55 protein-coding genes, 1 pseudogene and 1 other annotated feature (2 of these 57 running past the window's edge) are annotated in these 56,960 nt (G+C 60.0%); of the genes and pseudogenes, 11 read left to right on the top strand and 45 right to left on the bottom strand.

Going from position 1 to position 56,960, the window contains the following annotated elements:
- From cysG to GH983_RS02305, 13 genes and pseudogenes are all read right to left on the bottom strand, one after another.
- On the bottom strand, positions 1 to 1,236 hold the 5' portion of the coding sequence (cysG, locus tag GH983_RS02365) for a siroheme synthase CysG (protein ID WP_069042141.1). The gene continues 240 nt to the left of window position 1, outside the view; the window shows 1,236 of its 1,476 coding nt (coding positions 1-1,236); the start codon lies at positions 1,234 to 1,236; its stop codon lies off the left edge, out of view.
- A complete protein-coding gene (locus tag GH983_RS02360; protein ID WP_069042142.1) occupies positions 1,208 to 3,865 on the bottom strand; it encodes a nitrate reductase in 2,658 nt (885 codons plus the stop codon). The genes cysG and GH983_RS02360 overlap by 29 nt, the downstream gene beginning before the upstream one ends.
- Before the next feature lie 30 nt (positions 3,866 to 3,895).
- Positions 3,896 to 4,231, bottom strand: coding sequence for a nitrite reductase small subunit NirD (gene nirD / locus GH983_RS02355; protein ID WP_069042143.1), 336 nt, complete (start codon positions 4,229 to 4,231; stop codon positions 3,896 to 3,898).
- 4 nt (positions 4,232 to 4,235) lie between these two features.
- The gene (gene nirB, locus GH983_RS02350; protein ID WP_069042144.1) at positions 4,236 to 6,683 is read right to left on the bottom strand and encodes a nitrite reductase large subunit NirB; all 2,448 of its coding nucleotides are present in this window, start codon (positions 6,681 to 6,683) and stop codon (positions 4,236 to 4,238) included.
- A 5-nt stretch (positions 6,684 to 6,688) separates the two neighbouring features.
- Positions 6,689 to 7,486, bottom strand: a complete 798-nt coding sequence (locus GH983_RS02345; RefSeq protein WP_069042145.1) for an ABC transporter ATP-binding protein — start codon at positions 7,484 to 7,486, stop codon at positions 6,689 to 6,691.
- An 11-nt stretch (positions 7,487 to 7,497) separates the two neighbouring features.
- Complete coding sequence (ntrB, locus tag GH983_RS02340) at positions 7,498 to 8,394, bottom strand: nitrate ABC transporter permease (protein WP_054148695.1); 897 nt, start codon at positions 8,392 to 8,394, stop codon at positions 7,498 to 7,500.
- A gap of 164 nt (positions 8,395 to 8,558) precedes the next feature.
- Positions 8,559 to 9,857, bottom strand: a complete 1,299-nt coding sequence (locus GH983_RS02335; RefSeq protein WP_069042146.1) for a CmpA/NrtA family ABC transporter substrate-binding protein — start codon at positions 9,855 to 9,857, stop codon at positions 8,559 to 8,561.
- Positions 9,858 to 10,211: 354 nt separating this feature from the next.
- Positions 10,212 to 11,483, bottom strand: coding sequence for a CmpA/NrtA family ABC transporter substrate-binding protein (locus GH983_RS02330; RefSeq protein ID WP_069043921.1), 1,272 nt, complete (start codon positions 11,481 to 11,483; stop codon positions 10,212 to 10,214).
- A 34-nt stretch (positions 11,484 to 11,517) separates the two neighbouring features.
- On the bottom strand, positions 11,518 to 12,111 hold the full coding sequence (locus tag GH983_RS02325; RefSeq protein WP_069042147.1) for an ANTAR domain-containing response regulator: 594 nt from the start codon (positions 12,109 to 12,111) through the stop codon (positions 11,518 to 11,520).
- Positions 12,112 to 12,563: 452 nt separating this feature from the next.
- Positions 12,564 to 13,256 (bottom strand): annotated as a pseudogene (locus GH983_RS02320) (ABC transporter ATP-binding protein); the annotation flags it as partial.
- Complete coding sequence (locus GH983_RS02315) at positions 13,249 to 14,490, bottom strand: FtsX-like permease family protein (protein ID WP_153761500.1); 1,242 nt, start codon at positions 14,488 to 14,490, stop codon at positions 13,249 to 13,251. The gene GH983_RS02315 and the pseudogene GH983_RS02320, both read right to left, overlap by 8 nt.
- Positions 14,487 to 15,710, bottom strand: a complete 1,224-nt coding sequence (locus GH983_RS02310) for an efflux RND transporter periplasmic adaptor subunit (RefSeq protein ID WP_153761499.1) — start codon at positions 15,708 to 15,710, stop codon at positions 14,487 to 14,489. Before GH983_RS02310 ends, GH983_RS02315 begins: the two co-directional genes overlap by 4 nt.
- A gap of 352 nt (positions 15,711 to 16,062) precedes the next feature.
- The gene (locus tag GH983_RS02305; protein ID WP_153761498.1) at positions 16,063 to 16,461 is read right to left on the bottom strand and encodes a hypothetical protein; all 399 of its coding nucleotides are present in this window, start codon (positions 16,459 to 16,461) and stop codon (positions 16,063 to 16,065) included.
- 272 nt (positions 16,462 to 16,733) lie between these two features.
- On the opposite strand from GH983_RS02305, the gene GH983_RS02300 reads away from it, so the two are divergent.
- The gene (locus GH983_RS02300; protein ID WP_153761497.1) at positions 16,734 to 17,102 is read left to right on the top strand and encodes a hypothetical protein; all 369 of its coding nucleotides are present in this window, start codon (positions 16,734 to 16,736) and stop codon (positions 17,100 to 17,102) included.
- Positions 17,103 to 17,205: 103 nt separating this feature from the next.
- Positions 17,206 to 17,475 (top strand): hypothetical protein, encoded by a 270-nt coding sequence (locus GH983_RS02295; protein WP_153761496.1) that lies wholly within the window; start codon positions 17,206 to 17,208, stop codon positions 17,473 to 17,475.
- A 75-nt stretch (positions 17,476 to 17,550) separates the two neighbouring features.
- Here the strand turns inward: GH983_RS02295 and GH983_RS02290 are convergent, their stop codons facing one another.
- The gene (locus GH983_RS02290; RefSeq protein WP_054148686.1) at positions 17,551 to 17,919 is read right to left on the bottom strand and encodes a response regulator; all 369 of its coding nucleotides are present in this window, start codon (positions 17,917 to 17,919) and stop codon (positions 17,551 to 17,553) included.
- Positions 17,920 to 17,923: 4 nt separating this feature from the next.
- Complete coding sequence (locus tag GH983_RS02285; RefSeq protein ID WP_083229608.1) at positions 17,924 to 18,532, bottom strand: ferritin-like domain-containing protein; 609 nt, start codon at positions 18,530 to 18,532, stop codon at positions 17,924 to 17,926.
- Positions 18,533 to 18,812: 280 nt separating this feature from the next.
- Between GH983_RS02285 and GH983_RS02280 the strand changes: the two genes are divergently transcribed.
- The gene (locus GH983_RS02280; RefSeq protein ID WP_083229727.1) at positions 18,813 to 23,153 is read left to right on the top strand and encodes a CheR family methyltransferase; all 4,341 of its coding nucleotides are present in this window, start codon (positions 18,813 to 18,815) and stop codon (positions 23,151 to 23,153) included.
- Positions 23,154 to 23,205: 52 nt separating this feature from the next.
- Here the strand turns inward: GH983_RS02280 and GH983_RS02275 are convergent, their stop codons facing one another.
- Positions 23,206 to 23,436 carry a hypothetical protein gene (locus GH983_RS02275; protein ID WP_069042154.1) on the bottom strand — a complete coding sequence of 77 codons (231 nt, stop codon included), beginning with the start codon at positions 23,434 to 23,436 and terminating at the stop codon, positions 23,206 to 23,208.
- Between the two features lie 277 nt (positions 23,437 to 23,713).
- On the opposite strand from GH983_RS02275, the gene GH983_RS02270 reads away from it, so the two are divergent.
- Positions 23,714 to 24,193 (top strand): cupin domain-containing protein, encoded by a 480-nt coding sequence (locus tag GH983_RS02270; RefSeq protein WP_069042155.1) that lies wholly within the window; start codon positions 23,714 to 23,716, stop codon positions 24,191 to 24,193.
- Positions 24,194 to 24,579: 386 nt separating this feature from the next.
- Here GH983_RS02270 and GH983_RS02265 read toward each other — a convergent pair whose 3' ends face one another.
- Together GH983_RS02265 and GH983_RS02260 are read right to left on the bottom strand one after the other, a co-directional pair.
- On the bottom strand, positions 24,580 to 24,771 hold the full coding sequence (locus GH983_RS02265) for a hypothetical protein (RefSeq protein WP_054148682.1): 192 nt from the start codon (positions 24,769 to 24,771) through the stop codon (positions 24,580 to 24,582).
- Positions 24,764 to 25,588: a DUF547 domain-containing protein gene (locus tag GH983_RS02260; protein WP_083229609.1), complete on the bottom strand. Its 825-nt coding sequence runs from the start codon at positions 25,586 to 25,588 to the stop codon at positions 24,764 to 24,766. The genes GH983_RS02265 and GH983_RS02260 overlap by 8 nt, the downstream gene beginning before the upstream one ends.
- A gap of 203 nt (positions 25,589 to 25,791) precedes the next feature.
- Here GH983_RS02260 and GH983_RS02255 point away from each other — a divergent pair, with 203 nt between their 5' ends.
- Positions 25,792 to 26,340: an RNA polymerase sigma factor gene (locus tag GH983_RS02255; RefSeq protein ID WP_083229728.1), complete on the top strand. Its 549-nt coding sequence runs from the start codon at positions 25,792 to 25,794 to the stop codon at positions 26,338 to 26,340.
- Between the two features lie 301 nt (positions 26,341 to 26,641).
- Here GH983_RS02255 and GH983_RS02250 read toward each other — a convergent pair whose 3' ends face one another.
- A complete protein-coding gene (locus GH983_RS02250) occupies positions 26,642 to 27,199 on the bottom strand; it encodes a TetR/AcrR family transcriptional regulator (protein ID WP_194842771.1) in 558 nt (185 codons plus the stop codon).
- 160 nt (positions 27,200 to 27,359) lie between these two features.
- Between GH983_RS02250 and GH983_RS02245 the strand changes: the two genes are divergently transcribed.
- Positions 27,360 to 27,926, top strand: a complete 567-nt coding sequence (locus tag GH983_RS02245) for a carboxymuconolactone decarboxylase family protein (protein ID WP_069042159.1) — start codon at positions 27,360 to 27,362, stop codon at positions 27,924 to 27,926.
- A gap of 217 nt (positions 27,927 to 28,143) precedes the next feature.
- On the opposite strand, the gene GH983_RS02240 is transcribed toward GH983_RS02245, so the two are convergent.
- From GH983_RS02240 to GH983_RS02195, 10 genes are all read right to left on the bottom strand, one after another.
- On the bottom strand, positions 28,144 to 28,290 hold the full coding sequence (locus GH983_RS02240; RefSeq protein WP_153761494.1) for a hypothetical protein: 147 nt from the start codon (positions 28,288 to 28,290) through the stop codon (positions 28,144 to 28,146).
- A 360-nt stretch (positions 28,291 to 28,650) separates the two neighbouring features.
- Complete coding sequence (locus GH983_RS02235) at positions 28,651 to 30,285, bottom strand: GMC family oxidoreductase (protein ID WP_153761493.1); 1,635 nt, start codon at positions 30,283 to 30,285, stop codon at positions 28,651 to 28,653.
- 59 nt (positions 30,286 to 30,344) lie between these two features.
- Complete coding sequence (locus tag GH983_RS02230) at positions 30,345 to 31,844, bottom strand: FGGY-family carbohydrate kinase (protein WP_194842770.1); 1,500 nt, start codon at positions 31,842 to 31,844, stop codon at positions 30,345 to 30,347.
- A complete protein-coding gene (locus GH983_RS02225; RefSeq protein WP_153763527.1) occupies positions 31,837 to 32,679 on the bottom strand; it encodes a class I fructose-bisphosphate aldolase in 843 nt (280 codons plus the stop codon). Before GH983_RS02225 ends, GH983_RS02230 begins: the two co-directional genes overlap by 8 nt.
- Positions 32,679 to 34,406 (bottom strand): glycerol-3-phosphate dehydrogenase/oxidase, encoded by a 1,728-nt coding sequence (locus GH983_RS02220; RefSeq protein WP_153761492.1) that lies wholly within the window; start codon positions 34,404 to 34,406, stop codon positions 32,679 to 32,681. The genes GH983_RS02225 and GH983_RS02220 overlap by 1 nt, the downstream gene beginning before the upstream one ends.
- A gap of 61 nt (positions 34,407 to 34,467) precedes the next feature.
- The gene (locus GH983_RS02215; RefSeq protein WP_153761491.1) at positions 34,468 to 35,466 is read right to left on the bottom strand and encodes an aldo/keto reductase; all 999 of its coding nucleotides are present in this window, start codon (positions 35,464 to 35,466) and stop codon (positions 34,468 to 34,470) included.
- Between the two features lie 4 nt (positions 35,467 to 35,470).
- Complete coding sequence (locus tag GH983_RS02210) at positions 35,471 to 36,436, bottom strand: sugar-binding transcriptional regulator (protein ID WP_069042163.1); 966 nt, start codon at positions 36,434 to 36,436, stop codon at positions 35,471 to 35,473.
- Positions 36,437 to 36,468: 32 nt separating this feature from the next.
- Positions 36,469 to 37,470, bottom strand: a complete 1,002-nt coding sequence (locus GH983_RS02205; protein ID WP_069042164.1) for an ABC transporter permease — start codon at positions 37,468 to 37,470, stop codon at positions 36,469 to 36,471.
- A gap of 13 nt (positions 37,471 to 37,483) precedes the next feature.
- Positions 37,484 to 39,022, bottom strand: coding sequence for a sugar ABC transporter ATP-binding protein (locus tag GH983_RS02200; protein WP_069042165.1), 1,539 nt, complete (start codon positions 39,020 to 39,022; stop codon positions 37,484 to 37,486).
- 75 nt (positions 39,023 to 39,097) lie between these two features.
- The gene (locus tag GH983_RS02195) at positions 39,098 to 40,114 is read right to left on the bottom strand and encodes a substrate-binding domain-containing protein (RefSeq protein ID WP_153761490.1); all 1,017 of its coding nucleotides are present in this window, start codon (positions 40,112 to 40,114) and stop codon (positions 39,098 to 39,100) included.
- A 65-nt stretch (positions 40,115 to 40,179) separates the two neighbouring features.
- Here GH983_RS02195 and GH983_RS02190 point away from each other — a divergent pair, with 65 nt between their 5' ends.
- A complete protein-coding gene (locus tag GH983_RS02190; protein WP_236759364.1) occupies positions 40,180 to 40,560 on the top strand; it encodes a putative quinol monooxygenase in 381 nt (126 codons plus the stop codon).
- Positions 40,561 to 40,942: 382 nt separating this feature from the next.
- On the opposite strand, the gene GH983_RS02185 is transcribed toward GH983_RS02190, so the two are convergent.
- From GH983_RS02185 to GH983_RS02155, 7 genes are all read right to left on the bottom strand, one after another.
- On the bottom strand, positions 40,943 to 42,019 hold the full coding sequence (locus GH983_RS02185; RefSeq protein WP_054148669.1) for an AI-2E family transporter: 1,077 nt from the start codon (positions 42,017 to 42,019) through the stop codon (positions 40,943 to 40,945).
- Positions 42,020 to 42,105: 86 nt separating this feature from the next.
- Positions 42,106 to 42,912, bottom strand: a complete 807-nt coding sequence (locus GH983_RS02180) for a transglutaminase family protein (RefSeq protein WP_054148668.1) — start codon at positions 42,910 to 42,912, stop codon at positions 42,106 to 42,108.
- 139 nt (positions 42,913 to 43,051) lie between these two features.
- A complete protein-coding gene (locus tag GH983_RS24245; RefSeq protein ID WP_246727475.1) occupies positions 43,052 to 43,216 on the bottom strand; it encodes a hypothetical protein in 165 nt (54 codons plus the stop codon).
- Complete coding sequence (locus GH983_RS02175; protein WP_246727474.1) at positions 43,213 to 43,686, bottom strand: histidine kinase dimerization/phosphoacceptor domain -containing protein; 474 nt, start codon at positions 43,684 to 43,686, stop codon at positions 43,213 to 43,215. Before GH983_RS02175 ends, GH983_RS24245 begins: the two co-directional genes overlap by 4 nt.
- A gap of 433 nt (positions 43,687 to 44,119) precedes the next feature.
- Complete coding sequence (locus GH983_RS24445; RefSeq protein ID WP_256367278.1) at positions 44,120 to 44,248, bottom strand: hypothetical protein; 129 nt, start codon at positions 44,246 to 44,248, stop codon at positions 44,120 to 44,122.
- Between the two features lie 374 nt (positions 44,249 to 44,622).
- Positions 44,623 to 45,477: a universal stress protein gene (locus GH983_RS02160; RefSeq protein ID WP_153761488.1), complete on the bottom strand. Its 855-nt coding sequence runs from the start codon at positions 45,475 to 45,477 to the stop codon at positions 44,623 to 44,625.
- A gap of 13 nt (positions 45,478 to 45,490) precedes the next feature.
- Positions 45,491 to 46,996 carry a SulP family inorganic anion transporter gene (locus GH983_RS02155; protein WP_153761487.1) on the bottom strand — a complete coding sequence of 502 codons (1,506 nt, stop codon included), beginning with the start codon at positions 46,994 to 46,996 and terminating at the stop codon, positions 45,491 to 45,493.
- A gap of 212 nt (positions 46,997 to 47,208) precedes the next feature.
- Positions 47,209 to 47,260, bottom strand: a sequence feature (sul1 is cis-regulatory element that is thought to sense ions involved in sulfur or methionine metabolism; They are found in Alphaproteobacteria).
- 434 nt (positions 47,261 to 47,694) lie between these two features.
- Between GH983_RS02155 and GH983_RS02150 the strand changes: the two genes are divergently transcribed.
- The 3 genes from GH983_RS02150 to GH983_RS02140 all read left to right on the top strand — a co-directional run bounded on the left by GH983_RS02150 (position 47,695) and on the right by GH983_RS02140 (position 48,947).
- Entirely contained in the window at positions 47,695 to 47,904 is a 210-nt protein-coding gene (locus tag GH983_RS02150; protein WP_069042173.1) for a cold-shock protein, read from the top strand.
- A 138-nt stretch (positions 47,905 to 48,042) separates the two neighbouring features.
- Positions 48,043 to 48,321, top strand: a complete 279-nt coding sequence (locus GH983_RS02145; protein WP_054150723.1) for a hypothetical protein — start codon at positions 48,043 to 48,045, stop codon at positions 48,319 to 48,321.
- 215 nt (positions 48,322 to 48,536) lie between these two features.
- Positions 48,537 to 48,947 carry a BLUF domain-containing protein gene (locus GH983_RS02140; RefSeq protein WP_153761486.1) on the top strand — a complete coding sequence of 137 codons (411 nt, stop codon included), beginning with the start codon at positions 48,537 to 48,539 and terminating at the stop codon, positions 48,945 to 48,947.
- 160 nt (positions 48,948 to 49,107) lie between these two features.
- Here the strand turns inward: GH983_RS02140 and GH983_RS02135 are convergent, their stop codons facing one another.
- From GH983_RS02135 to GH983_RS02100, 9 genes are all read right to left on the bottom strand, one after another.
- A complete protein-coding gene (locus GH983_RS02135) occupies positions 49,108 to 49,479 on the bottom strand; it encodes a response regulator (RefSeq protein ID WP_054150725.1) in 372 nt (123 codons plus the stop codon).
- A 345-nt stretch (positions 49,480 to 49,824) separates the two neighbouring features.
- Entirely contained in the window at positions 49,825 to 50,988 is a 1,164-nt protein-coding gene (locus GH983_RS02130; RefSeq protein WP_153761485.1) for an AGE family epimerase/isomerase, read from the bottom strand.
- A gap of 39 nt (positions 50,989 to 51,027) precedes the next feature.
- Complete coding sequence (locus GH983_RS02125) at positions 51,028 to 52,383, bottom strand: glycoside hydrolase family 130 protein (RefSeq protein WP_069042177.1); 1,356 nt, start codon at positions 52,381 to 52,383, stop codon at positions 51,028 to 51,030.
- Entirely contained in the window at positions 52,380 to 54,659 is a 2,280-nt protein-coding gene (locus tag GH983_RS02120) for a glycosyltransferase family 4 protein (RefSeq protein ID WP_153761484.1), read from the bottom strand. Before GH983_RS02120 ends, GH983_RS02125 begins: the two co-directional genes overlap by 4 nt.
- A 53-nt stretch (positions 54,660 to 54,712) precedes the next feature.
- On the bottom strand, positions 54,713 to 54,922 hold the full coding sequence (locus GH983_RS02115; protein ID WP_054150729.1) for a hypothetical protein: 210 nt from the start codon (positions 54,920 to 54,922) through the stop codon (positions 54,713 to 54,715).
- 76 nt (positions 54,923 to 54,998) lie between these two features.
- Positions 54,999 to 55,262, bottom strand: a complete 264-nt coding sequence (locus GH983_RS02110; RefSeq protein ID WP_153761483.1) for a hypothetical protein — start codon at positions 55,260 to 55,262, stop codon at positions 54,999 to 55,001.
- Positions 55,263 to 55,506: 244 nt separating this feature from the next.
- Complete coding sequence (locus GH983_RS24225; protein WP_210251764.1) at positions 55,507 to 55,809, bottom strand: hypothetical protein; 303 nt, start codon at positions 55,807 to 55,809, stop codon at positions 55,507 to 55,509.
- A 118-nt stretch (positions 55,810 to 55,927) separates the two neighbouring features.
- Positions 55,928 to 56,215 (bottom strand): DUF1488 family protein, encoded by a 288-nt coding sequence (locus tag GH983_RS02105; protein ID WP_153761482.1) that lies wholly within the window; start codon positions 56,213 to 56,215, stop codon positions 55,928 to 55,930.
- Entirely contained in the window at positions 56,212 to 56,460 is a 249-nt protein-coding gene (locus GH983_RS02100) for a hypothetical protein (RefSeq protein ID WP_153761481.1), read from the bottom strand. Before GH983_RS02100 ends, GH983_RS02105 begins: the two co-directional genes overlap by 4 nt.
- Before the next feature lie 424 nt (positions 56,461 to 56,884).
- Between GH983_RS02100 and GH983_RS02095 the strand changes: the two genes are divergently transcribed.
- Positions 56,885 to 56,960, top strand: the 5' end (the start) of a protein-coding gene (locus GH983_RS02095; protein ID WP_153761480.1) for a phosphatidylglycerophosphatase A. 431 nt of this gene lie beyond the right edge of the window; the window shows 76 of its 507 coding nt (coding positions 1-76); the start codon lies at positions 56,885 to 56,887; its stop codon lies off the right edge, out of view.

Genomic DNA, 56,960 nt, shown 5'->3' with positions numbered 1-56,960 from the left:
TTCGATCTGTCCAGCCCTGCGTCCCCCCATATAGAAGATCGAAGTCTGGTTCGGCCTGGCGAGTGAGCCCCAGTCGATGGTTCCAGGCAGTTCGTTGTGCCGGGAATGGCCGGTGACGAAACGGACCTGCTGGGCGTAATCACGGTGGGTGAGCGACGTCTTGAGCGACGCTGCCATGGCCGAGGCTGCGGTGATGCCCGGCACAACATCCACGGCAATTCCCTCGCTCTCCAGCCGTGCGATCTCTTCTCCTGCGCGACCGAAGATCATCGGATCACCCGATTTCAGCCGAACCACCCGTTTGCCTGATTTCGCGAAGCGCACCATCATGTCGTTGATGTCATCCTGACGGCAGCTCTCTCGACCGCCCCTCTTGCCGACGAGGAAACGTTTCGCCTCGCGTCTGGCCAGTTCCAGAACCTCCGGCGAGACGAGATCGTCGAACAGGATGACATCGGCTGCCTGCAGCGCCCGCATGGCTTTCAGCGTCAGAAGCTCAGGATCTCCTGGACCAGCGCCGACCAAGGTCACAAAACCGGCGCGCGGCTCAGTTGCGATCTGCTCCGCCGTGGCGAGCAGATCGTCGGCGATCCCTTCCCTGGGCGGTTCGTTGGTCGAAAGGCTCCGGGCAACGAAGCGTTCCCAGAAAAGACGCCTTGGCCCGCCCGGTGCCAGACGGCGATTGATTGCTTCTCTCAACGACTGAGCAAGGCTTGCCCATTGCTTCAAAGATGGAGGGAGCAGTGTCTCGATCCGCTGGCGGATGGCCTGGGCGAGGATGGGGGCAGCGCCATCGGTGGAGATCGAGACGATCACCGGCGAGCGATTTACGATCGAGCCGAACTGGAACTGGCAGAAGGCTGGCTTGTCTATCACGTTGACGGGCACGCCCGCCGCACGCGCCGCACAGAAGAAGGCACGCGCCTCGTCCTCGGTTTCGCAGTCGGCGAGCGCCAGCGAGGCCCCGGTGAAGATGCCGCAATGCCAGGGATGGGCATGGTGGATCAGGGATGTCCGCTCGATCAGCGCTGTCATCGTCTCGCCGAGATAATCGGTTTCGCAGTAGAGCTCGACGGCAGCGCCGCAGGCCTGCAATAGCTCTGCCTTCCAGGCAGCGCCATCCGATCCTCCCGCAATGACCGCCCGTTTGCCGGCAAGGTTCCAGAACACCGGAAGCTTGGCGAGCGCCGAAATGCGCTCCTGTCCGTCACTCGGCGGCAATGGGTTGCGTCGCATCGAGGATCCTCCTGATTTCGGGGCGGCACGAGCCGCAATTCGTTCCGGCATTCAAGGCAACGCCGATGGCTTCGACCGACCGGCAGCCGCTTCGTGCGGCCGCGTTGATCTGGTTGATGCCGACCGAAAAGCAGGAGCATACGATCGCCCCCTTATCGTGTCGTCCGGCAGCCGGTCGACCGGCAATCAGCATGGAGCGCGCACTGCGATCCGGATGGCTTTCCGTGAGTTGATCGACCGCCCATTGCCGCGACACCGAAACAGGGTCCGAAGAGACGAACAGGCCAGCCACAAGCCTCTCTCCCTCGAAGGCGAGCAGGCGGTGGTCACCGGCTCGCTGGTCTATGTAACCGGAGAACTCATGATCATCTTCAAGCTGCAGGCTGCGCCGCAGCCAGGTCTCCCAGCCCTCGGCGGGCGGGTCTCCGGCAAATTCCACGCGGTAGCCGCCTTCGGCTCTCGCGATCGCCCAGTAGGTGAATGGAAAGTCGAGTGGACGGCTCGCCGATACCAGGAAGCCATGGGCCTTCGCCGCGTGGCGGGTGACGGACGCGCGGGACATCTTCAACGCCGGTTGGCCGGAGGTCGGATCGACGCGGGAGGAGACCAGGGTGTCGACACGGGCGCTGGGTGCTGTCTCGCCCGTCCAATGCATGGGCACGAAGATCGCGCCGCGCATCTGCCGTTCGGTCAGCAGGGCTCGCAAGATGATCGATCTGCCGTTTGCGCCTTCGACACAGACGAGATCGGCATCACTGATGCCGGCGCTCGCGGCGTCCCCCGGATGGATCTCGCAGAAGGGTTCAGCAATATGCGCAGACAGCCGGGCGCTTTTCCCCGTCCGTGTCATCGTATGCCAGTGATCGCGGATCCGGCCCGTGTTGAGGGTGAAGGGATAGCGCTCATCCGCCTCTTCAAGCTCAGGCGTCGCAACAGGCACGAGGCGCGCCTTTCGGTCCGCAGTGAAGAAGCCACCATCCGCGAAAAAACGGGCAGCCTTCGATCCGTCTTGACGCATAGGCCATTGGAACGGTGTGAGGTCATCGTAGTCGAGGTCGACAATTCCGGCATGCGCACCGATGTCGAAATCCCGTTCGCCGTCGTTCTCGAAGGCGGAGAGCGCCGCATGCTCGGCATAGATATCGGCAGGACCGCGATAGGCGAAATCAGCACCGAAGCCCAAGCGTTTGCCGACCTCAGCCAACTGCCACCAGTCGGCGCGGGCCTCGCATGGAACGGACAGGAATGGCCTCTGCCGAGAGATCCGCCGTTCGGAATTCGTCACCGTACCGGATTTTTCGCCCCAGCCGCTGGCCGGCAGCAGGACATGGGCGAGACGGACCGTGTCGGTATCTTTCTGGATGTCCGAGACGACCACGAAGGGACAGGCCTCAAGGGCTGCCTTCACCGCATCGGCATCAGGCATTGAGACAACCGGATTGGTCGACATGATCCAGATCGCCTTGATCCGCCCATCGGCCGCCGCCTCGAACATGTCGACAGCCTTGAGGCCGGGTCTCTGCGCGATTGCAGGCGATTTCCAGAAGCGTTGCACGCGCTCGCGGTGCTCTGGGTTCTCGATCGCCATATGGGCCGCGAGCATATTGGCGAGCCCGCCGACCTCGCGCCCGCCCATGGCATTGGGTTGGCCGGTCAGTGACAGCGGCCCCATTCCGGGTCGACCGATCCGGCCTGTCGCCAAGTGACAGTTGAGGATGGCGTTGACCTTATCGGTGCCGACGGAGGACTGGTTGACCCCCTGGCTGTAGCAGGTGACGACCTTCTCAGTCTGGGCGAAAAGGCGGAAGAATTGGCGCAGCAGCATACCGGAGACGCCGGTGGCATCGGAGAGATCCGCCATGCTTCCGCGCGAGGCGGCGAGCAGCGTTTCGCCAAACCCGGAGGTGTGCTTTCCGACATAGTTTTCGTCGATCGCGCCTGTTTCCGCCAGATAGGCGAGCAGACCGTTGAAAAGGGCGATGTCACCGTCCGCCCGGACCGCGAGATGCAGGTCGGCAATGTCGCTGGTCGCGGTTCGGCGGGGGTCGATCACGACCACCTTCATGGCAGGACGGGCAGCCTTGGCCGCAGCCAGGCGCTGGTAAAGGACCGGATGGCACCAGGCCATGTTGGAGCCGACCAGGACGACGAGGTCGGAGAGCTCCAGGTCCTCGTAACAGGCGGGCACGGTATCGGCGCCGAAGGCACGGCGATGGCCGGCAACCGAGGAGGCCATGCACAGGCGGGAATTGGTGTCGATATTGGCGGAGCCGATGAAGCCTTTCATCAGCTTGTTGGCGACGTAATAGTCTTCGGTCAGCAACTGCCCGGAGAGGTAGAAGGCTACGGAATCGGGGCCATGATCGGCAATCGTCCGCTGGAAGGTCGAGGCAACAAGATCGAGCGCTTCGTCCCAGCCGGCGGTTTGGCCATGGATTTCCGGATGAAGCGCGCGACCTTCGAGGTCGAGCGTTTCGGCGAGCGCCGACCCCTTGGAGCAAAGACGACCGTAATTGGCCGGATGGTCTGGATCTCCCCGCACGCTGACCTTCCCCTCGTCGTCAACTGCGGCGATCACGCCGCAGCCGACACCGCAATAGGGGCAGGTCGTCTTGGTTTCACAGGACATGTCTGCGGCTCCGCGCGTTGATGTTCCCACTTACTCGGCTGCGACCATCATGCTTTCGAGCATGATGGAGAGATGACCGTCGATATTGCGGACCGGAATGGTCTTGACCTCGCCTTCGTCGGCCCCAAGCGCCCGGCCGGTTTCGAGCGAGATGACCCAGTTGTGCAGTGGGCAGGTCACTGCCTTGCCGTGGACAATGCCCTGCGTGAGCGGGCCGCCCCTGTGGGGGCAGTGATCCTCGATGGCGAAGACCTCGTTTTCGGCGGTGCGAAACACCCCGATCTTGCCTTGGGGGGTCTTAACGCAGCGTGCGCCACGCAGCGGGATGTCGTCGATCGTCCCGATTGCGATCCAGTTTCCGTTCATCGCCTCACTCCGCAGCCTGATTGTAGTTGATGGTCGCCATCGGCTTGAACTCATGCTTGTCCTTGCCGGAGACGCGCTCCGACCACGGATCGACCTGGGCGAATTTCTGGCTGAAGACGAAGCGGTCGTAGTAGGCACGGCGCTTGTCGGCATCCTCCATGATCTGGCGGCGGATTTCGTCATGGCCGATGCGTTTTGCCCATTTGTAGATGCGCTCGAGATAGCGCCCCTGCTCGCGATACATCTGGGTCAGCGCCACGATATGCTGAAGCGCCTCGTCTTCCGTCTTCACCAGACCTAGAACATCGGTGCCCTTGATATCGAGGCCGGCGGCACCGGCGAAATGGATCTCGAAACCACTGTCCACGCAAATGACGCCGATATCCTTGCAAGTCGCCTCGGCGCAGTTGCGCGGACACCCCGAAACCGCGAGCTTCAGCTTGGCCGGCGTCCAGGAACCCCACATGAATTTCTCGATGCGGATCCCGAGACCGGTCGAATCCTGTGTGCCGAACCGGCACCAGTCGGAGCCCACACAGGTCTTCACCGTTCTCAGACCTTTTGCGTAAGCCTGGCCTGACACAAAGCCGGCTTTGCCGAGATCGGCCCAGACAGCGGGCAGGTCTTCCTTTTCGATCCCGAGCAGGTCGATACGCTGGCCGCCAGTCACCTTGACCATGGGGATTTCGAACTTGTCGACGACATCGGCGATGGCACGAAGCTCGGCGGCATTGGTCACGCCACCCCACATGCGCGGCACGACGGAATAGGTGCCGTCTTTCTGGATGTTGGCATGCACACGTTCGTTGATGTAGCGCGACTGGTAGTCGTCGGCATATTCGTCCGGCCAATCCGAGACGAGGTAGTAATTGAGCGCCGGGCGGCACTTGGCGCAGCCGCAGGAGGTCTTCCATTCCAGTTCCTGCATGACGGCCGGAATGGTCTTCAGGCCCTTGGCCTTGATCAGACGGCGGACATCGTCATGGCCGAGTTCGGTGCAGGTGCACATCGGCGTGACGGCAGCCGGATTGTAAGCGTCGCCCAAAGTCAGGGCCATCAGTTGTTCGACGAGGCCGGTGCAGGAGCCGCAGGAGGCGGACGCCTTGGTGTGGGCGCGCACGTCATCAAGCGAGGTGAGGCCTTTGGACGAGATCGTGGTGGTGATCCGGCCCTTGCAGACGCCGTTGCAGCCGCAGATTTCTGCATCATCCGGCAAGGCTGCAACGGCCGCCATAGGGTCCAGCGGGGTACTCCCCTGGTAGGACTGGCCGAAGATCAGGGTGTCGCGCATCTGCGAGATATCGGTTCCACGCTTCATCAGGTCGAAGAACCAGGAACCATCCCCCGTCTCGCCGTAGAGGACAGTGCCGAGGATCTTGTTGTCCTTCAGCACGAGGCGCTTGTAGATGCCGGCGGAGGCATCGCGCAACACGATTTCCTCTCGGTCTGGGGCTTCGGCGAAGTCACCGGCGGAAAACAGGTTGATGCCGGTGACCTTGAGCTTCGTGTTGACGACGGAGCCGTGATATTCGCTGGTCCCGTCGGTCAGGCGATCGGCGAGAACGCGGGCGGCCTCATAGAGCGGCGCAACGAGGCCGTAACAGGTGCCGCGATGTTCGGCGCATTCGCCGAGTGCAAAGATATCCGGGTCGGAGGTCATCATGCCATCGTCGACGACGATGCCGCGGTTGACAGCGATGCCGGCGTCCTTGGCAAGGCTCGAGGCCGGGCGAATGCCGACGGCCATGATCACCATGTCGCCGGTGATGATGCGACCGTCTTCGAGCTCGATGCCCTCCACCTTGTTGGTGCCGAGGATCTGCTTGGTGTTGGCCTTGGTGATGATGTCGATGCCGCGTTCGGTGAGCGCCTTTTCGAGCAGATAGGCAGCGGCCGGGTCGAGCTGGCGCTCCATGATGGTCGGCATCAGGTGGATGACCGTGACATCCATGCCCTGCCGCTTCAGGCCATAGGCTGCCTCAAGGCCGAGCAGGCCGGCGCCAATGACGATCGCCCTACCCTTGCCTTCAGCGATCCTCAGCATGGCGTCGACGTCGTCGAGATCACGATAGGGCAAAACGCCGGGCAATTGATGACCAGGCACCGGGATGATGAAGGGCAGCGAGCCTGTCGCGATGACCAGCTTGTCGTAGGCGACGGTGATGCCGTTCGCCGAGGTGACCGTCTTCGCATGCCGGTCGATCTCTGTGACCCTGGCGCCTTTGTGCAGCGTCACGCGATGGCCGGCGTACCAGTCGTCATTATGGATGACGATGTCTTCATAGGCCTTCTCGCCTGACAGTACCGGCGAGAGCATGATGCGGTCGTAGTTGACGCGCGGCTCAGCGTTGAAGATCGTGACGTCGAAATGGCCGGGTGCCCTCTCGAACAGTTCTTCCAGCATGCGGCCGGGGGCCATGCCATTGCCGATGATGACGAGTTTTTCAGCCATTGATTTTACTCCGCAGCTTCGACGAAGCGGTGGCGTTCGTAAAGGAACTTCAAGACGGCCTCGCGGGATTTGAGATAGGTGCGGTCGGCGGCGAGCGCGATGCGGTCGCGCGGACGCGGGATCGGAACCTCCAGCACTTCGCCAATGCGGGCTGCCGGGCCATTGGTCATCATGACGATGCGGTCGGAGAGTAGCACCGCCTCGTCGACGTCATGGGTGATCATGATCATCGTATTGCCGAGACGGGAGTGAATCTCCATCACCGCATCCTGCAGATGGGCGCGGGTGAGGGCATCGAGCGCGCCGAAGGGTTCGTCGAGCAGCAGGATCTTCGGCTCCATGGCCAGCGCCCGGGCAATGCCGACGCGCTGTTTCATGCCGCCGGAGATCTCAGCCGGACGCTTGTCCTTGGCATGCGCCATCTGCACGAGATCGAGATTACGCATGACCCATTCATGCTTCTCCGCCCTTGTCTTCTTGCCTGCAAAGACCTTGGAAACGGCGAGATTGACGTTCTCATAGACGGTCAGCCAGGGCAGCAGCGAGTGGTTCTGGAAGACGACGGCGCGTTCAGGACCGGGTTCGTTGACCTCGACATTTTCGAGGAGGACAGCGCCTGCAGACACCCGCGTCAGCCCGGCGATCAGGTTCAGCAGCGTGGACTTGCCACAGCCGGAATGGCCGATGATCGAGACGAATTCACCTTTACCGATAGTGAGGCTGACATCCTTAAGGACCTCGGTCTTTGTGCCGCCACGTTCGAAGCTTTTGTCGATATGGTCGATCTTGAGATAAGCGTTCATGGTCGCTCTCCTCAGTTCTTCGCGGTGCCGCGGGTGATGACGTTGCCGAGGAATGCGACGAGCTTGTCGAGGACAAAGCCGGTCACGCCGATATAGGCGAGCGCCACGATGATGTCGGAGAGACGCGAGGAATTCCACGCATCCCAGATGAAGAAGCCGATGCCGACACCGCCGGTCAGCATTTCCGCGGCAACAATCGCGAGCCAGGAGAGGCCGATGCCAATGCGAAGACCGGTGAAGATGTAAGGGGCGGCGGCCGGCACCATGATGCGGATGAAGAATTCCAGCGGGTTGAGGCGCAGCACGCGGGCAATGTTGCGATAGTCGTCGGGGATGTTGCGCACGCCGACAGCGGTGTTGATGATGATGGGCCAGATCGAGGTGATGAAGATGACGAAGATCGCCGACGGATTTGAATTCTGGAAGGCAGCAAGCGAGAGCGGCAGCCAGGCAAGCGGCGGTACCGTGCGCAGGATCTGGAAAATCGGGTCGAGACCACGCATCGCCCAGACAGACTGACCGACAACGGCACCGAGAAAGACGCCGACGACGGCGGCGAGCCCGAAGCCGATCGCGACACGCTCGAGCGAGACGAGAACGCGCCAGGCAAGGCCGATATCCTGCGGCCCATAATCAAAGAACGGGGCGGCGATCAGATCATAGCTGTCGATCCACACCTGTGATGGTGGCGGCAGCGTGGCGCCCGGATTTGAGCAGGCGATCTGCCAGATACCGAGTAGCGCGATCAGCACCACAAGCGGCGGCAGGACATTGCGACAGATGGCGGCGATTGCCTTCTGGAGGTCGATCTTGCGGGTCGGGCGTTGTGCGATCATGACGACCGTGCCTGTCCTGGTCGCTGAAATGGCCGTCGCCTCGGTGTCAATCTTGCGGGCGGTTGCGGTCATGGTGTGGTCCTCTTTCGAGTGGTTTTCGTTGTCATGAAACTGCCCCTCACCCTCTCCCCGCAGACGGGGAGAGGGGACGGAACGGCTGCGGCTGAGTCCTTCTCTCCATTTAAGGGGAGAAGGTGCCGGCAGGCGGATGAGGGGCCGTGATCGGAACTAGGTCCTTACGCCCCGGCCTTGATCGTCAGGCTGTCGAGATAGGCCTTCGGATTTTCCGGATCGAAGACCTTGCCGTCGAAGAAGGTTTCCGGACCGCGCGAGGTCGATGCCGGGATGTCGGCGGCAGCAATGCCGAGATCAGCGGCCGCCGCACGCCAGATGTCTTCGCGGTTGACCTTATCGACCAGCGCCTTGATGTCGGTGTCGGGTGCGAACTTGCCCCAGCGGATGTTCTCCGTGAGGAACCAGGCGTCATGGCTCTTGAAGGGATAGGAAGCGTGGTCCTTCCAGAACTTCATCTCGAGCCCGGTGTTTTCGGCGAGACGGCCATTGCCGTAGTTGATGGTGCCCTTGAGGCGACCGGCGACATCCTTCGGAGGCACATTGAACCACTGGCGCTTGCCGAGGATCGCCGACATCTCTTCCTTGTTGTCCATGCTGTCGGCCCAGATCTGGGCTTCCATGACGGCCATCATGAGCGCCTTTGCGGCGTTTGGATTCTTTTCGATCCAGTCGGTGCGCAGGGCGAGCGCCTTTTCCGGATGCCCCTTCCAAAGCTCGCCGGTGGTGCAGGCGGTAAAGCCGATGCCCTGATTGACGAGCTGCTCGTTCCACGGCTCCCCGACACAGAAGGCGTCCATGTTGCCGACCTTCATGTTGGCCACCATCTGCGGCGGCGGAACAACGATGGTGGAGACGTCCTTGTCCGGGTCGATGCCTCCGGCTGCCAGCCAGTAGCGGAGCCAGAGGTCATGCGTGCCACCGGGGAAGGTCATCGCGACCTTGATCTCGTTGCCGGCTGCCTTCTTGGCGGCGAAGGCTTCCTTCAGCTTGGAAGCGTCGAGCTGCACGCCGGTCTCGGCATATTCCGTGGCGACCGAAATGCCCTGGCTGTCGAGATTGAGCCGGGCAATGATCGACATCGGCACCGGCACGTTGTTCTGCGTCACCTTGCCGGTCGATATCAGGTAGGGCATCGGGGTCAGGATATGCGCGCCGTCGATGCCGTTCGCTTCACCGCCGAGCACGAGATTGTCGCGGGTGGCACCCCAGGAAGCCTGTTTGAGGACTTCCACTTCGGTGAGACCATATTTCGCAAACAGCCCCTTTTCCTGCGCGATGATCAGCGGTGCGGCATCGGTGAGCGCGATATAGCCGAGCTTCACACCGGTCACTTCAGGCCCGGCGGTTGCGGCGAAAGCGCCCGACGGAAATGCCAGGCGAGCCGCGCTTGCAAGTGCTGCCGCAGAACCGATCTTGAGAATCTGACGCCGGCTGATGCTCGTTGCTGTGGTCTTGGTCATAGCTGTGTGCCCCTCTTTGTCTGTTGACGGAGATCCGGAAAAACGAAAAAACGCCGCGTGCTATCTTGCGAGGTCCTGGCGGGAGGAGCCGGACAGCAAGAAGCCTGCGACGTCATTGTCTGATGGTTATCTGCGCCGATAAGGCGCTCATCCGTCCCGCGATCGCCGTTGACCGTGGACATCAAGAGCGAAGCAAGGGCCGTGCCAGTTTCACCTGGCGACGGTTAAGCGTCGGAAAAACAAGCGCTGTTTCAAGGGCAGGCACGACCGCCTCTCGACGGTCGCAAGATCAGCCTGCTCGTTCCAGAACACGACTTTTCGTGCAAATGCCTCAGGTTTGTGCACCGCAGCGCATCAGCCATCGACCGTCCCCACGCCTGACGACGAGGCTGATCGGACCGGAAATCCCTCGACGTAAGCCTGCACCGCATCCGGATCAAAACGCTTGCCATCCATGAAACCCTCATAGCCGCCAGCGCCCTTCTCGCTCGCCTCGTCCGGCATGGCAGCATCCTGTCCCAGCGCTGTCAGATAGAGGTCCGGCCGAAAAGCGCTCCGCGCATGTGCCATGCCTTCATCGCTGAAGTCTGTCTGGCCCCAGCGAAGCATCTGGCTGTAGATCCACGATGCCTGATCTGGCCGCGGATGGTTGGCGGCCCCGCGATGGAAAAGGAAATAATCCGGGACGACCCGTTTCGTCCCCTGCGCATCAAGACTGAACTCGCCATTCAATACGCGGCGAATGATGCCAGTGGGCGCTGCGATGTATTCCGGCGCGCTCAGGATCCCGGCAAGCTCGTTGTGGTGACCTGGGTCATCGCACCAGCGCGCCGCCCGATCGAGGGCGACGATCAGACGGGAGACGGTATCGACATTCGCATCGGCCCAGTCGGGGCGCATGCCGAGCACCTTCTCAGGTGCCAGAGGCCAGATATCCTGCTTGGCAGCCACGATGCGCCCCGTGCCTCGTTCCGACGCAATCATGTTCCAGGGTGCCCCGACGCAGAAGCCATCGATTGCGCCAGCCGCGAGCGCATCCGAAGTCAGCGGTGGCGGAACCACCACCAGCTTCACGTCCCGGTCCGGATCGATGCCGCCAGCCGCCAGCCAGTAGCGGAACTCATAATTATGCGAGGAGAAGGGATAGGTCATCCCGAGTGTTGGCACCGGTTCGCCCCGCGCGCGCATGTCGGCGAGCAAGGCCGCCAGTGCCCTGGCATTGGCCAGGGCATCCGCATCGTCTGCCAGCCCCGTCAAAGACTTCATCCGTTCGAAGATTCGGGCGGACAACGTGATAGCATTGCCACCGCGACCGAGGGAAAAGGGCGCGATGGTCGGCGAGGGATTGGATCCAAGCCCGAGCATGGATGCGACGGGCATCGGCGAGAGCATGTGCGCAATGTCGAACTGGCGGAAAGCGAGACGGTCGCGGACATTGGCCCAGGTGACGTCCCGGACCAGCTCGAGATGCAGTCCCTCCCTTTCGGCAAAACCAAGCTCTGCAGCTGCGATCAGGATCGAGGCATCCATCAGCGGGATGTAGCCTGCCCTGAGCGTCCTCTGCTCCTTGCCACGCACAGTCACGGGGGCATGGATGGCCGTATCGCCGGATTGGGTTGAAACCATATCGCTCACCAGCATTCTCCGATCCACGCCGCGCTCACAGTAGCAGTCCTGCAGCCGTCACGACGCTCTGGGCGATGTCGGCCAGCTTCTTCTTTTCGTTCATGGCGGTCTGTCGAAGCAGAGCGAAAGCCTGCTCCTCGCTCAAGCCCCGCATTTTCATCAGGATGCCCTTGGCGCGCTCGATGACCTTGCGCTCCTCGAGGGCATTGCGCGCCTCGACCAGTTCGCGTTGAAGGCGGCTGAAGGCATTGAAGCGGCTCACCGCCATGTCGAGGATCGGCTTGATCCGCTCTTTCTTCAGCCCATCAACCACATAGGCCGATACGCCGGCATCGACGGCAGCCTCGATGGCGGCAGTATCCGAGCGGTCGACAAACATGGCAATCGGCCGCGAAATCATCCGGGTGAGCTGGAACATATGCTCCATCATGTCACGATTGGGGTTCTCGATGTCGATGATGATGACGTCAGGATCCATCGTCTCGATCAGCCGCGCCACGCCCTGCATCTCATGGATCACCCGGACATTCAGATGCCCAGCTTCGTTCAGCCCCTCTTCGATGATCGAGGCCCGAATGGCATTTTCGTCAATGACAAGGATCGTCAGGTCGGAGGAGGTCTTCGCCATAGTCAGACCACGGTTGCCAGAAGCAGCCACGAGATCCTCGTGATACTTAGACATCTCCCCGGATCCACTGCTTCGCCCAAAACGCGCCGTGGCTTCCTTGCAAGTGCATGGCGTATTGTGTGTACGGACAATGAGATCTCCCGGTCATATATTCCGGTAGCAATGCAATTCTCACGCCAGATTTCACGCTCGAGATGTGAAGATGAGATCGTAAACGCCGCGCTGTTCGGACGGTGAAGCAGTATTCCACATTGCTGTGCAATTCCTGAGCCCACCGATAGGATGAGGCGAGAAACACCATCCTGGCAATGCACTCGTATTTCCAGCTGACGCCTGAAGATATCACTCCGATTTTCTCAAGCCCAGTCTACTCACGGTCAGGCATTTGAGTCCGTTGCGCGCTCTGCAACGACAGAAACGGCCGACGTCTTGGCTTCGGGCTTTGTCGTGACAATGATTCCATCGACGATTTCGATGATGCGGTCCGTCCGGCGCGCGAGCTCAAGATTGTGTGTCACGATCAGGAAGGTCGTCTTCTCCCGTCGGTTGACGTCTCGCATCATCGCAAACACCTCGTCGGCGGACTGGCTGTCGAGATTGCCGGTCGGCTCGTCAGCCAGAACCAGTGCCGGTTTCATGGCAAGCGCTCGCGCGATGGCGACGCGCTGTTGCTGCCCGCCAGACATGCGATTGGCGGGGCTGTTCTTGAACGGGGCTAGCCCCACCTTGTCGAGCAGGATGCCTGCCTGCTCCCGCATTGCCTGACTGGGCCAGCCCTTGTCGAGCAGCATCGGCATCATCACGTTCTCGACCGCAGTAAAGGCCGAAATCAGGTGATGATACTGGAAGACGAAGCCGATGCTGTGTCCCCTGAGGCTCGTCTGTGCCGCATCGCTGAGGCCTGCCGTATCCTCGCCTTCGATCTGCATCCGGCCGGAGGTCGGACGATCGAGCAGGCCGATGATGTTGAGAAGCGTGCTCTTGCCGGATCCGGAGGGACCGATCAGGGCGCAGAACTCCCCCTCCTGGAGGACCAGGTCTATGCCATGCAGCACCTCCGTCTCGATCTCCGTCCCGACGCCGAAAGACTTGGTGACCCCCTCAAGGCGCAGCACGGTCTTGTCTGTCGGTGCGGGCTTATCCACGGATCGCATCCACTGGATCGAGACGGGCGGCACTGAGCGCCGGAAGGACGGCGGTCACCAGACCGGTAAGGGCCGCAACCACAGCGGTGGCGACGAAGAGCGACGGCTGAAGCGCAATCGGAAAGAACTCGGTGCCGTCGGGGTTCCTGGCAAAGGCACGCCAGACGAGAACGAAGCCGGCTCCGAGCGCAGACCCGGCCAGCGATCCCAGCATGCCGATCACGGCCCCCTGGACGAGAAAGACCCGCATCACCTGGGCGCGCGACGCCCCCATGGCCCTGAGGATGCCAATTTCGCGGGATCGCTGAACGACGGACACCACCAGCACGCTGGATATGCCGAGCGCCACCGCGATCGCCACAAAGAACTGGATGACGTAATTGGCGATCGACTGGGTCTTGAGTGCAGTGAACAACTCCTCGAAGGTCTTGATCCAGCTCTCGGCATTGACGCCGAGAGCCGAGCGCAGATCGGTGGCCACCACTTCCGCCTGATAGGCGTCGATCAGATTGACGCTGAGGCTGGTCACGCCCCCTGCCAGCCCAAGCAGGGATTGCGCCGATCGCAGGGACACGAAGACGCTGCGCTGATTGACCTCCTTGTTCCCGAGATCGAAGGTCCCGCCGATGATGAAGGTCTGGTCGGAGCCGCTTGTGGTCTTCGTGCTGGTGGTGCGGATGCGCAGTTTCTCGCCGACCCCGATACCGAGATCGCTTGCAAGTTCAATGCCGATGAGCACGCCATTGGGCGACAGTGTCGCCGAGCCGGAGATCATCTTTTCGGGCAGCGCGATGATCCGGTAAAAGGCGTCCGGCTCCATCCCGGTCACCGAGACCGCATCGGCGACCTCGCCGCGCACGGCAAAGGCGGCACCGACGACCGCCGGTGACACGGTGACGATATCAGGACGTGCTGTCAGCTGGGCGGCAATCGCCTGCCATTGGTCAATCGAGCGCAGCCTTTGCGCCGGCTTCTGCACGATCGCGAAGGTCTGGAGAGCTGTCGCCATGCGCTGGGGCCGGGCCACCTCCTCGCTCGGCGAAATCACGATATGGGCCTGGGTGGAAAGGACCCGGCTGAAGATATTGGCCTGAACACCCGCGAGCAACGAAGACATGAAGACGATGACGGAAACACCCACCGCCGCCCCGACAATGGTCAGCAGGGTCTGCATCCGCCCCTCGAGCAGGAAGCGGAAAGCGGCAATCAGTTCGAACGGCAGCCAGGTTTTCATGGGGAAACCGCACCGTCAGCGACGCGGACGCGCGCACCCGCCACGACGGTCGTGACCGTCGAGGGAATGACGAGGTCGCCGACAACAAGTCCATCGAGGATCTCCATGCTGGCGATCCCCCTCAGGCCCAGGGTGACGGGTCGCTCGACGGCATGCCCGTCGAGGATCAGCAACACCTTGGGCGCAGCACTCGCGGCATCGCGAACAGCCGCATTGGCAACCACCAGCGCATTCTCATGGCGGGCGACCTCGATGTCGACCGACACGGTCATGTCCTCCTTGAGGTAGCTGGGTGGCGCATCGATGGAGAGCTTGACCTCGACGGAGCCCTTGTCTGCATCGACAGTCGGACTGATCGTTGCGACGGCGGCGCGAAAACTCTCCTCCGGATAGGCATCGGCCGAGGCAAGGGCCGGCTGGGCGATGCGGATCACGTCGAGATTGCGCTCATCGATCTGCACGACAAGCTGCTTGGACCTGTCTGGCGCGAGCACAAGAAGCGGCGTCCCCGCCTGAACGATGGCCCCTTCTTCGACGGCTCTCTGGATGACGACGCCCGTGACGGGGGCGGTGATCAGTGTCAGGCCCAAGCCGGCCTGCGCGGCCCTGAGCACCGCCTCGGCCCGGACGACGGCACCCTTTGCCGCCGCATGGCCACTGCCGCCGACGGATAGGCTCTTCACCTGCAACTCGGCTGATCGGACCTCCGTCTTGGCAATATCGAAGGCGCGCTGAAGATCCTCAACGGTCTCGCCGGTCGCAATCGAACGCTCAGCCAGTTGCAAGGCACGGGCCAGTTGGGATTCGGCATTGCGCAGGGTCGCCTTGGTCTGGATCAAGGTCTGCTCGGCCAGTGGCAGCGTCAGTTCCTCCACCTGTCGGAGGCTCGTTCGAGCCTCCGACAGGGATGCGGCTGCCTGGTCGACGGCAGCCCTTGCCTGACGGTCATCGAGGGTGATGAGTGCATCGCCTTTGCGAACAGCGGCACCCTGCCTCACATGGACGTGGAGCACGGTTCCGATGATCTGGCTGCCGATATTGACACCCGATGGTGTCTCGACGCGGCCACTCGCCACGACCGTCTGGACGATGTCGCTCCGGACAACAGAGATTGCCGCGACCTTCTCACCCAGGACAAAAGGAATGCCAAAGTAAACGCCGACTGTGGCGAAGACGGTGGCACAGATCGTCCCGGCGACAAGTTTAGGCCCAATCTTCATGACGCTCTCCGCCAAGAGCGACCGGACAGGACCCGACTGCGTGAACGTTTCATGCGGGCGGATGCGGAGGCGCACCTCGCATGGGTCACGTCTCTGGGGCCGCGAGGACACATGTGCTTCATGGTCGTTCACATATGCCCTGCGCGCTTGCGGCAACAGGATCGGAAGATACTCATGTTGCCGAGACGGACACGATGCGTTGGAGGCCAGAGCAGCAAGGCAATCTTGCTCACGGTCATCATGTGCTTCCGGCTCGCCATCCTGCCGACTTTTGCGACAATGGCATCCCTTGTCCGCGAGGGTCTGGCCGGAGAAAGACGTTGCGCCATTCCTGACCGCTGAGTGGCGACTGTTAACGGCGTTCGTCGACCGGGCTTCCGATACGGAGATACTCAGCACTGATGTCCTTAGTCAGCCCTGTGACATCGGTGACAACCCCATCACGTGTCATATCGATAATGTATTCAAGACCTTGCAGCCCTCTTGAGATCGTCGTGCTGGAGGTCGTGCCTTTCATTCCTCGCCAGGCAGTCAGAAACAACGCCGCATCCGCGTCATCGTAACTCGCCCTCTGTTCATAGCCGCCGTCCTCAGGCGCGAAGTAGAGCGAGATGACGTCCCAGTTGTAGTCAGCCTGGCCTGAGCGCTTCAATATGTCCTCTGCCTGCGCGGCAATCGCCTTCATCAGCGAAATGGGAACGCGCAGCTTTCCCTTGTCCGCAGTCGTGTTGATCATTTCATTGAGGGACATGTCTTGTTCCTGATTTCGGGGCGGGCGCGACACCAGATGGAGAAAGACGTTCATCCCAAGATCAATCGTTTCCGAATTTGAGTTCGGGCGATGCGTAGAGGGGCTGACTGACGGTCGTCTCGCCTGCACTCGGAAAGTAGTATCCTAGGAGCAGTATGCCCAGAACACCGCCAATCGCGAGGGTGAGAAGTGCCAGCATGACGAGGCGCAATTTGTTACAAATCCCGGATGGACGGAGGAGTACTGCCGCTGGTTGACAACGGAAAACGACCATGATCGCGGCCAGTGCAGCATCACGGCTGCTGCCGGCCGGGGCCAGGGACGGATTCTACCTAGTTTGGCCGACCATAGGTATATTCCGGCCCTCACCGTTATGGCCCATTCCTCTTTATTCTGAGCACGGTCAATTCGTGGTGGGTCTTGTGGAGGAAAGCATGACCTTAATCCCAGACAAACTGATTGACGGAGCGTCCGATGCAAACCTTCTGGCAGCCTTCACCAAGACCTGTGAGCAGCACGGGTTTTCGTCAGATGGCGAAGATGGTTCCGATCTTGCGACAGTGCTCAGCCATGCGTTTGAACGGGGCATCACCAGTGAAGCGGCCCTGATCGCATTGGTGGAGAACCTGATCAACGGGTGAAGGACGATAGTGTGCAGAGCCCTGCCCTGTCGGCTTTTACAATGCCGGAGACCGGATCAAGGTCTGGGGTTCCCAACGCGCATTCTGGGGCGGATTGTGGGGATTGTTCTTTGGCGGGCTCATCCTGACCATCCCCCTCTTCGGATATGTGTTCATATTGGGTTCGCTCGCAGCAACAGTGGCTTCAGCCCTCGAAGGCGCGCTCGTGGTCGGCGGACTGATACCCGCGCTGAAGGCCGACAGTTTTCTCGTGATGGTCCATGGATCCGAAACAGAGCTTTCGCATGCGAGACAGGTCCTCGACGCCGTCAAGCCGACGAAGCTCGACACGCATTCAGGTGCAGCCGAAACGGATCTGAAAGCGATCGTATAGCAGGTCAAAGGAACACGCGAACTTCGCGAGAACAGCCTGGTCCGTTTCGATCAGGTGGCTCTCGCGAAGGTGTTTTCAAAATGGCCTGCCTGCTGCCTGCATGGCGGCATGGATCGCCTGATCGACATCCGCATCAAGGAAAGGCTTCTGCAATATGATGGCATTGGCCGGGACCTCTTCTCTGACCAGCCTATCGCCAGTCATGAAGATGTAGGACACCGGTCCTTCTTTCAGGATCCTGGCGACGGCAACGATGCCACTGCCCTGCTTCAGATGCCTGTCCACAATCAGAAGGTCTGGCTTTAGCCGCGTCGCCGCTTCGACAGCCGCGTCCTCCGTCACTTCGATGGCACAGACCTCGTATCCCATTTCCACGAGGAGTTCTGCGAAGAAGATGGAAATGAGAGGCTCGTCTTCCGCAAGCAGTATCCGAAGTTTCTCCATCCTTTCAAACAATCGCTTTTACCGGACACGCATCCGACCCGGCGTTGATCAGGGACGGAAATGACAGGGGCGTGAGAAACCGCTCGAACAGCCAGAGTTGCCTTTCGGTGTCGCCCGTGATGCCTGCAAACAGGCCAGCCGTCACCGGGTCGCCTATCGCGTTGAGAAAGGCGATCGCCTTCTGCATCGAGTGGGCATAAGCGGCAATGCTCCTGGAGACCGCAAATGCATGCTCCTGCTCCCCCGCGATCAGGACGGGATATTCAGGCAGGAATGAGCGGGCGGCCACGAGTTTGACGGTGCCGAAAGCGATGTCACCAAGCGCCCCGCTTCTGTCGGCAAGTGCATCGCACTGTCCAGCCACCAGCATGGCGGCTGAACGCAAGATCACCCGCATTCCCTCGTAATTCGGGCCCTGCACGTTCCATTCCGCCTGCTTGATGTGGGAATGAAGATCGAGCGCTGCGGCAAGATGATTATTGATGGTGAACGTGGACTGGGCGCGCACGTTCTCCGGCAAGCTGTTCTGGGTGGGGCGCATGGCATGAGTTCCTGGCATCATCGATTGCGATGCCGCAGGACGCAACATCTGCAAATCAGTCAGCGGGATCATAACTCCCCGGCTTTCTGACTGTTTTCGGAACCATAATTCATGCCAGCCTTTGAACAGAGGCTCGGAAAACACTCATTCAGGCAAGTCGGCCGGCGCCGCATTGACCCACCGGAGCAAAGGTGACCATGTCTTTGACATCGATCAGGTTGGAATGCTCCCCATAGGGGTATTATTGGTCTTTGCAACGGCTTCTTTCCAGGAGCACGAAGGGATCGATACCATGAAGGCTGCCGATACAGTCAGCGGCAACGGACCGCCGGCGCCCGCTCTTCCGGATGAGATGCAAACCGTGAGCGCTTCTCCAAAGCGGTTTCCTGTCGTCGCCATCGGTGCGTCCGCAGGCGGCCTGGACGCATTTCGCAAGCTTCTGGATGGCATCGCTGTACCAAGTGGGGCGGCTTTCATTTTCGTGCAGCATCTCGATCCGCACCACGAAAGTCTCCTCGTTGATCTCGTGACAGACAACACGCCCATGACCGTGGTGGAAGCGCGCAACGAGATCGCCCTTGAGCGTGACCATGTCTATGTCATCGCGCCCGGCACCGTGCTGACGGTAAAGAACGGCATCTTGCAGGTGGCAACAATCAATCCGCCGCATGGCGCGCGGTTGCCGTTCGATACGCTGTTGATTTCACTTGCAGAGGACGCAGGAACATCCGCGCTCTCGATCATTCTTTCAGGCTCCGGCACAGACGGGAGCATCGGGCTTGCTGCGATCAAACAACAAGGCGGCATGGTCTTCGTCCAGGAGCCCGAGGAGGCCGGCCATGACGGCATGCCCCGGAGTGCCGTGGCGACCAATCTCGCCGACAAGATCCTGACCCTGGAGAAAATGCCAGACGCGATCGCGGCATTCGGCCGAAATCTCGCAGAAGCACCAGTTCCCGCAATGGAGGCTCAGTCTCCGACAACATCAGCGACACTGCTCGACATCATCAAGGTTCTTCGCTCAAAAACGGCGCACGACTTCACGTCCTATAAACCTGGCACCCTGCAGCGCCGGGTCGAGCGGCGAATGGGAATGAAGGGGTTGTCCCCTAACGCCATGGATCAGTATCTTGCGCTGATTGAAGAGGATAAGGGCGAGCGCGACGATCTGGCCAAGGATCTGCTGATCAATGTCACCAGCTTCTTCCGTGATCGCGCGGTCTTTGAAACTCTCGAAAATGCCGTCATTCCCGACCTCGTGAAGGCGCATCCCTCCGATCAGCCCATGCGAATCTGGATCGCTGGCTGCAGCAGCGGCGAAGAGGCCTATTCGATCGCCATCCTCTTCCGCGAAGCGCTGTCCGCCAGCAACTCTCCCCTCAAACTGCAGATCTTTGCCTCTGACGTCGATGAGGATGCAGTGGCCACGGCCAGAGAGGGGCTTTACCCCGAAACGGTCAAGGCTGACATCGATGCCGAGAGGCTTTCACAGTTCTTCCTCAAGGAGGACAATGGCTACCGCGTGAACCCGGATATCCGTTCGATGATCGTTTTCACCGTTCAGGACGTGCTATCCGATCCGCCGTTTTCCCGCATCGACCTGGTCTCTTGCCGCAATCTCCTGATCTATCTGGACCCCAAAGGTCAGGCAAAGGCGATCTCTCACTTTCACTTTGCGCTGCGCGAAGGCGGCATCCTGCTTCTCGGCGCTACGGAAACAGCGGGCAGTGCTGAAGGTCGTTTCACACCGATTTCCAAGTCTGACCGGATCTATCGCCATGTTGGCCGAAGCCGTCCGGGCGACATGATCTTTTCGCTCAATGGGTCTGCGGGCGTTCATGTGCCTCAAAGGTCAACTCCCAAGGCAAACAGCGCCAGCTTCCCGTCTCTCGCGGACATCTGCAACCGGAAGATACTCGAGATCTATGCGCCGGCCGTTGCCGTGGTCAACAGGAAGAACGAATGCCTTTTCACGATGGGGCGCATCGGAAACTATCTTGAAATCGCGCCCGGCTATCCCTCGACCGATCTGTTCGCCATGACGCCAAAGACGCTGCACACCAAGCTGCGTTCGGCGATCCAGCGCTGTCAGCAACAGAAGACCGCGATCGTCGCGCGCGGGGGGGAGATAAATGACGGGAAAGGCAGCCCCAGGCGCGTCAGCGTTCGGGTGGAACCGATCGAGCATGAGGGTCAGAGCCTGTTTCTGCTCTGTTTTGTCGATGAACCCGAAGTCCAAACGAAAACCCAATCCGGCATTCCCGAGACGGCCGACCTTGGACGGGTGCGTGAACTTGAGGCTGAACTCGTCGCCACACGCATCGAACTGAATGGAGCAATCAGCAATCTCGAACTGTCGGGCCTGGAACAGAAGGCAATCAACGAGGAAGCCCTGTCGTTCAATGAGGAGTTTCAGTCAACGAACGAGGAACTGCTGACCTCGAAGGAGGAGCTGCAGTCTCTGAACGAAGAGCTGACAGCCTTGAACAGCCAGTTGCAGGAGACACTGGAAAAGCAGCGAACGACCTCGAATGACCTGCAGAATATTCTCTACAGCACCGCTGTCGCAACCCTCTTCCTGGACGTAGACCTGAACATCCGCTTCTTCACGCCCGCCACCAAGGTCGTGTTTCATGTCATCCCAGGTGACATTGGTCGCCCTCTGGCCGACCTGCGGTCGCTCGCCGTCGATACGACGCTGATTGCCGATGCAAAGTCCGTGCTTGGCGATCAGGAACCGCTTGAGCGCAAGATAGAGGCATCCGGCGGTCTCTGGTATCTGCGGCGCATCATGCCCTATCTCAACGAAGACAAGGCCGTTGAAGGCGTGGTCATCACCTTTGTCGACGTCACGGACCAACGCAACACTTCCGAGGCATTGAGACTGGCCAAGCGGCAAGCCGATATCGCCAATGTTGCGAAATCCCGGTTTCTCGCGGCGGCCAGCCACGATCTGCGCCAGCCCTTGCAAACCTTGAGCCTGCTGCAGGGCCTCCTGGTTCGTCGAAACCATGATGAACGATCGGGTGAATTGCTGGCGAGATTTGAAACCACACTTGGCTCCATGTCGGGCATGTTGAACGACCTTCTCGATATCAACCAGATCGAAACCGGTGTGGTGAAGGCGGCCATTGTGGATTTCGGCGTGCAGGCGCTGTTCACCTCGCTGCGGAACGAGTTGACCCTGGTTGCCCAGTCCCAGGGCCTCGATTTCCGAGTGGTGGACAGCAGTCTGTTTGTCCGCACGGACCCGCTTCTGCTGGAACAGATCCTGCGCAATCTGATCGCCAATGCCTTCAAATACACGCAGACGGGAAAGGTGTTGCTGGGATGCAGACGGCGCGGCACGATAGCCAGCATCGAAATATGGGATACCGGGATAGGCATCCCCGAAGCCGAACTGCAAGCGATCTTCGACGAATACCACCAGATCGACAATGATGCGCGCGAGCGCAGCAAGGGGCTCGGCCTCGGACTCTCGATCGTGCAACGGCTGAGTGATCTTCTCGGCCATCGGATCAGCGTGAAGTCACGGCCATCGAAGGGATCGGTCTTTGCAATCGCACTCGAACGCCTGGCCGGTCATCACAGCGCGCCCATCGCAAACGTGCCGGTTGAGACACCCTCAATTGTCAGCAAGCCCCTGAAAACCGGCCGGATTCTTGTTGTCGAGGACGATGCCGAGATTCGAATGCTGCTTAAGCAGCTGCTGAGCGATGAGGGCTATACTGTCACTTCAACGCCCGATGGCCCGTCAGCCTTGAACCACCTGACATCCGGCATCGCGACGCCGGACGTGATCCTCACGGACTACAATCTGCCGGGGGGAATGAACGGCGTTGACGTCGTTGCCGAGATCAGGAAGAGCCGCAAGGCCAATGTCCCGGCCATTGTGCTGACGGGCGACATCTCAACGAAGACCTTGGCGCACATCTCGAGCGCCAATGTCATTCACCTCAACAAGCCGATCACGCTGCAGGCTGTGACCAGCTTGATCAGGCGACTGCTCGAATCGAGGCCGGCACCCGAACAGCCAGGCGTACACGCGACCGAAGATGTCATCGCGCGGGCAAGTGTGGTCGACGAACAGCTTGTCTATGTCGTTGACGACGACGAGGATCTGCGGAAATCCTTGTGCCAGATGATCGAGGCGCATGGCTTGATCGCCGTCCCCTATGACAGCAGTGAAGCCTTCCTCGCGCATTCTCATCCCGAACAGCCGGGTTGTCTTCTTGTCGATGCCTATCTTCCCGGTATGACGGGCGTCGAGCTTCTGCAGACCATCAAGCGGTCCGGGCGAAAGCTCGGGGCGATCATGATCACCGGCAACAGCGACGTTCAGATGGCTGTCGACGCCATGAAAGCCGGCGCCTCGGAGTTTATCGAGAAGCCCATCAAGCCAGCGGCCCTGCTGGAGATTATCGACACAACGATCGCCCAGTCACGGGATCAAACGGAAACGCTTGCGCGGACGGCGTTGGCGGTCCAGCAGATCAACTCGCTGACGGCACGGCAGCGCCAGATCATGGAAATGGTGCTGGCTGGACATCCGAGCAAGAACATCGCGGCTGATCTCAACATAAGCCAGAGAACGGTCGAAAATCATCGCGCCTCGATCATGTCGAAGACAAAGTCAAAGTCTTTGCCGGCCCTTGCGCGTCTGGCGCAGGCAGCGTCCGAAGCTGGCCCGTGAACATCGTAGGGAAGCTGCGGGCAATACACATACCCTGCCTGCATAGGCGACGCTAACGTCTGTCGAGCAGGAACGCCTCCCCTGTCGCTTCCGCGAGATATTCGCCATGGCCGACAAGCTTCAACCTTCGACCATCGGACAATTCCATGGTCCGAATGCCTCTGTTGTCGTTCGCGCTCGGCTCCAAGGCCATCGTCAGCTCTGCGAGGTCTTCCATCTCGTAGAGTGTGACGGGTTCACCTGCTGATGTCTTTGCTTCATGCATGCCAACGATCTTTTTCATCATTCTCTCCGGTCAAGCGCGGCCTAATCGTGTGATCAAAAATTCTAGCCGCCATCCAGACGCGCGAAAGCATCGGAAACTACCTAGGGAGTGCATGGTAGTTTCACATTTAACCCGGATCCTGCTTTTTGAGGCGATACAGACCGCCCCCCTCAAGCCTGGGTAGTTTCCGACCCTAGTCGCGACCCAAAGACGCCGCGATATTGCGACGCAATCAGGCTCTGCCTGCAAAGGCCAGACGCACCGGTTCGCCAGAGCAATCTTAAGGAGATCGATCATGGGCAGCACCGCTGGTAGGATCAACGACATCGGTCCGAAGCCGCAATCGTTCGACATCGAGCGCGCATCGAAGGACAACAGCGATTATCGTTCGGTTGCCTGGAGTGGCCGCTATCTCCAGGTAACGCTGATGTCGATCCCCGTCGGCGGCGACATCGGTCTTGAAGCGCATCCGCAAACCGATCAGTTCATCCGCCTCGACGCAGGCAACGGTCGCGCGCAGATGGGAGATGCGAAAGACAAGCTCACGTTCGAAAAGGACGTCTCGGATGGCTGGTGTGTCCTCGTTCCCGCAGGGACCTGGCACAACATCACCAATACAGGGGCGACGCCGATGCAGGTCTATACGATCTACGCGCCGGCCCACCACAAGCCCGACAAGGTGCAGGCAACGGCGGCGACAGCAGAAGCAGACAAAGACGATGAACCGGCCCTATGGTCGGTGCAGCCAGATCACCGACCGGATCAACAGGGGTGATCTGATCGAAGCGGCACGCTGAGGCGGCCTTCCCTGACCAGCGTTCTATTGCGCAATTGCTGTTGGAAACATCAGGGAAGGCTGTCTTCGGCCGTCTCGCCGCCCTCGGTCTCCCATGACGATATTACGGCACTTTGTTTCCTGCTGAATTTGAGGCGGATCCCAGCACCAGCTCCGCGTGCTTCTGGTATGAACGTAATGCCCAGCCTTCCCAGCGTGTCTTTCAGCGCATCCGGGAACCCAACAGGAAGATCAGCGGTCTTTCGTCGTCCTGTCGCGATGACGTGATCGCCCGGGCGTGAAGGAGGCGAACAATTGCAAGCCCAATGCCCGATGATGCGCCAGTTGCGAATTAGGACATGGGTCACAGGACAATCGATGTGCGGTCAAATGCCACTTCTGCATGAACGGATCTGCTTGAAGATGATGGGGATCAGCGCGATCTCGGCCACCGTAAAGAAAGCAAGCGTGATTTCCCGGGTGATCAGATTGGATATGTGTGCCTCGCGTCCGGCTTCTTGTGCAGCGACCAGCACGCTGTCTACGCCCTGGCCGAGATGGGCATAACCGTTAGACATCGTTGAGTGACCAATCATAGACAAAGGAGCCGACAGAGGCTGTATCGATCCGTTGCGCAAGATCGGCACTGGCAAGGGATTTCCAGTGTGCCTTGAGCGCGCCCTTGCCGCCGAAGTCGTCGGCATACCAGGAATAGATTTTCGATGCAGTGATCTCGTCATCCGAGACTGTGACACCACGCGGATGGTTGACATAGTCGCGGGCGTTTTCAGCGAGTAAAGCGTCGACATTGCCACCAGTGTAAGCCCTCGCCGCCAGGTTCGGGCATGAGTATGACGCGCAGTTCAGGCCGTAATGGCTCATCGGGTCCTTGAACAGAGCCCGAACGATTTCGTGTTCGACATCATCCAGCGAAAGCTCGACCCCGCCGACGACCATGATCTTCCTCGACCAGGGACCTGTTTTGAACAGGCCACCCCCGCCGAGCTTGATGTCTCTTATCGAGGCGACGGGATAATGGTCGATAATCACCTCGAGGGTCTTGGCGTTGTAGAGATTGATCCAGAACGCATGGCCCTCGTTGCGTGATAGTCCCGCAGGGTTGATGCTGGACAGTTCCGAAATGTAGGATTTGAGAACCGCCGCCCCATCTCTCCCAAGCGACTTGTAGTCGACTCGGTTGTAGCGGCTCTTGTCGGGTTTGACATGGCGCTGAAGCAATTGATCGAAGGCAGTGTGGTCGAGGCTCGCTGCTCCGGCTGGAGCGAAGGCTGCGAGGCCTGAGGCGCTGGCAGGCCGTGCCCCCATAGCGATTACGCCGGCACCCGCCAGACCAAGCATGGCGCGACGAGATAGTCGGCTGTGTATCGGTTTCATGCTCTTGTCCTTCTCGTTGTGAATCTGATTTTGCTCAAGAAGCCCCCGAATTCAGAGTCACGATGACTTGAAGCTCGCGAATCTTGCTGGACTTTCAGAACGATTGTTCTGTTAATGCCTCGCCAACATCGACTGGAGGGGCTGTGGAAGATAACGAGTGTGATGACGCGATCTTGCTTCCGCGGCTGGTCGTAGGCGATCGGATGGCTTTTCAGCGACTGTTTCGGCTGCACAATGCCCCGATGATCCGTTTTGCGACTGGCATCGTCAGAAGCCGTCATGTGGCCGAAGAAGTCGTCCAGGATACCTGGGTCTCGGTCCTCGGACGGATCGATCTCTTCGAAGGACGAAGCTCTCTGGCAAGCTGGATCTACGCCATTCTCGTCAATAAAGCCCGAACCGTTGCGAAGCGTGAGGGCCGCATCGTCTTCTTCGACGATGCCGGTGATGGCAACGGCCTTGCAGATGCCTTTGACGGGCGCGGTCGCTGGCGCGACATTCCCGAGCTCTGGGATGAGTTGACGCCGGACAGACATGTTGAGGGCCGCAGCGTCCTTCAGCACGTCGAAGCGGCCATCGAGGCGCTCCCGCCGGCGCAGCGCGCGGTCCTGATCCTCCGCAGCCAGCAGGAACTCGAGGCCAAGGAGGTCTGCACTCTTCTCGGCATGAGCGAGGGCAACATGCGCGTGCTTCTCCACCGGGCTCGTGTGAACGTGCGAAACGTCCTCGATCGGCTCAACAAGGATCTCTGACATGGCGCTTGGCGTGGTGCGCTCCAGTATCGGCGCAATGCAGGCCGAGACTAGGTCCGCATATCCTGCCCCAATGGCAATCCGATTGCGGTTCAACCGTTTTGGTCGCGACCAAAGACGATTGGACCGGGCGGAGTTTTGATCGGTCGATGCCACCCGGGCTCCTTGCGAAACTTCGGCCCAACAGGCCTGCTGCACGAAGGACTATCGAGCATTCAATCTGTTACACAGGAGGAAGCAAAAACGTCGCCAGATGTTTCTCGCAGGCGTGTTCAGGTCGCCAAACAAGTTCGCCAGTTCCTTATGGAGCGGCGCTTAGGCTCGTCACAGCGGTGACTGCCGCTTGGGCGACAGGTTTGAGCTCATCGGCTGTCTGGCCAGAGCGCGCCTTGAGCGTCATCCCGCGGGCCACGGACGCAATCATTCCTGCTACAGCCCCAGGCGTGATCTTGGCGTTAGCGGGCCACGGGGCCAATTGAAGGCGTGCCTCTATTTGCTTTTCCATCGCCACGAAACGACGGTCGAGCTCTACCGTGAAGACCGGGTTGGTTCCCGCTGCTTCCGCCAGGACGCAGGAGATCAGGCAACCTGGTGTCTCACGATCCGATGAGGCAAGATAAATGACCTCATCGAAGAAGGCAGACAAATCCTCAGCAAGCGTGCCCTTCGGTCCCAGCGCAGCAATAACATGCGACACGCGCGTCTCGCCGTAGCGGCCGAGCGCAGACAGAAACAGGCCCTGTTTGTCCCCAAAGAGCTGATAGAGGCTGGCGCGAGGCATGTTCATCGCCCGACACAGCCTGTCGATCGAAGCCGCTTCGTATCCTTCTGCCCAGAAAGACCTCATCGCTGCTTCCAACGCAGTCTCCCGATCAAAGCCGCTGGGACGGCCCCGCTGACGGGTTGTTGGGGTGGTGGCTGCCATTGATCACCTAATTCTGGACTGATCGTTCTAAAATAACTGTTCATTCCTCGAAATTCAATTTAAAGAATGACTGTTCTGAAATTAAGGAGGCTTTATGACCCGCACCCCTCTTCTCGATATGCACCCCGAAACACTAGAAGCATCCACGGGCGAGGCGCATGCCTTGTTGGCGACGGCAAAGTCAAAACTCGGCTTCGTGCCCAATATGTATGGCTACATGGCGAAATTACCGCCGGTCCTCGCCAACTACATGTCGAGCTATGACGCCTTTCGCAACCAGTCCGGCTTTACACCTGCTGAACAGGAAACTGTGTTTCTCACCATCAGCCGCGTTAATGGCTGCACCTACTGCATGGCCGCACATTCAATGATTGCCGACAAGAAGTCGGGCGTACCTGCAGCATCTCTTGCCGCGCTCAGATCCGGAAAAGAATTGCCGGATGCCGGACTTCAGGCTGTCGCAGCTTTCACCGAAGTCATGGTCATCTCGCGTGGCAATCCTGGAAAAGCGGCGGTCGATGCATTTATCCAGGCTGGCTACACCGAACAGCACATCCTAGGCATCGTATTGGCGATCGCTGCAAAAACGTTTTCCAACTACGTCAACCACCTGGCAGGAACTACGGTCGATCCGGTATTTGCGCCTTATTCGGTGGATTGATACGGCATGGCAAAGAACAATTGAGGTGCGCCCGAATAGGGGCGACCTCTAGAGACAGCCATTGAAAACGGGGCGCTCGAGATCGGCACTGGATGATATATTGTCTAGCCTGAAGCGAAGGTAGGCTTTCGATTACCCGAGTTTATGGCTTCTACTTAAATGCATGCACCAAGCGGCATCTGGGTATTGCCCGCAGATGGCCGGTTGTGCACCATTTTTACCCTCCAACTTCAAAGCGGTTGATGCCGCCTTCTGGCGCAAAGGCGACAAAATCTACCCGCGCCCAATGTCCACTTTCAGAACGATAAATGACCACTTCTAAGGCCGAGTTGAAGGCGCTTAGCTGCTCGACGAAAATGCTCACCTCCCCTCCGTCTTGGCGCTCCCGAGCGGAAATAATTGCTGCTTTCCCGCCATATTGACGTCAGCCCAAAGCCAGAGCACAAAGATGGCATCCACGGTCGTTCTCGGCGGAAAAACAGAGGGAAATCAAAGGTAATTTTTCCAAGCCTTTGAAATGAGGCGAGAATTTAGGTTCTTCAGGCAGGCCATTGTAGGTCGGTTTTCCGCTGAAAATCAGCGTCCGTTTATCACAGAAGAAAGGGACGCCTTCTCAAGAACTTAAGCAATTCTGGCTGCTGTTCTTCGGGCCAGCCGTCATGCTTAAAACGGGTCTCGCAAAATCGGCTGGGGACCTTAGTCGGCGCCCGAATGGTAATAGACCTCACTGAGCTGGTTCACCCCCCATCCGGTCCTGCCGGATCAGGTCGGCCGCTTTCTCGGCGATCATCACCACCGGTGAGGCGGTATTGCCCGAGACGATGCTGGGCATGATGGAGGCATCGACGACGCGCAGGCCCCGAATGCCGGTCACTCTTAGCGAGGGGTCGACCACGGCATCAGGATCCGGACCCATTCTACAGGTTCCGACGGGGTGAAAGATGGTGGTGGCGATGTCGCCGGCCTTTTGCAGCAGGGCTTCGTCGTCCTGGAACTCAAGGCCCGGCAGGATCTCCTCGGGTTGGAAGGGGCGAAGGGCTGCAGCCGACATCACCTGTCTTGCCTGGCGGATGGCAGCGATCGCGACGGAACGGTCCTGGTCGGTCGAGAGGTAGTTCGGACGGATCTCCGGCTGCAGGGCCGGATCGGGCGAGGTTATGTGGCATGTGCCGGCGCTGGTCGGGCGCAACTGGCAGACCGAGACGGTGATCGCCGGAAACGGGTGCAGCGGATCGCCGAGCTTGTCGGTGGAGAGCGGCTGGATGTGATACTCGATGTCGGGCCGATCCTCTTCCGGGCTGGACCGGGTGAACATGCCGAACTGGCTGGGTGCCATCGACATGGGACCCGAGCGGTAAAGGGCATATTCGGCAGCGATCTTCATCTTGCCGCGCCAGGAATTGGCAAGCTGGTTTAGCGTCACCACGTTTTTTACCTTGAAGACCGTGCGGATCTGCAGATGATCCTGCAGGTTTGTGCCGACGGCAGGTTTCGCCATGATCACATCGATGCCGAGCGACCAAAGGCGGGCGGGATCGCCGATGCCGGAGAGTTCAAGCAGCTTCGGCGAGTTGATCGCGCCGGCGGCGAGGATTACTTCGCCTGCGGCTTTCGCGGAGAACGAGCCTCCCAGCGTGCGATACTGGACGCCGGTCACGCGTTTGCCCTCGAAGGTGAGGCGTTCGACCAGCGCATGCTGGACCAGGCGTAGATTGGGGCGTTTGAGGGCCGGCCTCAGAAAGCCGCGGGCCGTGTTCCAGCGGACACCCTTGTACTGGTTGACGTCGAAGAAGCCGGACCCTTCGTTGTCACCATCGTTGAAGTCGGCGCGCGGTTCGATGCCGAATTCACGAGCCCCTTCCTGGACGGCCTCGAGGATATCCCATTTCAGGCGCTGGCGGCTGACCTTCCAGGCGCCACCCTTTGCATGCATGTCTCCTGACGGCCCGTGATAGTCCTCGGACTTCAGGAAATAGGGCAGCACATCCGACCATCCCCAGCCGGGATTGCCGAGGTCACGCCAGCCGTCGTAATCGGCCGCCTGGCCGCGCATGTAGATCATGCCATTGACCGACGTGCAGCCGCCGAGCACCTTGCCCCGCGGATAGGCGAGGCTACGGCCGTTGAGCCCGGGTTCGGATGCGGTGCGCATCATCCAGTCAGTGCGCGGATTGCCGATGCAGTAGAGATAGCCGACGGGGATCTGTACCCAGTGATAGCGGTCAGAGCCTCCGGCCTCCAGGAGCAGCACGCGGATCTTCGGATCCTCCGTCAGGCGGGCGGCGAGCACGCAGCCTGCCGTCCCTGCCCCGACGATGACATAGTCATAGTCGCCATCGAGCCGTATCGTGTCCGGCATGGTCTGTCCTTTCGTTGGCGATCAGGATCGCCTCTGTTCGTCTGTGGTCTTTAGCCGGCCTAGGGCTTCAGGCGGAGTGCGCTCCAGAAGTCCCGCATCTGGTCGGTCAGGGCCGTGTAGAGCCCGTATCGCCTGCGAAAATGCTCCGTCCGTTCCGTATTCGGCTGGAAGTCTCTGGCAGAGCGGGTCATGGCGGCAACGGCCTCTTCGTAGGAGGCATAAAGGCCGATCGCGACCGTGGCACCGATTGCAGCCCCGAGAGCACCCGTCTCCTGGGCCTCTGCCACGGTGAGCGGGATCTCCAGGACATCGGCCATCATCTGCGGCCAATGGGGGCTGCGCGAGCCGCCGCCGGACATGACTGCGCGGTCGACGGCCAGACCGGCATTGCGCAGCACTTCGATATGCCGTCGATGTTCGAAGCAGACGCCTTCGAAGAGCGCCCGGATCATGTGGCCTTCACCATGCCACCCGGCCAGCCCATAGAAGCCGCCGCGAAACTCGGCGCCGAGGCGCGAGCCGAAGATGAAGGGATGGAAGAAGGGGTCGTCGGCGCGGGCCACGACCTTGCCGACCTCTTCGTTGCAGCGATCGAAGGCCTCGCCGCCATGGTCGCCGCGCATGCGATGCACATACCATTCGAGATTGGCGGCCGATGTCGCGCTGGATTCAATGTTGACGTATCGCCCCTGCCCGAAGGTCGTGACCATGAAGACGTCGGGGCTGATGACGGGCTCATCGGCAAAGACCTGGTTGATGCTCCAGGTCCCCGCGATGACGGAGGCTTCACCGGCATGGATGACGCCCGAGCCCATGGCGCTTGAGACGACGTCGAAATAACCACCGATCACAGGCGTGCCTTCCGCCAGACCCGTTGCCTTGGCGGCCGCTGCGGTGACCCGACCGACAATATCTGCGGACTGCACGCGTTCGGGGAAGAACGGCAGGGCATCCTCAAGATGGTAGAGGCCAAGCAAATCAGCGTCGAGTTCGCCCTCCGGCATGGCAAGGAGCCCCGCACCGCTGAGGTCGGAGATATCGTTGGCCAGGCGTTCTGTCAGGCGGAAGTTGATGTAGTCCTTGCAGAACAGGACAGCGCCGATCCTGGCATATGTCTCCGGCGCGTGGCGCTTGATCCAGGCGAGCAGGCTCGGGGTCTGCGATGGCCAGGGGCGCTGCAGACAGCGCGCCTGGAGAGCGTCACCGTTTTCGCGGTCGAGTTCTGCGGCGATATCGGCTGCCCGGCTGTCCAGCGACTGTATGCCTTTCAGCGGCTGATAGGACCGATCGAGCAGATAGAGGCCGTTGCCATGGCCGGCACATCCAAGGCCGAGGATGCGCGTGGGATCGACACCGGACGTGGAAATCACTTCGCGGATCGCCGCGCAGCCGTTTTCCCAGAGTTCGGAGAGATCACGCTCGACATGGCCTGGCTCGGGGAAGCTCGACTGGCCGTCGATGGCGCAGTGTGCGATCTGGTGGCCCTCCGTGTCGAAAAGTACGGCCTTGATGACCGTGTTTCCGACATCGACGCCCAAAATGTAGTTTTTCTCAGCCACGGTTATAAATGTCCCATGCTTCTTCGCCGCTGGCGCGCTGGTGGATGATCGCCATCAGCGCCTTCACGACCGCCTTCGGATTGTCATGCTGATAGATGTTGCGTCCATAGACCATCCCGTTTGCGCCTTGAGCCATCAGGGCCGCTGATTTCGCCAGCACGACGCGCAGATCTTCGCGACCGCCGCCACGGACCAGAACCGGGCAGCGCGCCGCTTCGATGACCTTGTGGAAGTCCTCGGGATCGCTGGTCGGATCGGCCTTGATGATGTCGGCGCCCATCTCGGAGGCCAGACGGACCAGCGTGACGATCTTCTCGGCGTCGCCGTCCACCTGATAGCCGCCCCTGATATCATTGGGCAGCATCACCAAGGGCTCGATCATCAGCGGCATGCCATAACGATGGCAATCGGCGCGGACGCGGGAGATGTTTTCGACGCATTGGCGAAAGAGTTCCGGCTCGTCCGGCAGCATGAACAGATTGACGACGACGCAGGCCGCATCCATTTCCAGCGCGCCGATGATCGGTTCGTCATGGTTCTGCAGTTGCGACCACATGCTGCGGTGGCGGGTGGAATTGTAGGGATTGCCCATGTCGATGCGCATCACCAGAGCCGGCTTGTCACGTTCGGGTCTTGCCTGCAGCAGATCGGCCTGGCCATAGGCCATCTGGATGGCATCGGGACCTGCTTCGACGAGTTTGTCCACCACGCCTGCCATGTCCTCCAGGCCGATCAGGAAGCTCGGCTCGTTGCAGACACCGTGATCGATGGCGACGTCAAGGCAGCCGCCCTGACGAAACAGCCTGTTCATTCGTGCCTTCTTGGAAATTCGCATCATGACGCCTTGTCCTTTTCCTTGCATCTGTCCTGAAGCATTGCGACCGAGACCCCGTAGTAGGTCCCGAGTTCATCGATGAGTTGCCGCCGCTCCGCCAACATCTGCTCGCCCGACCAGGCAAGCTCGCGGGCCATGACGGTCAGCAGGGTGTCGAGAATTTCGAGATCGATCTGGCCGGTGATCGCAAGGCTCGTGCGACGGAGCACGATGTCGGCCAGGTGGTGAACGTCTTCGCCCCGGATGAGCCAGAGGATTTCGGCGAGCGTCATCACACTTGTGGAGGACAAGGGAACGTCGTCCGGGTGTCCGTCGCAGAAGGCCATGAGATCGAAGGCGCGCGATCCATAGGTGGATGCCAGGTGATCGGCGCGGGCCTTGCCGATCGGAAACTCGCGGGAGAGCAGAGCCGACAACCGCTCGCCATCCGCCGGGTAGTTCCGGCCGCCACCGATCGGGCGGTCGGCGGTCGTCGCGATGCGGGGACGGCCGAGGAAGGCGAGCACCTCGTCGGTCACCTGTTCACCAAAGGCGCGGAAGGTCGTCCACTTGCCGCCGACCATGCAGAGCTGTGGCGGGTCGCTCTCGACACGATGAATGACATGGCTGCGCGAGATCTTGCCCGTGAATTCCGCATCGCTGCGCGGCAGCGGACGGATGCCGCTGAAGCTGAAGACGATATCGGATGGAGAGATGGCGAGATCCGGAAAGACGGTGCGGATCGCAGCGAGAATATAGTCGCGTTCCTCAGGCTCGCAGCGCGTCCGGCCCGGCTTGTCGACCTTGATATCCGTCGATCCGGCCAGCACGCGGCCCATATAGGGAAAGAGGATGCAGACCCTGTTGTCGGTGTTCTCGAAAAAGATCATGTGGCCGTTCAGGGCCTGGTAGAGCGCGTCGTTCGCGAGGATGAGATGTGAGCCCTTGGTGCCGGTCACCGTCTTCTCGGCTGGTGCTGCACCGTCACTGAGCGCCGTAATCGTCTGGTCGATCCAAGCGCCTGTGGCGTTGACGATCATGCGGGGACGCACGACGATGAGTTCGTTCGAACCTTCTGCCGAGAGCTGGTAGCTGTCGCCGATCCGCAAGAGTTTCGCGTAGTTCAGCGCGATTGCCTGGGGCGCATCGCTTCGCGTGTCGAGGACGAGTTCGAGCGCCAGGCGTTCCGGCTGGCTGATCCAGGCGTCGTAATAGGTCGCGGAATAGCGGACCTGAGACGTCAAGGCCGGCCAGAGGGCCCGGGTACTGCGGGCATTGCGGAACTGGTGGCGCGGGAGAAGCCGGTTCTTGCGGGTGACAAAATCATAGAGCGAGAGGCCCGCCTTGATCGCGAGCGCGCCGCGGCTCGACGGTTTGCCGGCCGAGCCGAAGAAGGTCGCAGCCGCGTTGAAGAAGCCGCTGAAGACCGAGTGGATCGGGATCGTCGTCGGCAGGGGATGAACCATGTGGGGAGCGAGCCGAAGCAGTGCATCACGCTCGGCCAAGGATTCCCGGACGAGATTGAATTCGCCATTTTCGAGATAACGCAGGCCACCATGGATCATGCGCGAGGGGGCGGCACTACAGCCGGATGCGAAGTCGTCCCGCTCGACCAGAAGCACGCGCAATCCCTGCAGCGCCAGATCGCGATAGGCGGCGATACCATTGATGCCGCCGCCGACCACGACGACGTCGAAATCGCCGTCCTGTCGAATTCGCCTGTGCGCGTCCTCGCGGAATGTGGACATGGAAGTACCGTTCGCTGGTTTTGAGGCCAACGTCCCAATTCTCTGTTGTGGTCTGTGATGGTTACCGGTCGAGTTCGACCAGATGGTCTCTAATGCCGGCCGTGATGGTCGACACTTCATGTTCGGTCAGGCGCAAGCGTGCGGCACCGGCATTCTCGATCGCCTGGGTGGGGTCGCGCGCACCGCATAGCGAGAAGGTGATGCCCGGCTGGGCGAGCGTCCAGGCGATGACCACCTGGGCAACCGATGCCTCGTGCTGGTCAGCGATCGAGCGGATCACATGCATCAGTCGAGCGACCTTCTCCCGATTGCCGAGGCTGAAGCGCGGATTGCCATGCCGCTGGTCATCGTCGGCAAAGATGCGCTCGGGACCGATCTTGCCCGAGAGCAGGCCGAGCGCCAGCGACGAATAGCTGAGAATGGAAACCCCGTTGTCGAGACAGGTCGGAACGAAGCTCGTCTCGATATCGCGTTTCACCATGGAGTATTCCTCCTGGATCGCGTCGAGCGCACCGGTTGCGAGATAGGCGGCCAGATCTGCCTCTGAGACATTGCTCGCGCCGATCGAGCGGATCTTGCCCTCGTCCTTCAGGCGAAGCAGTTCCCCGACCGTCTCGGCAATCGGCGTCGTCGCATCCTGCCAATGGGTGACATAGTGGTCGATATAGTCGGTGCCCAAACGGCGCAGGCTTTGTTCGACTTCGTAGCGGATGGAGGACGGCCCGAGATAGCGGTGTACCGGCTTGCCGGCCTGCTCGAAGAAGTAGGTCCCCTCGCCGACATGCCAGACGAGACCGCATTTGGAAACGAGCACGACCTTGTCGCGCTGGCCTGCAATCGCCTTGCCGACGATCGTTTCAGCCAGCCCCATGCCATAGGCGGGTGCGGTATCAATGAGCGAGACGCCGGCATCCACCGAGGCCCTGATAGCGTCGATCGATTGCTTTTCGTCGGTGCCGCCCCACATCCAGCCGCCGATGGCCCAGGTTCCGAGCCCGACTGCCGATGCCTTGATGCCACTTTGGCCGATGGGCCTGTTGAGTATGCCTTGGTCCGTCACCGGATCATCCTTCCCCATGTGTATCGAGTGCCCGGGCGATTTCTTCGTCCACCACGAGCGAGGTCAAAAACCGTCCGGCAAGGGTTGCTGCCACCGGGCCCGCCTTCAGGCTGCCTGCCGCGACGCCGATGATGGTCGGGCAGTTGGCAAGGTCTGCCGGGTCGAGTGCGACGACCCGCGAATTGAGATCGATCTCGGCGAGCGAACCGTCCGCCTTGATCAGATGCGCCAGAAATTCCCCGGCAATGCCCGCGTCAACAAGCGCCTGGCCGCCACGTGCCGGATCCGGCAACAGGTCGTAATAGCCGGAGCCTGGTGCCTGGACGGAGCCGATACCGACAAGGGCCACGGTCGCCTGGCGTGCCAGATCGAAGACCTCGCGGATCGAGGCGACATTCATCAGAAGGTCGCGCTGCTTATCGTCCTCGGCAAACAGCGGGGCATGGACGAGCTGCGCGGTGCCTCCAAGCTTGTCGGCCAGTTGCGTCGCCAGGTGGTTGACGTCGGTATAATGCTTTCCCTGCACGCCGCCGGTCAGCGGCACGACACGGACATCGAAACGGCGCTCGGCCTCGAGGTTTTCGACCACGGCACTCACCGCCTTGCCGCCGGTGATGGCGATGACGTCGCCGTCGCGAAGCGTTTCGAGGAGATGGTTGGCCGCGACTCGTCCGACCATCTGCAGCGTCGTCTCGGGATTATCCGATACGGTGGGCGTGACCACAGACTGCTTCAGGCCAAAGCGCTGCGTGACGTCGTTTTCCATATCGACCAGCCGCTGATAGGGGCTGGAGATGCTGATCTTGACCATGCCTGCCTTGCGGCCAGCGGCAATCATACGGTTCACCTTCGTATGCGAGAGGTTGAGCTTCTCGGCGATCTCCGACTGCTTCACACCCTCGATGAAATGCAGGACGAGGACCGAATACATCTGGCGCTGCTGATCGAATTCATCCCTGTTGTCCACCATGACGCGTCATCTCCTCGTTGCTTCCCGGCTGCTCAGCGGCGGCGCTTGACCAGGTAGTGGTCGAACAGCACGGCGGTGAGCAGAATGCTTCCCTTGATGATGTCCTGCCAGTAAACCGACACATTGAGCAAGGCGAGCGAGCTGGAAACCACCGAAAGCAGGACCGCGCCGAGGATCGCACCGAAGATGGTGCCGGCACCGCCCGAGAGGCTGGCGCCACCGATGACGGCAGCGGCGATCACGTTCAGTTCCATGCCGACGCCGAAACTGGGCTGGGCGGAGCCGAAGCGGGCCATGTAGATGACGCCAGCCACACCGCAAAGCGCAGAGCAGAGCGTGGTGGTGGCGAAGACGACGCGGCCGACGCGGATGCCGGAATAGGCGGCCGCCTTGGGATTGCTGCCGGTGTAGAAGACCTTGCGGAAGGCCGTTGTCCGGCGCAGCAGGAAGTCGAAGGACACCACGACGACCACGAAGATGATGATGACTAGCGGGATGCCGTAGACAGCGCCCTGGCCGATGAACTTGAACTCCGGCGGCAGGGAGAAGAGCCCGAGCGGTCGACCACCCGTCGCCAGCAGGCAGATGCCGCGGGCAATCACCATGACGCCGAGCGAGACGATGAAATGGTGCAGGCCGACCACGGTGGTCAGAAAGCCCATGAACATGCCGATGCAGGTGGTGACAGCGATGGCAAAGGCGGCAGCGGCCCAGGGATCGATCCCGTTCAGGAAGAGCCAGCCGGCGACCACCATGGCCAGCGCCGTAACCGAGCCGACCGACAGGTCGATGCCGCCCGAGATCAAGAGGATCGTCATACCGACCACCACGATGCTCTCGACCGCGAAGGCCATGGACATGGCCCGGAGATTATCCACCGTCAGGAAGTAGGGTGAGATGAAGGACATCACCGTGAACAACGTCAGGATGATGACGATCAGGCCTGTCTCGCGCGCCTTGATCGCAGGTGTCCACCACTGTGCGCGGCGCTCGGCGGCCGAGCCTGCGTGATGCTGTGTTTCGATCGTTACCATTTGTCCCACTCCCTCATGCTTCGCCGTGGGGCGACGCATCGCCCTGGGTCAACTGACTGCTGATCGATGCAAGCTGCATGATCCGTTCTTCGGTCATCTCGGCACCGGTGACCTCTCCGGTAATGCGCCCCTCGCGGACCACCAGCACACGGTCGCTCACCCCGATGAGCTCGGGGAGTTCCGAGGATATGACGACGACACCAACGCCCTCATTGGCGAGGTCCCTGATCTGGCGATGGATTTCCGCCTTGGCGCCGACATCGACACCACGGGTCGGTTCGTCGAGGAACACGACCTCAGGCTCGACCGACAGCATTCTGGCAAGCGCGACCTTCTGCTGGTTGCCGCCGCTCAGCGTGTTGACGGCGTCGCCCACCCCGTTGGAGCGCAGCTTCAGCCGCGTCCCGTAGTGCTCGGCGCGTGTCGTTTCCTGCCGGCGGCTGATCAGGCCGAAGGGATTGGCCACACGCTTGAGATCAAGCGCCGAGACATTGCTGGCGATGGACATGTTGAGAAACAGGCCGTCGCCCTTGCGGTCCTCGGAGACATAGACCAGCCCCTCGCGAATGCTGTCGCGATAGTCGCGGAGAGAAAGTTTCCGGCCCTTCAGCACCACCTCGCCCTCGGCCTTGCCTTCCAGCCGGCAGATGGCGCGCACAATCTCGCTGCGCCCCGCCCCGATCAGGCCGGCCAGGCCGAGGATCTCGCCCTTGCGTAAGTCGAAGCTGACGTTGGAGACCCTTCGCCCTTCGGTCAGATTGCGCACCGAGAGAATAACATCGTCGGACTTTGCATCCGGCGCCTGCTTGGGCGGATAGAGCTTGTCGAGCACGCGCCCGACCATGCTGTTGACGACATCCTGCGGGGTGATCGCCGCGATTTCCGCCGTCTTGATGTGGCAGCCGTCGCGCATGATGGTGATCCGGTCGCAATGCTGGAAGATCTCCGCCATGCGGTGGGAAATGTAGATGATCGCGATGCCGCGATCGGCGAGGCGACGCATGATCTTGAACAGCGTCTGCGCTTCGGTTTCGGTGAGGGCCGCCGTCGGCTCGTCGAGGATCAGAATGCGGCAGTCGAGCGTCAGCGCCTTGGCGATCTCGACGATCTGTTGCTGCGAAATCGAGAGATCGCCAGCACGGCGCCTCGGATCGATATCGCCGATTTCCTTGAGGATCTCGCCGGCGCGGACGACCAGTGCGCGGTAATCCATCAAAAGGGTCCGGCTGCGGCCGGTCTCCGCCATGAACATGTTTTCGGCGACGGAGATCTCCGGGCAAAGGGCGATTTCCTGGTGGACGAAGCCGATGCCGAGCCGGTTGGCGGCATTCGGCGAAGCGATGCGAACGGGAGCGCCGTCGAGACGGATCTCGCCACGGTCGGGCTGCAGGATGCCGTCGATGATATGCATCAGCGTCGACTTGCCCGCACCGTTTTCGCCGGCCAGCGCATGGATTTCGCCCCGACGCAGTTCCAGTTCGGCGCCACGCAGGGCCTGGACCGGTCCGAACGACTTGTGCACATCCGTCATGCTGAGGACGACCTCCGCCATGACACCCCTCCCCTTCCATCACTTCGACTTCCCCGGCGCCGCGCGACGCGCCGCCGGGGTCATGCAGGTCGGCGCTCAGCGCCCCTTCATGTATTCGTTGAGGTCGAAGGATGCGGCGTTCGCCTTGGTGATGACCGCAAAACCATTGTCCATCGACGGAACCTGCATCGGGTTGAAGCCCGACACCTTGTAGTCGTTGAACGGGTCGATCAGTTCCGGATGGGCGCCGAGGAAGGTATTCATGAAGCCCATGAAGCCCTGGATGCCCTGGTTCGGATTGATCGACATGTGGATATTGCCCTGCTTGATGTGCTCGAGCGTGGTGGGCGTGATGTCGGCGTGCAGGATCAGGACCTTCTTCTTGGCTTCGAGCACGGAGGCAACCGCGCCTTCTGCCGAACCCGCTTCGGGGATCCAGAGAGCACCGAGGTTCGGATTGGCCTGCAGCATGGCGGAGACCGCCTGATAGGCCGCGTTGGAATCCTGGTTGGTCGCCTGGCGCCCGACCAGCTTCATGTCCGGATGGGTTCGCTCCATGTAGTCGATGAGTGCGGTCACCCGCAGGTCGTGGTTGCTCTGGCCCGGATTTTCGAGAACCGCATATTCGCCCTTGCCGCCGAGCGCCTTGACGATTTCTTCGGCTGCAAACTTCACCTCGGCGACATTGTCGGAGGTGATATAGGCAGTGCGCTTGGACTTCGGCGAGTCTGCCGCAAAGGTCGTGACCGAGATGCCGGAGTCGATGGCCCGGTTGATCGGCTCGATGAACGGATCCGACTGCATCGGATGCAGCAGGATGCCCTTCGGCTTCTTCACCACTTCCTGCTCGAAAGAGGCGATCTGCTTGGTGATGTCGTATTCCGGCGTACCGGTAAAGGCAGCCTCGCAGCCCAGCGCCTTGGCCGCCTGCTTGAAGCCTTCGAAGACCGGGACCCAATAGGGATGGCCGGAGACCATGACGTTCATGACATAGGTTTCGCCCGGCTCGCAGGCAAACTTTCCTTCGGCGTTGGCCGGCGCGACGGCCCCGGCAATGGCGGCGGCGGCGGCAATCAGGCCGATGGCGGTGGCGGCCTTCAGAGACTTCAGCATTTTTCCCCTCCCAGAGATGGTGATCAACTGCAATAAAAATCGCCTTAAGCAATTTATTGCATGACGTGATCAATATCGCGGCGAAGGGCTTGCGTCAATCACGTCTGCATAATATTTTTGTTTCTGAAATTTATTTCACGCAGGGGGATCACATGAACCAACAGCGACGGTCGATTGGCGTGCATCTGCGGATGACCTGTGCACCTCTGGAGGCAGATAGCCTGCTGAGTGCCCTTCAGGATCTGCAGCGCTTGAGCCGCGAAGAACCCGGAAACCGAATGTTCGACATTCTGCAGTGCTGCGAGCATGCCGGTGGTTTTCTGGTCCTCGAAGAATTTGAAAACGGAGCGGCGCTTGCGACCCACAGGGCATCGGACCACTTCCGGCGATTCAAGGAGGCCACGGCATCGCTGACGTTGACGATCGAGCGTTATGCCCCGGTCTGATGCGGCACGTCACCGGGTGACTGCAGCATTAGCCTTCGAAAGCGTGAGAGTTTCAGGTCTTGCAACGACAATAGAATCACGGAAGCACATGATGGGTCAGACGCGGATATAATTGCCGCTCACCCGTCATGTTGACGTCAACCCAAAACCGAGGCGCAAAGATGGCATCCACGGTCGCTCGCGGCAGGAAAACCATAGGAAAATCAAAGGCAATTTTTCCAAGCGTCAGAAATCATGGGAGAATCGAGGATCCCCAGCCAATTCCCCCCAAAAGCCCTGATTCCTAAGTTTTTCCGTCATCCCGGATCCCGTTTTGGCGTCGTCGGCGACCTGATGCCCAAAACTGATGCCCAAGCCGAAATCGGCACGCGCGACCTTTCGCTTAACCCTCCATGCCGGACCTGACCGAAGCCGATGCCGGTTTCTGTTGTTGTAGCGTGAACAGTGACCATGCCGAAATGAACAGCGCCGCAATGAGTGGCCCGATAACGAAACCGCTCAGGCCAAAGAGCGAGATTCCACCGACGGTCGAAATGAGGACGACATAGTCCGGCAGTCTCGCGCCCTGCCCGACCAAGGGAGGACGCAGAAGGTTGTCGATCAGACCGATAACGAGAGCGCCGACCGCGACCATGACGATCCCCTTGATCCAGGCACCAATGAGGAAAAGCCAGATAGCGGCCGGCAACCAGACGATCGCGGCGCCAATGGCCGGGAGCATCGAGAGAAACGTCATCACAACGCCCCAAAGGAGGGCCGCCTCTATGCCCAGGGCCCAGAAGGTTAGTCCGCCGATGACACCTTGGACTATCGCGATGATTCCATTGCCACGGACCGTGGCACGGACAACCGCCGCGAATTTGTCGACGAACTGCCGGGTGTAGTCGTCGCTGAGCGGAATCGAGTGGCGCAAGGTCTTTGCAAGGGATGCGCCATCCCGAAACAGGAAGAACAAAAGGTAGAGCATCAGCCCCATGCCTATGAAGAATTGCAGCGTGTTCTGACCAAAGCTCAGTACTCCGCCTGCAATTGACTGGCCTGCCTCCATCAGGCCGGACGAGAGCTGTGCCCACAACTCGGCAAAGCCATCAAGCTTCAGCGAAGTCAGCCAGGTGCCCACAAACTCCGGAAGCACCGCCTGCAAACGCAGAAGATGGGCGTTCAGGTCAATTTCATTGCTGCTGATGCGCTGGTAAAGGCTCGTCCCTTCTTGAATGAGGGATGCCAGGATGCCGAGAGCCGGCAGGATGACGAGGCAGATGCAAAGAAGCAGCGTCAGCAATGCCGCCACGGTTGCGCGACCACCCAGCCACCGCTCCAGCCGCTTATGGACCGGGAAGAAAAGGATCGCCAGGATGACGGCCCACAACACCGCTGTGTAATAGGGAATGAGAAGCCACACGAAGGCAATCGTTATGATGAAAAGCAGCACATAGAAGCTTGCTCGCTGAATGGTCATTTGGGCACCTTCCTTTGTCGGCTCGGTCTCGCGCCCATGGCGATGGTTCGAGGTCTTCGTCCATCGCGCCAGGTGCCTGATGGTCGTCAGTCGACTTCTTCCGTGACGACTTCGAAATGCGTCAGCGTTGCTGGCCCGAAGGCTGTCGAGAGCGCAACATCCGTGGCATCACGCCCCCTCGCCATCAGGATGCGCCCGATACGCGGGACATTGTGGCGCGCATCGACGGTCCACCAGCGACCGCCGAGATAGACTTCGCACCAGGCACTGAAATCCATGGGATGCGGATCCTTCGGCACGCCGATATCACCGAGATAACCGGTGCAATAGCGGGCTGGGATGTTGAGGCATCGGCAGAGCGTGATGGTGAGATGCGCGAAATCGCGGCAGACGCCTGTCCGGTCCATGAAACCGCCATGAGCCGTGCGGGTAGGGTCGGCCCTGTCATAATCGAAGACAAGATGCCCATGGACGAAGTCCAAGATGGCCTTCACCCGCGGCCAGCCCAAAGGCGTCTCGGAAAACTGCTTCCAGGCAAAATCGGCCAGACGGTCCGTGTCGCAGTAACGGCTCCCCAGCAGGAAAACCAGGACATCGTCGGGCAAGTCCTGAATTGGAAGCTGAACGGCCTGTTCGGGCAGGGCTTCCAACAGGCCGCTGTCGCTCACATCGAATTGGGCCGAGATCATCGTTCGGCCAGCAGGCGCCACGATCCGGCTGCAGGCATTGCCGTAAGCATCGAGATAATCGCGCTGGGAAATCGGGCGGCTGAAGGAGAGGTTTTGTTCGCTGCACAGATCCCGTTCCCGCGACGGGTGAATTTTGAGGACGAGCAGCATCGGAGTCTCGTTCTGACACGCGTATTCGATGTTAAACCCTGCACGGATCTTCACGCCATCGTCTTTCTGAAATCTCGCCAAGCCAGTCTACTCATGGCAACGGTTGACGCGCCGCGGCGTTCCGCTCCATCCCCGGATCCCGAAATGGAGACGCTTGTCAGCGTCACCCCGCCGCCATACAGCTGAAAAAGCCTCAGGCTGCGGTGCTCGTGTTCGAGTGGAACGTCGCATGGGCAACGGTGACACTCATGCCCTTGTCGCTGGATGCAATCTCGACCCGCGCATCGAGCTGCTTGGCGAGCGCCTCGATGATCAAAGATCCGAGACCAGATCCGGGCTCAGTCGGCTTTTCCGTCACGCTGCGACCGACATGACGCGCTGGCGGGCGTCTTCGAGATGGCGACGGCTTTCTTCGGACGTCACGGCGCAGGCCTTGAGCATCAGAATGCTGGCGATGATCTGCAGACTGTTGGCCACCCTGTGCTGCATTTCCTGAAAGAGAACGTGCTGTTGGACGAGCAATTCTTCCGTGCGCTCCAGCAGTGCCTGCTTCTCAGCTTCCGCCCGCCTTGCCTCAGTGATGTCGCGAAACGCGAGCAGCGTGTTCGGGGCGGATGATCCGCCATAATCGACGGTTCGCGCCGACATCAGGAGCGTGCGGCGTCCGATCTTGGCGACATCCCTGTCGAACTCGAAGGCCTCGAAGAAGGTAGCGTTCGCTGCAACCAGCCGCATATGACTATCGAGCACAAAGAAGGGTTCCGGTATGCTTTCCCCGATAGCGAGCGCGAGCCTTTTCGCGTCATTCGGGTCCCCGAATTGCTGCATCGGCTACCCCCTCCATGGCAAGGCTGACTATCGCAATTGACTTCTGGCCCGGCCACCAAGAAATACTACGCCTCGTTGTTCCCTTTGGCCATAACAATCGACATGTGTTGTTTGCCATGGGCTTGACGACCTTCGCACAGAAGTTCGCCGCCGATTTCAGCCGTCTTGATGCCGATCAACTCCCGCCTGTGGCCTGATGATATGGTGCATCTCATGATCCTCTCGGAGGATCCCCTGAGCAGGACGTGCGATGCTTGCATACAGGATCTCGGCACGACGGATTGATCACAGGGAGAGCGTGGCGCGTACCTCCGCCGCAGAGGTCAGGTGAACCGGCAAACGCTCGTATAGTCGATCAATCGCCCTGCCGATGTCAGCTTCAGCGCACTGGCAAAGGTTCCGGCTGCATGGGTGGCACCGAGACCACCATCGGTCAGATTGAACGCTGCGCGGAAATAGAGACGAAGTAGGTCTGCCCGAAGCTTGAAAGCGCCATCAACAGCGCACCGAACAGCAGCTGCTGCCCGTTCGCGCTGGCGAAATCGCAATAGCTGCGAACCATTGGCACTTTCCAAAACGATATGCGCCCGAGGCAAGACCTGCACGTTGACGAAACGTGATCGAAACGGATGAGCGGTGCTTGTGTAACGCAGCAGTTTCTGACGCGCTACCGGCAACCGGGGTTCGGCGGCGAGGGTTGAGATCCTCGGCCAGGGTTGCTGCTGCATGGCGTCCATGCGGGATAATCGTCCCACGCTCTGCTGATCCAGCTAGACTGGAGCTCGATATTCGCGGCTTTCGTCAATCAGCGGAACCATCTCAATCAGCTCGTGTTCGAGACGACACTTGAACGCCTCGACGATATCGGGATCCTCGATCGTTTTCATGGTTTTCTTCCGGGCAAGAGGGCGGGCATTTTACCCGCCCGTCCTGATCTCAGCGGAAGATGACGACCGGCACCTTGCAGTAGCGGATCATCTCCGTCGTCGTCGAGCCGATGAAGAGGGAGCGCAGCCGGGAATGGCTGTAGGCCCCCATGGCAAGGAGGTCGAAGCCTTCCTTTTCCACCATCTCCGAGATCACCTTGTCGGGCGCGCCCTGCACGAGTGCGACTTCCGGGGCGTAGCCCGCGGCCTTCAGGATCACAGCAGCATCATCGAGCTTCTTGCGGTTCTCGCTCGTGTCCGAACCCGCCATCACCACTGTGCAGCCGAGACCGTCAAGGATCGGGCTGCGGGACACCTGGTTGACCGTCTTCATCGCCATCGTGCCGCCGTCATGGGCGATCAGCAGCTTGGCGACCGGCTTGAAGGCGCGCGAGGCAATGACGATCGCCTTTTGTGTCGAGCGCACGACACGTTCCAGGTTGGATCCGAGGTGGCCCTTGGCAAAGTCCGCACCCTCCCCACGCTTGCCGATAACGATGATGTCGGCATTGGCCTCGAATTCCAGCACGGTCTCGACCAGATCACCGTTGCGCAGCTTCGTCTCGACATTGGCAACGCCAGCATCGTTGAGCCGGGCCTTTGCCTCGTCGAGCAACAGACGTCCACGTTTGTGGGCAACCTTGGCCTGCTGCGCATCAAGTTCTGCCAGTTCTTCAAGAAGCGCCGTGCGGGCACCCAGCCCGATATTGCCGCTGAGGTTGACTGGCTCGGAGGCGAGATCCCGCCTGCCGATCACGTGGAGGAGTTCGACGGTCACGTCGGTTTTGCCTGCGATCCAGGCAATGTGGTCGCATACGCTCTGGGCATAGGGCGAGCCGTCGATCAATCCGAGTATTCTTGTCATTTTTGATCCTCCCTCAATGGCCCATCAGACGTTCCATGGCGCCGGGCTTGTCATGGATGGCGAGCTTGTCGACGATGGTCTCGCTTGCCTGATTGAGGCCAATGATTTCGACATCCGCGCCTTCACGACGGAACTTGAGCACGATCATGTCGAGGGCCGCGACGCTGGAGATATCCCAGATATGGGCATGGCTGACGTCGATGGTGACCTTGTCGAGGGCTTCCTTGAAGTCGAAGGCCTTATTGAAGTCCTCGACGGAGGCAAAGAACACCTGCCCTTCGACCGTATAGGTGCGATGCATGCCGTCAGCCGACACAGCCGAAGTAACGCGGAAAATCTGCGAGATCTTCCAGGCGAAGAAGACGGCCGAAAGCAGCACACCGATCAACACGCCGATGGCGAGGTTGTGGGTGTAGACGACGCCGATGACGGTCGCGATCATCACGATCGACGACGACCGCGGGTGATCCCTCAAATTCTTGATCGAGGACCAGGAGAAGGTGCCGATCGAGACCATGATCATGATGGCGACGAGTGCTGCCATCGGGATCTGGCTCACGAGATCACCCAGCACAAGAAGCAGGAAAAGCAGGAAGACGCCGGCGCAGAAGGTCGATAGACGTCCGCGACCGCCGGACTTCACATTGATGATCGACTGGCCGATCATCGCGCAACCGGCCATGCCGCCGATGAAGCCTGTTGCCGTGTTGGCGATGCCCTGGCCGACGCATTCGCGGTTCTTGTCGCTCGGCGTGTCGGTCAGATCATCGACGATCTGAGCCGTCATCAGCGATTCCAGAAGACCCACGGCTGCCACAGCGATGGAATATGGCAGGATGATCATCAGTGTTTCGAGGTTGAACGGGATCTGCGGGATCAGGAAGATCGGCAATGTCGACGGCAGCTCACCCATATCGCCAACGGTGCGGATGTCGAAACCGAACCAGAGCGAGAGCGCCGTGAGTACCACGATGCATACGAGCGGCGACGGCACAGCCTTGGTGACATAGGGGAAGAGATAGATGATCCCGAGACCGGCGGCGACCATGATATAGGTGAGCATCGGCACGTCGATCAGTTCCGGCAGTTGCGCCATGAAGATCAAAATGGCGAGCGCGTTAACGAAGCCGGTCATGACGGACTTCGAGACGAAGCGCATGACGTAACCGAGTTTCAAAACACCCGCGACGATCTGGATCAGCCCCGCCAGGACGGTCGCCGCCAAGAGATACTGGAGGCCATGGTCGCGCACCAGCGTGACCATGAGGACTGCGGTGGCGGCAGTGGCGGCCGAGATCATGCCAGGACGACCGCCGACAAAGGCGATAAGGACAGCGATCGAGAAGGAGGCATAGAGGCCAATCTTCGGATCAACGCCAGCGATGATCGAAAAGGCGATGGCTTCGGGGATGAGGGCGAGTGCCACCACGAGACCGGCCAGAACATCTGCCCGGATGTTGCCGAACCATTCGGCTTTGAGGGTTCCTATATAATCGCGATTCAAGTGTGTGTTCTCCATGCCGGCGACGCTTGGGAGTCCGTCAGCGCGGCGGGTCAATTGTGAATGGATGCGTGACGTCGCGCGCACAGAATGTGAGCATGATAAGCACGGCGAGCGCCGTGGTGATCGACGTCGGTTCTATGGCGCAATCAGGCCGTCATGGTCATTGGGGATGTCCAATCGGAATACTCGCTGCAGCGATATCGATAGAGATATGGGCAGGAGTCAGCTGGTTGCCGGGGGATAGGCGCCCGGAGAAGCCACCCGCTTTGCGGGTCCGGTTGATGGTGGCAATATTGCGGCAAACAGGCCTAAGGGCAAGTGAAAAATCCCTCGCCCAGGCTGATGTCGCAGCGAACGGGTCGAAGGTAGGGCCTTTGGCCTTAGTTTCGCTCGATGGCTACAGGGAAGCTCCATTAGCAGTAGGTCTGCATCCAGCAGCGAGGGATCACGAATTGAATGACCGAAGGGAAGGCGCTTAGCGAAAATGAGTTCCGGAATGGGACCACCTAAAACTGAACTCGCCAATGACAAAACCAAAGGTTGACAACCTTCTGAAACACTCATAGAAGGAGTCATCGATATTTTGCTGCTGAGCTTTGGTTATCGCGCGTTTGGCACCGCGCCCTGAACGAACCCTCCCTTTAAAGCATCGCTATCACCATCCGCTGCGCAATCGCGCGGGGGTCTCTCCTATTGCTACGAAAGGGTTCATCATGACCACTGGCACAGTAAAATGGTTCAATTCCACCAAGGGCTTCGGCTTCATTCAGCCTGACAACGGCGGCCCGGACGCATTCGTTCACATCTCGGCTGTTGAACGGTCCGGCATGCGCGAAATCGTCGAAGGCCAGAAGCTGTCTTACGACATGGAGCGCGACAATAAGTCGGGCAAGATGTCGGCCTGCAACCTTCAGGCCGCCTGATATATCAGGGATCTGCTTTCCTCTGACCACGGATGTACTGGCAGGGTGAGAGCGCGAGACCAATGAAGGTCAGGCAATTGCCTGGCCTTTTTTTATGCCTCACTCGCAGCCGATACCGGACTGCAGACGGGAGCCTTCATGACACAAGCAGCAGCAGCAGAACTTCAGGCGATCAACACTGCCTGGCAGATCGCCATTCAAGAGATCCTGAGGGTCGTCGTACGCGATATGTACATGTCTGGTGACGAGCCCGCATTCAGATCGCATGTCAAGCGGATCGAGGAGACAGCGGTCGACAGCATCTACAGCGGCTTGGTGCTTCGAGGTACCGACGAGTGGACGGAAGTCCTGGTCAAGGAAAAGGCCAGCAATTTCGTGACAACGCTTCTGACCTCGTTCACCTACGACAAGGTTTGATCCAGAAGCTCGACTTGGTCCCGGCGCCCTCTGGTCGGCTCGCTTGTTGATATGCCGAGTTGAGGCTGGATACTATATTTGACGCCTGACCCTGCTATGGTCGAAACGCCCGATGCGACGAGGTATCTGGTAGACGCCGCCTTGCGAAACTGCTCGAATGCCACGGTGCGAGGGTGTGTCGATCAGGGCGTCCCAAAGACAGGAGACAAGAGCGCATGGATGTGTTTCGGGCCATCTACACGTCACAACCCTTTGGCTATGACAGCTCAATTTTAGACGGGATCCTGATGGAGGCACGGCGCGCGAATGTCCGTGACGGCATTACAGGTGCCCTTATCTGCCGCGCAGACATCTACCTGCAGTGGCTTGAAGGCCCCGAGCTGGAGGTGCGCAAGACCCTTGAGCGCATTGAGCGCGACGACCGCCACCTCGACGTCAAGGTGCATGTTGCTGAACATGTAACAGAGCGAACGTTCGCAGAATGGGCCATGTTGCACGATCCGGCGGCGACATGGATCTGGTCGCAAAGCGAGATTGCAGGCGGTGCCCTCGAGCGAACGACTCCGGAAGAAATAACGAGCTTTTTCCTAAAACTTCGCAGCAGCGGAGCTGCTGACGACAAGTGACACCCCTGCCCGCAAGCTGCTTCGGACGCTTGCCGCGATGAGACAGGAGCGCCATCTTCGAAAACGCCTCAATATCGGGAGGCTCGAGAAGGCAGGCGCCGACCGCACCAAAACAGCGATGAATGCGAGCCCATGAGAAGTCCGCTTCCCAAGCGGATGCCTATAATGGTGCGAGCATTTCTCGGATGGCCGATATGATGCGGGCATGGTCATACGGCTTGCTGAAGAACTTGCCCTCTATCGGAAGAAGATCATCTCGCAACTGCCGGTGTCCTGAAGCAATGATGATCTTGACCGGAGGCCACCTGTCACGCACGGCCTCTGCAAGCTTCAGGCCGTCCATACTACCGGGCATGTCGATGTCCGTGAACATGAGCCTGATTTCTGCATGCGCATTGAGAAGTCCTATCGCTTCGTCGGCATTGGACGCTTCGAGCACGATGAACCCCTCATCCTCAAGCGACATTGCGATGTCCATGCGGACGATCGTTTCGTCCTCAACGACAATAACTGTGGTCCCCTTCTGCGCCATTGCCTATGCTTTCTGTCTGATACGTTGCGCATGTGCCAATTAAGTGCGCCATCACAGGCAACGCGCTCTCAGGCTATTCGATCCTTCTATGTTCGGCTTATTTTATCGATGGTTACGACCGCTTGCGTAGACAGACTGTTCCAGATGGCAATTAATTCGCGCTAATGCGTTCGACAGGCCCTCGCCAGCAATCTTCACATTGGCTTCGAATATGAGCAAGGGGTGCCGCTCGCTCCAGTGCAATGATGATTGGCACTTCGGACCTGTCGGGCTGCTCGGCCAGATGCGCCCCGGTTTGCGCGAAATCGGCGGAATTCAGCGCCTCGTTTCCCCGTCTCAAAGACGTCAGGCTGTTCCACCGATGGACCGGGAGCGGGCGTACCTGCCATCTTCGACCAGATCCGCTACGGCAGTCCAGAGATGATAGAGCGAGCTTGCGGGGATTGTCTGGGCAATCGGCATATCATTCGTATCAAGCCGGTCATGCCAGCAACCGGGAGGTGCTCCGGTCATGTAGGCTGCCAGGATAGCAGCAGCCACGTCGTCTGCCTCGACGAGATATCCTTGGAAACCGAAACGCTCATAGAGTGACAAGAACGCCTTCAGCATCTCCACCTGAGGCCAGAGTCTCCGCGACGGAGTGATGGGCCTGATCGCCGAGACGACATCGACGAGGAAGGGTGAACCCTCGATGCGCCCGATCGCCAGAGCGGTCGAGAGGAGATCGAGGCAGATCTTGCCGTGGTCGCTGTCGGCCAGCATGTCATGGCGTGTGGTCAGCCATACCCATTCGCACATGTGACCAGGTTCCAGCCGATCGGATCCGTAGCGGGCGGCGAGTTCCCATTGCGGCCCGAAGAACTCGTGAAGCGGCCCCTTCGGTCCGACCAGGAAATGTGAGCCCAGAAGTGCGAAGGCCCGACCTTCGGCGCTCATGTGAGCGGATGTTCGGTTGTTTTCGCATAGGGCCAAGGCCGCTTCGAGGTAATGCATATGCGGGTTCTGTCTGCGCGGCAGGCTTCCGTCGCTGTCTTCGGCCCACCCGCCAAAAGGATCCTTCAATGTCTGGTCGATCGCGGTGAGAGCCTGATCGATATGATGACGGTACATGTCCTTGCCAGTCGCGGTCAGCAGCCAGGAGAGGGCAAGCAGGATACAGGAACTGTCATAGAGGTCGCGGATGGGGTCGGTGATGCTGTCGGTATGGCGATTGAAGGCGCGAGCGTAACCGCCACGCGGACCGCCAATCCAGGCGACGCGGTGGAGATTGGCAAAGGCCGCCTCAGCCATTTGAAGTGATGCGGGCGGGGCGACGCCGAGATGCGCCGCATGCGCATGCACATAGATCTGCCGCGCTACCGTTCGCGTCCTCACCTCTCCGGATGTCTGGGCTGATCCGTCGAGTTCCAGATGTTCAACAAACTGACCGCAGCGCTCGTCGTAGCCCACTGCGGCCCAGGTCGGCAAAATCTGTTGAAGGAACTGTGATTTGAGAAGCGACAGGCTCACATGGAACTCCTCTCGGCTGCGTTGCGATACCCTTCGTCGTCATGACGTCGCCCCGACGGGACGCATCGTTTCCAGAAGCTCACGGATCTTGATCGTCATGAAGTTGGAGTAGGTGTCCGACACGGCATAAGGCAGGGCGATCAGATCGCCGTGTCGCATTGCACCGCAGGAATAGACTACATTGGGCACATAGCCTTCCCGCTCGGTCGGTTCCGGCTGCAGCAGGGGTTCGACTGTCCGCGAGAGAATGATGCTTGGGTCCTGCTTGTCGAGCAGGGTCACCCCGATCGCGTAGCGTCGCATCGGCCCCACCCCGTGGGTGAACAGGAGCCAGCCCTCATCGATTTCGACTGGCGAGCCGCAATTTCCGATTTGTACGAACTGCCAGGCAAATTCCGGCTTCATCAGCATCTGCCCCTCCTCCCAGTGAAGCAGATCGTCAGAATAGAGGATAAAGAGGTTTTCGCTGTCTTGCCGGGCGATCATCGCGTAGCGGCCGTTGATCCGCCGAGGAAAGAGCGCCATGCCTTTGTTGCGGGCAGCAGGGCCGCGCAAAGGGGTCAGGGTAAAGCTCGCGAAGTCTTTCGTCTCAAGGAGTTCCGACCGAATTGAAGAGCCGCTATAGGCCGTATAGGTGGCAAAATAGATCGTCTCGCCCTCGTCCTCGAAGGCCACGAAACGGGCATCCTCAATGCCGTTGGACTGGGCTTCGGTGACCGGAAAGACAACGCGCTCACTGAGGTCGCTGTCACGGTTGAAGCTGAGCCCGATACAGCCGGCAGGCGCGAGCCCGTCATGTGCATGAATAACCGGCAGCCCCGCCAAACGTGTCGGAGGATCGATGGCCAAATCACCATCCGGATCAAGCACACCCGAGCGGAAGGTTAGCGAAGAGATGTGGCCCTCTCCGACAGCCCTCAGGCTGAGGATCACCCGCCTGCTACCCTTGGCGACACCAGACTGATCTGGATGCGCAACGATACTGGGATTGAAGAGGGCGGCGGATTCGAACGAATACTCGTTCATGAAATAGGCCCCGACCAACTGCCTTTGTTGCTGACTGAACTGCTGATGATGGTGGAATGCATCTTCCATCGCATCCGCCCGAAGCTCGAACTGCCGCAACAGGTTGCGATGTCGTGTGTCGAAATTGGCGAGGATATCGCGCAACTGGTTGGCCGTGGCGATCGGGTCCAGCGACAGAACACGATCGACGATCTCGTTCGCCCTGCTCTTGTCACGGGGATTGAAGTGGCGCGGCTCGGTCGATGGCTTGAATGGGCGTACTATCACGCGTGTCGGGTCGGGCCTGAGATAAAGAGCCTGCCGGTTCAGAAGGTTGTCTTGGGGCAAAAGGGAACCTGCTCTCTCTGGATATGGGGTAACCCGGCTCATGAGAATTGCCGGAAAACGACCCGGGGAAGCACGGGCGTGTGTGCCAGATGAACTCTGCCGATTTCGATTGAAGAGATCAGATAGCAGAGCACGGATTCAGCGCCTCTGTTCTCATTGGCGCGGTCGGCATGCAGGCCATCTCGGCAACTTCCCGTTTCCGGATCGACAAGGGAGATCCCATGATCGTTGCTGCCCGTGAACCAATTGAAGGTGCTGTTGGCAAGCTCGATCCAGTGCTTGTCGGAGGTGGCGTCATAGGCGGCAAGACATGCCGATATGGTTGCCGTTGCCTCCACTGGCTGCTGATCGAATGGCTTCGGCGGCTCGCCGATTTCAAAGAAGCCTTCCGTGCCAATGGCGCGAAAGTGACCTGCCTCTGCAGTCTGCTGGACCATCAACCATTGCAGGGTAGCCAGGCCGGTGTCGACAAAGGCAGACACTTTGGTAGCAAGCCCCGTGACAATCAAAGCCTGGCTCAGTCTCGCGTTTTCGTAAGAGAGGCCCTCCTCGAACCAGCGGCGACCGTTCTTCGACACACGCCGCTCCAGATCCATCAGACTTTCGGCGAGCCGAACGCGCAGCATACGTGCGTGGGGATCGTGGGGATTGGCCGTGCAATAGTCGTTCAAGCCGAGGAGCGTGAAAGCCCAGGCTCTGGGAGAGCGAAAGTCGAGCGTAACCGACATGGCTTTCGCAAAGAGCGCACTTGCCCAGCGGCGGCGAGGCGCATCGGTATCCGACAGCGCACAGGAACCCAGGGCCCAGAGCGTCCTCCCGTGGCTATCTTCGGATCCCTCGTCTTCGAGCCATCGGCGATCATAGCTCATGAAGTTGCGGAAACGGCCCGTATCCGGATTCCACGCATGTTCGACAAAGGCTGCGAATGACGCCGTCATCCGATCGGTGATTCCAATCTCAGCAGCTTTCGACAGCAGAGAAGATAAAAGCAGCGCCCGCGCATTGTCGTCAACGCAGTAACCGTGGGACCTGTCTGGCACAGAAAAGACGGCATGTTGAACAATGCCAGTATCGTCACACATGGCGTGGAGATGACCGAGCTTCAACGCCGTTCGCTGCGCGGGCCGCGTAATCCGCAACGAGACGAGGTCGCTGACGAGTTTCGGTCGAAAGGATTCGCGCGCCTTTGCCATGCTCTCCAGATAGAGCACGGCCACATGGGACCAGATCATCGAACGTCCCGCATCGTATGCGAGGTGGCGCATGGCCATACGACGCTCATCGTCTCCCAGCAGATCGCCAATCGCCTTGCCGGTCGCCGATGCGTCGCCAAATGGAACGAGAACGCCGCGTGCATCCGTCAGAAGTTCCAGGGCGTGCCAGTAGGGGGTCGATACGACCGCGCTGCCCATGCCGAAGCTATAGGCAAGCGTTCCGGACGTCATCTGCGCTTCGTCGAGATAAGGCGTCACATAGACGTCGCACATGGCGATAAAGTCGAGCAGTGTCGGCAGGTCCACAAACTGATTGAGGAATTCCACGGCGTGGTCGACGCCAAGCTTTTCCGCACGGTGCCGCAGGCTGTCCCGATAGGTGTCGCCCTGCTTGCGCAGCAATGTCGGATGGGTGGCGCCAAGCACGATGTAGAGCGCCCGAGGATTCTGCTCCAGGATCGCGGGCATGGCATCAATCACCACCTCGATCCCCTTGTTCGGAGAGAGCAGGCCAAATGTCAGGATGATCGGTCGTCCCGCGTAGCCCCGTTCGACTTTGGCCAATTCCGGATCATGAAAGGGGCGATCCGGTATGCCATGCGCGATGACGTCGATCTTCTCTGGCGCAACCCCATAAACCTGCGTGAGCAAGAGACGTCCGCGCTCCGCCATAACGACAATGCGATTGGAGTGCGCGGCGACCTTTTTCAGGACGTGGTGTTGTGAAGGTGTCGGATCCGCGAGGATCGTATGGCAGGTCGTGACGACCGGTACCCGCAAATGCGACAGGAGTGTCAGGATGAATTCGCCGTCAGGTCCGCCGAAGATGCCGAATTCGTGCTGCAGGGACACAGCGTCGAACCGTCCTTCGTTCAGGATCCTCGCCGCGGTCACATAGTCTTCAGGTTCGGACTCCCGGATCTCGAAGATCACGTCGGGCGGGTAGGCGTAACTCTGGTCCTCGTCCGTGATGGCAATGATGCTGGCACTCACATCGGCGGCGCTTTCGGTCATGGCGTGCGACAGATCACCCGTGAAGGTGGCAATGCCACACTGACGCGGGGGAGAGTTGCCGATAAAGGCAATACGCGTTGGCTTGTTCATGGACGTTCACCTTCCGACACAATGGCAAGCTGGTTGCCGCACAGGTTAAGACATCAAAGTCGTTCGGGTTCCACAGCTTCGAGTTCGCGTTCGAGAGCGACACGCCCCTGATGGAGTTCAGCATTCCACAGTCGGTACTGCGGGCTGTTCTGATAGGCGGGCATGGGAGCCGCGACCGTGTAGGTGACTGCGGCAGCAGGCGACAGGCCCTTGGTCGTGACGAGGCGGACCATCTGGCCGATGGTAAAGCGATGAGAAGGCATGCTGTTTCTCCTTTTCAGAGGGTTAGCGCGACGTGGGCGGGACTGCGGGCCTTTCGGGTCGACGATCGGCTCCCGATCAAAGTCCCGGCACCGCAAGAAGCTTGTCCTTTTCCAGGGCGGCATCGAGTTCCGACGGATCTATGTCAACTAAGCTCTTCTTGTTGCCTGAGGCCACTTCGATCATGATGGAGACGCGCCTGTAGGCAAGCCAGGAGATCCCGGTGATCTGCTCCTCGTCGTCCAAGACATCGTAGTCACCCGCCGGGTACACGCCCTGGAGACCCGTCAGCGTGAAGGGTGCCTTGAATTGTACGGTTCTCTTTTTCGTTCGCGTGAACATGTGAGACTCCTTTTGTGGTGACGGCGAGACATTGCAGCGGATAGAATCCGAGCGTCTCGCGTCATCCGTGTTCATGAGCCCTGCTTGGGCGGAACAGCGGGCCTTGCTGTGAATGCGTGGATGCTGCAATCCGGCCGTTTCCCAGCCCCAGACCTGATCTCAAAGACATTCGGTCGGCAGGTCGCCGTTGCAATCCGCTTCTTGCGAATGTCAGCGAGTATGATGACCTTGTCGGAGCTCTCCATCAGGTGCTTGGCTTTCCGGCTGTGCCAGACAGATCGCCACCACACGGACTTCCGCCCTCATCTTCCCAGCGCCACAGAGCAGCGGCGTCACTGACAACCACATCCTCCCAGATTGCGGTTTGCATATCGGCCATCAGCATTCCGTTGCGAAGGCGATTGATGATCAGCACCTCCGTTTCGTAGTTGCTGCCTGACTGAGCGTGCGGATCCGTACTCGAGTAGTTGGAGCGATGGAGCAGTGCGCGCAGCAGCGCCTGGTCAGCCAGTCTTCGCTCGTTCTCTGGCTGGTTTCTAATCAACATTGCAGCACGGCGAGATCTGCCCGACACCGTCGTTGTGCCGGCGAATTGCAGTGGACCGCTGAAGATCGACCATGATCTGCTCCTATTGTGGGTTCACAAAGCGCTCTGATTGACGTCTTCACACAGCCGTCTGAAGGGACGATCCGAATGCACTGAGATCGAGTTCGATCGTGTGTCGTCGCCCAGACTGATAGGCTTGCCTCGCTGCCGTCAGGATCCGATCCCGCAGGCGGTCGAATGCCAGGAGATAGTCGCGTTCCATCCGGCGGCTGGTCGCCCCCTCACGGTCAAACACTGCGACAGGCAATAGAAACAGAACCTGGTTCAGACCATCATGACCGATGAAACGGATCAGACCACGCGTCTCGTCATAGGCACGGGTCGGGTTGGGGAAGGCAAGGGTCACAGGCTCGATCCCTGAACGTTACGCTTTTGCCTTGTGAGTACTGTCTTATCTGCCCAGAGGTTGACGGCGGGGGTCAAGTCGCCGGATCTGCGGACGCCCTTCTGGTAAAGGGTGATCGCGTGGCGCGCCGCGCCGCGGTCCAGTTCGCACAGTGGTTCCTCATGGCGGAAGCCTGCATGCCGTAATGCGTTTCTGATGGTGCTGATGTCGAAGCTGCCGATAGGCTGATGCAAGGCGGAAGACATGATGTCCTCCTTAATTGGGGCCAGGGTGAGTGCCGCCCAGAAAGTGGCAGTGCCCGTTCAATGGCTGCCACTCATCTATATATGGACACTATATCTGAAATTGCAAGGCAAGCCCAGAAACATCCAATGAGCGTATCTTGCGAGCTGGGCCATCGTAGATCGGGTGCGGTGGGGCACTCGGGGGCTCTGTAGAATGACACCTGCGTAATTCCTTCCGACAAACAGCTCGAGAGTTGGCGCCGGCCATATCCGAAGTCACAAGGGGCGGACATGGGTGGACAGGCCAGGCTCACTGCCGAGCCGATGAAGAAAAACTTCGTGTGACCGTCTCGAATTTCGGCCTCAGGCTCCATAAGTGGGTTCATATGCCGCTCGCGCCCCGCGGGCGAAAAGCGCCAATCGCGACAACCGCTTCCAGGAGCCCATGGCCGAATTTTACGTTCTCGAACCACCAGGCGTCGGTCTGGTTCCGATGTGGCAGTGGCTTATGGCCACCTGGT

Source organism: Agrobacterium sp. MA01 (genome assembly GCF_009650195.1).
Lineage (GTDB): Bacteria > Pseudomonadota > Alphaproteobacteria > Rhizobiales > Rhizobiaceae > Allorhizobium.
Note: the sequence above shows the minus strand (reverse complement) of the source record. Positions and strands in the feature narration are given on the sequence as shown.

Bases quoted from the DNA above. Each gene is read 5' to 3' on its own strand.
- GH983_RS24445 (WP_256367278.1), bottom strand. From the start codon at position 44,248: ATGGTTCGCAGCTATTGCGATTTCGCCAGCGCGAACGGGCAGCAGCTG.
- GH983_RS02235 (WP_153761493.1), bottom strand. From the start codon at position 30,285: ATGCCGGACACGATACGGCTCGATGGCGACTATGACTATGTCATCGTC.
- GH983_RS02160 (WP_153761488.1), bottom strand. From the start codon at position 45,477: ATGACAAGAATACTCGGATTGATCGACGGCTCGCCCTATGCCCAGAGC.
- GH983_RS02280 (WP_083229727.1), top strand. From the start codon at position 18,813: ATGCAAACCGTGAGCGCTTCTCCAAAGCGGTTTCCTGTCGTCGCCATC.
- GH983_RS02265 (WP_054148682.1), bottom strand. From the start codon at position 24,771: ATGTCTAACGGTTATGCCCATCTCGGCCAGGGCGTAGACAGCGTGCTG.
- GH983_RS02125 (WP_069042177.1), bottom strand. From the start codon at position 52,383: ATGAGCCGGGTTACCCCATATCCAGAGAGAGCAGGTTCCCTTTTGCCC.
- GH983_RS02300 (WP_153761497.1), top strand. From the start codon at position 16,734: ATGATCGCGGCCAGTGCAGCATCACGGCTGCTGCCGGCCGGGGCCAGG.
- GH983_RS02360 (WP_069042142.1), bottom strand. From the start codon at position 3,865: ATGTCCTGTGAAACCAAGACGACCTGCCCCTATTGCGGTGTCGGCTGC.
- GH983_RS02285 (WP_083229608.1), bottom strand. From the start codon at position 18,532: ATGATCCCGCTGACTGATTTGCAGATGTTGCGTCCTGCGGCATCGCAA.
- GH983_RS02325 (WP_069042147.1), bottom strand. From the start codon at position 12,111: ATGGCGAAGACCTCCTCCGACCTGACGATCCTTGTCATTGACGAAAAT.
- GH983_RS02335 (WP_069042146.1), bottom strand. From the start codon at position 9,857: ATGACCAAGACCACAGCAACGAGCATCAGCCGGCGTCAGATTCTCAAG.
- GH983_RS02185 (WP_054148669.1), bottom strand. From the start codon at position 42,019: ATGACCATTCAGCGAGCAAGCTTCTATGTGCTGCTTTTCATCATAACG.
- GH983_RS02255 (WP_083229728.1), top strand. From the start codon at position 25,792: ATGGCTTTTCAGCGACTGTTTCGGCTGCACAATGCCCCGATGATCCGT.
- GH983_RS02120 (WP_153761484.1), bottom strand. From the start codon at position 54,659: ATGAACAAGCCAACGCGTATTGCCTTTATCGGCAACTCTCCCCCGCGT.
- GH983_RS02175 (WP_246727474.1), bottom strand. From the start codon at position 43,686: ATGCAGCAATTCGGGGACCCGAATGACGCGAAAAGGCTCGCGCTCGCT.
- GH983_RS02110 (WP_153761483.1), bottom strand. From the start codon at position 55,262: ATGTTCACGCGAACGAAAAAGAGAACCGTACAATTCAAGGCACCCTTC.
- GH983_RS02135 (WP_054150725.1), bottom strand. From the start codon at position 49,479: ATGGCGCAGAAGGGGACCACAGTTATTGTCGTTGAGGACGAAACGATC.
- GH983_RS02260 (WP_083229609.1), bottom strand. From the start codon at position 25,588: ATGAAACCGATACACAGCCGACTATCTCGTCGCGCCATGCTTGGTCTG.
- GH983_RS02195 (WP_153761490.1), bottom strand. From the start codon at position 40,114: ATGCTGAAGTCTCTGAAGGCCGCCACCGCCATCGGCCTGATTGCCGCC.
- GH983_RS02245 (WP_069042159.1), top strand. From the start codon at position 27,360: ATGACCCGCACCCCTCTTCTCGATATGCACCCCGAAACACTAGAAGCA.
- ntrB (WP_054148695.1), bottom strand. From the start codon at position 8,394: ATGACCGCAACCGCCCGCAAGATTGACACCGAGGCGACGGCCATTTCA.
- nirB (WP_069042144.1), bottom strand. From the start codon at position 6,683: ATGGCTGAAAAACTCGTCATCATCGGCAATGGCATGGCCCCCGGCCGC.
- GH983_RS02155 (WP_153761487.1), bottom strand. From the start codon at position 46,996: ATGGAGAACACACACTTGAATCGCGATTATATAGGAACCCTCAAAGCC.
- GH983_RS02140 (WP_153761486.1), top strand. From the start codon at position 48,537: ATGGATGTGTTTCGGGCCATCTACACGTCACAACCCTTTGGCTATGAC.
- GH983_RS02290 (WP_054148686.1), bottom strand. From the start codon at position 17,919: ATGGAGAAACTTCGGATACTGCTTGCGGAAGACGAGCCTCTCATTTCC.
- GH983_RS02275 (WP_069042154.1), bottom strand. From the start codon at position 23,436: ATGAAAAAGATCGTTGGCATGCATGAAGCAAAGACATCAGCAGGTGAA.
- GH983_RS02225 (WP_153763527.1), bottom strand. From the start codon at position 32,679: ATGCGAATTTCCAAGAAGGCACGAATGAACAGGCTGTTTCGTCAGGGC.
- GH983_RS02150 (WP_069042173.1), top strand. From the start codon at position 47,695: ATGACCACTGGCACAGTAAAATGGTTCAATTCCACCAAGGGCTTCGGC.
- GH983_RS02330 (WP_069043921.1), bottom strand. From the start codon at position 11,483: ATGGTTTCAACCCAATCCGGCGATACGGCCATCCATGCCCCCGTGACT.
- GH983_RS02310 (WP_153761499.1), bottom strand. From the start codon at position 15,710: ATGAAGATTGGGCCTAAACTTGTCGCCGGGACGATCTGTGCCACCGTC.
- GH983_RS02270 (WP_069042155.1), top strand. From the start codon at position 23,714: ATGGGCAGCACCGCTGGTAGGATCAACGACATCGGTCCGAAGCCGCAA.
- GH983_RS02315 (WP_153761500.1), bottom strand. From the start codon at position 14,490: ATGAAAACCTGGCTGCCGTTCGAACTGATTGCCGCTTTCCGCTTCCTG.
- GH983_RS02220 (WP_153761492.1), bottom strand. From the start codon at position 34,406: ATGTCCACATTCCGCGAGGACGCGCACAGGCGAATTCGACAGGACGGC.
- GH983_RS02345 (WP_069042145.1), bottom strand. From the start codon at position 7,486: ATGAACGCTTATCTCAAGATCGACCATATCGACAAAAGCTTCGAACGT.
- GH983_RS02200 (WP_069042165.1), bottom strand. From the start codon at position 39,022: ATGGCGGAGGTCGTCCTCAGCATGACGGATGTGCACAAGTCGTTCGGA.
- nirD (WP_069042143.1), bottom strand. From the start codon at position 4,231: ATGAACGGAAACTGGATCGCAATCGGGACGATCGACGACATCCCGCTG.
- GH983_RS02115 (WP_054150729.1), bottom strand. From the start codon at position 54,922: ATGCCTTCTCATCGCTTTACCATCGGCCAGATGGTCCGCCTCGTCACG.
- GH983_RS02145 (WP_054150723.1), top strand. From the start codon at position 48,043: ATGACACAAGCAGCAGCAGCAGAACTTCAGGCGATCAACACTGCCTGG.
- GH983_RS02205 (WP_069042164.1), bottom strand. From the start codon at position 37,470: ATGGTAACGATCGAAACACAGCATCACGCAGGCTCGGCCGCCGAGCGC.
- GH983_RS02210 (WP_069042163.1), bottom strand. From the start codon at position 36,436: ATGGTGGACAACAGGGATGAATTCGATCAGCAGCGCCAGATGTATTCG.
- GH983_RS24225 (WP_210251764.1), bottom strand. From the start codon at position 55,809: ATGTTGATTAGAAACCAGCCAGAGAACGAGCGAAGACTGGCTGACCAG.
- GH983_RS02100 (WP_153761481.1), bottom strand. From the start codon at position 56,460: ATGTCTTCCGCCTTGCATCAGCCTATCGGCAGCTTCGACATCAGCACC.
- GH983_RS02305 (WP_153761498.1), bottom strand. From the start codon at position 16,461: ATGTCCCTCAATGAAATGATCAACACGACTGCGGACAAGGGAAAGCTG.